General features: G+C 61.9%; 51 protein-coding genes, 1 tRNA gene and 1 pseudogene (2 of these 53 cut by a window edge). 14 read left to right on the top strand and 39 right to left on the bottom strand.

The window, feature by feature from the left end; all coding sequences use genetic code 11:
• From GGD67_RS20760 to GGD67_RS20705, 12 genes are all read right to left on the bottom strand, one after another.
• Window positions 1-2,034: the 5' portion of a xanthine dehydrogenase family protein molybdopterin-binding subunit gene (locus GGD67_RS20760; RefSeq protein ID WP_179735445.1), read on the bottom strand. The gene continues 399 nt to the left of window position 1, outside the view; only the first 2,034 of its 2,433 coding nucleotides appear in the window; its start codon is at window positions 2,032-2,034; the stop codon falls past the left edge of the window.
• Window positions 2,027-2,788 carry an N-acyl homoserine lactonase family protein gene (locus GGD67_RS20755; protein WP_179735443.1) on the bottom strand — a complete coding sequence of 254 codons (762 nt, stop codon included), beginning with the start codon at window positions 2,786-2,788 and terminating at the stop codon, window positions 2,027-2,029. Before GGD67_RS20755 ends, GGD67_RS20760 begins: the two co-directional genes overlap by 8 nt.
• Window positions 2,785-3,282 (bottom strand): (2Fe-2S)-binding protein, encoded by a 498-nt coding sequence (locus tag GGD67_RS20750; protein WP_179735441.1) that lies wholly within the window; start codon window positions 3,280-3,282, stop codon window positions 2,785-2,787. The genes GGD67_RS20755 and GGD67_RS20750 overlap by 4 nt, the downstream gene beginning before the upstream one ends.
• On the bottom strand, window positions 3,275-4,153 hold the full coding sequence (locus tag GGD67_RS20745) for a xanthine dehydrogenase family protein subunit M (RefSeq protein ID WP_179735439.1): 879 nt from the start codon (window positions 4,151-4,153) through the stop codon (window positions 3,275-3,277). Before GGD67_RS20745 ends, GGD67_RS20750 begins: the two co-directional genes overlap by 8 nt.
• Window position 4,154: 1 nt before the next feature.
• A complete protein-coding gene (locus GGD67_RS20740; RefSeq protein WP_246784404.1) occupies window positions 4,155-4,880 on the bottom strand; it encodes an enoyl-CoA hydratase-related protein in 726 nt (241 codons plus the stop codon).
• Between the two features lie 68 nt (window positions 4,881-4,948).
• A complete protein-coding gene (locus GGD67_RS20735; RefSeq protein ID WP_179735436.1) occupies window positions 4,949-5,407 on the bottom strand; it encodes a carbon monoxide dehydrogenase subunit G in 459 nt (152 codons plus the stop codon).
• Window positions 5,407-5,880, bottom strand: coding sequence for a thioesterase family protein (locus GGD67_RS20730; RefSeq protein ID WP_179735434.1), 474 nt, complete (start codon window positions 5,878-5,880; stop codon window positions 5,407-5,409). Before GGD67_RS20730 ends, GGD67_RS20735 begins: the two co-directional genes overlap by 1 nt.
• Window positions 5,877-7,028: an iron-containing alcohol dehydrogenase gene (locus GGD67_RS20725; protein WP_179735432.1), complete on the bottom strand. Its 1,152-nt coding sequence runs from the start codon at window positions 7,026-7,028 to the stop codon at window positions 5,877-5,879. The genes GGD67_RS20730 and GGD67_RS20725 overlap by 4 nt, the downstream gene beginning before the upstream one ends.
• Before the next feature lie 53 nt (window positions 7,029-7,081).
• Window positions 7,082-8,089: a branched-chain amino acid ABC transporter permease gene (locus GGD67_RS20720; protein WP_179735430.1), complete on the bottom strand. Its 1,008-nt coding sequence runs from the start codon at window positions 8,087-8,089 to the stop codon at window positions 7,082-7,084.
• 1 nt (window position 8,090) lies between these two features.
• Window positions 8,091-8,978, bottom strand: a complete 888-nt coding sequence (locus GGD67_RS20715; RefSeq protein WP_179735428.1) for a branched-chain amino acid ABC transporter permease — start codon at window positions 8,976-8,978, stop codon at window positions 8,091-8,093.
• Window positions 8,979-8,980: 2 nt separating this feature from the next.
• The gene (locus GGD67_RS20710; protein ID WP_409411122.1) at window positions 8,981-9,706 is read right to left on the bottom strand and encodes an ABC transporter ATP-binding protein; all 726 of its coding nucleotides are present in this window, start codon (window positions 9,704-9,706) and stop codon (window positions 8,981-8,983) included.
• Window positions 9,700-10,515, bottom strand: a complete 816-nt coding sequence (locus tag GGD67_RS20705; protein ID WP_210286567.1) for an ABC transporter ATP-binding protein — start codon at window positions 10,513-10,515, stop codon at window positions 9,700-9,702. Before GGD67_RS20705 ends, GGD67_RS20710 begins: the two co-directional genes overlap by 7 nt.
• A 156-nt stretch (window positions 10,516-10,671) precedes the next feature.
• Here GGD67_RS20705 and GGD67_RS20700 point away from each other — a divergent pair, with 156 nt between their 5' ends.
• Complete coding sequence (locus GGD67_RS20700) at window positions 10,672-11,883, top strand: ABC transporter substrate-binding protein (protein ID WP_179735424.1); 1,212 nt, start codon at window positions 10,672-10,674, stop codon at window positions 11,881-11,883.
• A 16-nt stretch (window positions 11,884-11,899) separates the two neighbouring features.
• Here the strand turns inward: GGD67_RS20700 and GGD67_RS20695 are convergent, their stop codons facing one another.
• On the bottom strand, window positions 11,900-12,874 hold the full coding sequence (locus tag GGD67_RS20695) for a helix-turn-helix domain-containing protein (RefSeq protein ID WP_179735423.1): 975 nt from the start codon (window positions 12,872-12,874) through the stop codon (window positions 11,900-11,902).
• Window positions 12,875-13,895: 1,021 nt separating this feature from the next.
• Between GGD67_RS20695 and GGD67_RS20690 the strand changes: the two genes are divergently transcribed.
• Window positions 13,896-15,215, top strand: a complete 1,320-nt coding sequence (locus GGD67_RS20690) for a 3-hydroxyacyl-CoA dehydrogenase NAD-binding domain-containing protein (RefSeq protein WP_179735421.1) — start codon at window positions 13,896-13,898, stop codon at window positions 15,213-15,215.
• 123 nt (window positions 15,216-15,338) lie between these two features.
• Window positions 15,339-16,691, top strand: coding sequence for an MmgE/PrpD family protein (locus GGD67_RS20685; RefSeq protein ID WP_179735418.1), 1,353 nt, complete (start codon window positions 15,339-15,341; stop codon window positions 16,689-16,691).
• Between the two features lie 133 nt (window positions 16,692-16,824).
• On the opposite strand, the gene GGD67_RS20680 is transcribed toward GGD67_RS20685, so the two are convergent.
• Window positions 16,825-18,462 carry a GMC family oxidoreductase gene (locus GGD67_RS20680; protein ID WP_179735417.1) on the bottom strand — a complete coding sequence of 546 codons (1,638 nt, stop codon included), beginning with the start codon at window positions 18,460-18,462 and terminating at the stop codon, window positions 16,825-16,827.
• 288 nt (window positions 18,463-18,750) lie between these two features.
• Here GGD67_RS20680 and GGD67_RS20675 point away from each other — a divergent pair, with 288 nt between their 5' ends.
• Complete coding sequence (locus tag GGD67_RS20675) at window positions 18,751-19,986, top strand: ABC transporter substrate-binding protein (protein ID WP_179735569.1); 1,236 nt, start codon at window positions 18,751-18,753, stop codon at window positions 19,984-19,986.
• A 193-nt stretch (window positions 19,987-20,179) separates the two neighbouring features.
• On the opposite strand, the gene GGD67_RS20670 is transcribed toward GGD67_RS20675, so the two are convergent.
• The 6 genes from GGD67_RS20670 to GGD67_RS20645 form a co-directional block, all read right to left on the bottom strand.
• On the bottom strand, window positions 20,180-21,619 hold the full coding sequence (locus GGD67_RS20670) for an NAD-dependent succinate-semialdehyde dehydrogenase (RefSeq protein ID WP_179735415.1): 1,440 nt from the start codon (window positions 21,617-21,619) through the stop codon (window positions 20,180-20,182).
• Window positions 21,620-21,687: 68 nt separating this feature from the next.
• Window positions 21,688-22,902: an ABC transporter substrate-binding protein gene (locus GGD67_RS20665; RefSeq protein WP_179735413.1), complete on the bottom strand. Its 1,215-nt coding sequence runs from the start codon at window positions 22,900-22,902 to the stop codon at window positions 21,688-21,690.
• 34 nt (window positions 22,903-22,936) lie between these two features.
• On the bottom strand, window positions 22,937-23,779 hold the full coding sequence (locus GGD67_RS20660) for an alpha/beta fold hydrolase (RefSeq protein ID WP_179735411.1): 843 nt from the start codon (window positions 23,777-23,779) through the stop codon (window positions 22,937-22,939).
• A complete protein-coding gene (locus GGD67_RS20655) occupies window positions 23,776-24,144 on the bottom strand; it encodes a hypothetical protein (RefSeq protein WP_179735408.1) in 369 nt (122 codons plus the stop codon). Before GGD67_RS20655 ends, GGD67_RS20660 begins: the two co-directional genes overlap by 4 nt.
• Entirely contained in the window at window positions 24,137-26,278 is a 2,142-nt protein-coding gene (locus GGD67_RS20650) for an acetate--CoA ligase family protein (RefSeq protein WP_246784403.1), read from the bottom strand. Before GGD67_RS20650 ends, GGD67_RS20655 begins: the two co-directional genes overlap by 8 nt.
• Window positions 26,232-27,392, bottom strand: coding sequence for an acyl-CoA dehydrogenase family protein (locus GGD67_RS20645; protein WP_179735406.1), 1,161 nt, complete (start codon window positions 27,390-27,392; stop codon window positions 26,232-26,234). Before GGD67_RS20645 ends, GGD67_RS20650 begins: the two co-directional genes overlap by 47 nt.
• Before the next feature lie 107 nt (window positions 27,393-27,499).
• On the opposite strand from GGD67_RS20645, the gene gcvA reads away from it, so the two are divergent.
• A complete protein-coding gene (gcvA, locus tag GGD67_RS20640) occupies window positions 27,500-28,393 on the top strand; it encodes a transcriptional regulator GcvA (RefSeq protein WP_179735404.1) in 894 nt (297 codons plus the stop codon).
• Between the two features lie 50 nt (window positions 28,394-28,443).
• Here the strand turns inward: gcvA and GGD67_RS20635 are convergent, their stop codons facing one another.
• Window positions 28,444-29,001, bottom strand: coding sequence for a TetR/AcrR family transcriptional regulator (locus tag GGD67_RS20635; protein ID WP_179735402.1), 558 nt, complete (start codon window positions 28,999-29,001; stop codon window positions 28,444-28,446).
• Window positions 29,002-29,080: 79 nt separating this feature from the next.
• Between GGD67_RS20635 and GGD67_RS20630 the strand changes: the two genes are divergently transcribed.
• Entirely contained in the window at window positions 29,081-29,905 is an 825-nt protein-coding gene (locus GGD67_RS20630; RefSeq protein WP_179735400.1) for an oxidoreductase, read from the top strand.
• A 450-nt stretch (window positions 29,906-30,355) separates the two neighbouring features.
• Here GGD67_RS20630 and GGD67_RS20625 read toward each other — a convergent pair whose 3' ends face one another.
• The 6 genes from GGD67_RS20625 to GGD67_RS20600 form a co-directional block, all read right to left on the bottom strand.
• Entirely contained in the window at window positions 30,356-30,592 is a 237-nt protein-coding gene (locus tag GGD67_RS20625) for a hypothetical protein (RefSeq protein ID WP_179735398.1), read from the bottom strand.
• Window positions 30,593-30,769: 177 nt separating this feature from the next.
• Window positions 30,770-31,573, bottom strand: coding sequence for a crotonase/enoyl-CoA hydratase family protein (locus GGD67_RS20620; RefSeq protein WP_179735396.1), 804 nt, complete (start codon window positions 31,571-31,573; stop codon window positions 30,770-30,772).
• 198 nt (window positions 31,574-31,771) lie between these two features.
• Window positions 31,772-33,028, bottom strand: a complete 1,257-nt coding sequence (locus GGD67_RS20615) for a cytochrome P450 (RefSeq protein ID WP_179735394.1) — start codon at window positions 33,026-33,028, stop codon at window positions 31,772-31,774.
• 11 nt (window positions 33,029-33,039) lie between these two features.
• Entirely contained in the window at window positions 33,040-33,741 is a 702-nt protein-coding gene (locus GGD67_RS20610; protein WP_179735392.1) for a glutathione S-transferase family protein, read from the bottom strand.
• Entirely contained in the window at window positions 33,738-34,610 is an 873-nt protein-coding gene (locus GGD67_RS20605; RefSeq protein WP_179735390.1) for an SDR family oxidoreductase, read from the bottom strand. The genes GGD67_RS20610 and GGD67_RS20605 overlap by 4 nt, the downstream gene beginning before the upstream one ends.
• A gap of 12 nt (window positions 34,611-34,622) precedes the next feature.
• A complete protein-coding gene (locus tag GGD67_RS20600; protein WP_179735388.1) occupies window positions 34,623-36,056 on the bottom strand; it encodes an aldehyde dehydrogenase in 1,434 nt (477 codons plus the stop codon).
• A gap of 266 nt (window positions 36,057-36,322) precedes the next feature.
• On the opposite strand from GGD67_RS20600, the gene GGD67_RS20595 reads away from it, so the two are divergent.
• Entirely contained in the window at window positions 36,323-37,165 is an 843-nt protein-coding gene (locus GGD67_RS20595; protein ID WP_179735386.1) for an IclR family transcriptional regulator, read from the top strand.
• Window positions 37,166-37,179: 14 nt separating this feature from the next.
• On the opposite strand, the gene GGD67_RS20590 is transcribed toward GGD67_RS20595, so the two are convergent.
• The 5 genes from GGD67_RS20590 to GGD67_RS20570 all read right to left on the bottom strand — a co-directional run bounded on the left by GGD67_RS20590 (window position 37,180) and on the right by GGD67_RS20570 (window position 41,301).
• Window positions 37,180-38,094, bottom strand: coding sequence for a CoA ester lyase (locus tag GGD67_RS20590; protein WP_179735384.1), 915 nt, complete (start codon window positions 38,092-38,094; stop codon window positions 37,180-37,182).
• Window positions 38,095-38,106: 12 nt separating this feature from the next.
• Window positions 38,107-39,333 (bottom strand): CaiB/BaiF CoA-transferase family protein, encoded by a 1,227-nt coding sequence (locus GGD67_RS20585; RefSeq protein ID WP_179735565.1) that lies wholly within the window; start codon window positions 39,331-39,333, stop codon window positions 38,107-38,109.
• Between the two features lie 5 nt (window positions 39,334-39,338).
• Window positions 39,339-39,821: a MaoC family dehydratase gene (locus GGD67_RS20580; RefSeq protein WP_179735382.1), complete on the bottom strand. Its 483-nt coding sequence runs from the start codon at window positions 39,819-39,821 to the stop codon at window positions 39,339-39,341.
• The gene (locus tag GGD67_RS20575) at window positions 39,821-40,321 is read right to left on the bottom strand and encodes a MaoC family dehydratase (RefSeq protein WP_179735380.1); all 501 of its coding nucleotides are present in this window, start codon (window positions 40,319-40,321) and stop codon (window positions 39,821-39,823) included. The genes GGD67_RS20580 and GGD67_RS20575 overlap by 1 nt, the downstream gene beginning before the upstream one ends.
• Window positions 40,322-40,434: 113 nt before the next feature.
• Window positions 40,435-41,301: a CoA ester lyase gene (locus tag GGD67_RS20570; protein WP_179735378.1), complete on the bottom strand. Its 867-nt coding sequence runs from the start codon at window positions 41,299-41,301 to the stop codon at window positions 40,435-40,437.
• A 197-nt stretch (window positions 41,302-41,498) separates the two neighbouring features.
• Between GGD67_RS20570 and GGD67_RS20565 the strand changes: the two genes are divergently transcribed.
• Window positions 41,499-42,266 carry an SDR family NAD(P)-dependent oxidoreductase gene (locus GGD67_RS20565; protein ID WP_283814135.1) on the top strand — a complete coding sequence of 256 codons (768 nt, stop codon included), beginning with the start codon at window positions 41,499-41,501 and terminating at the stop codon, window positions 42,264-42,266.
• A gap of 91 nt (window positions 42,267-42,357) precedes the next feature.
• Here the strand turns inward: GGD67_RS20565 and GGD67_RS20560 are convergent, their stop codons facing one another.
• The 6 genes from GGD67_RS20560 to GGD67_RS20535 form a co-directional block, all read right to left on the bottom strand.
• A complete protein-coding gene (locus GGD67_RS20560) occupies window positions 42,358-42,558 on the bottom strand; it encodes a hypothetical protein (RefSeq protein WP_179735374.1) in 201 nt (66 codons plus the stop codon).
• A 162-nt stretch (window positions 42,559-42,720) separates the two neighbouring features.
• A complete protein-coding gene (locus GGD67_RS20555) occupies window positions 42,721-43,902 on the bottom strand; it encodes an acyl-CoA dehydrogenase family protein (RefSeq protein ID WP_246784402.1) in 1,182 nt (393 codons plus the stop codon).
• 206 nt (window positions 43,903-44,108) lie between these two features.
• Window positions 44,109-45,401, bottom strand: a complete 1,293-nt coding sequence (locus GGD67_RS20550) for an alpha/beta fold hydrolase (RefSeq protein ID WP_210286565.1) — start codon at window positions 45,399-45,401, stop codon at window positions 44,109-44,111.
• Between the two features lie 196 nt (window positions 45,402-45,597).
• Window positions 45,598-46,320, bottom strand: a complete 723-nt coding sequence (locus GGD67_RS20545) for an alpha/beta fold hydrolase (protein WP_179735561.1) — start codon at window positions 46,318-46,320, stop codon at window positions 45,598-45,600.
• Window positions 46,310-47,935 (bottom strand): DUF6538 domain-containing protein, encoded by a 1,626-nt coding sequence (locus tag GGD67_RS20540; RefSeq protein WP_179735370.1) that lies wholly within the window; start codon window positions 47,933-47,935, stop codon window positions 46,310-46,312. Before GGD67_RS20540 ends, GGD67_RS20545 begins: the two co-directional genes overlap by 11 nt.
• Window positions 47,936-48,035: 100 nt before the next feature.
• A tRNA-Gln gene (locus tag GGD67_RS20535) sits at window positions 48,036-48,110 on the bottom strand.
• Between the two features lie 256 nt (window positions 48,111-48,366).
• On the opposite strand from GGD67_RS20535, the gene GGD67_RS20530 reads away from it, so the two are divergent.
• A complete protein-coding gene (locus GGD67_RS20530) occupies window positions 48,367-50,145 on the top strand; it encodes an acyl-CoA dehydrogenase (protein WP_179735368.1) in 1,779 nt (592 codons plus the stop codon).
• 90 nt (window positions 50,146-50,235) lie between these two features.
• On the opposite strand, the pseudogene GGD67_RS20525 reads toward GGD67_RS20530, so the two are convergent.
• Window positions 50,236-51,473 (bottom strand): annotated as a pseudogene (locus tag GGD67_RS20525) (MFS transporter).
• 204 nt (window positions 51,474-51,677) lie between these two features.
• Between GGD67_RS20525 and GGD67_RS20520 the strand changes: the two are divergent.
• The 5 genes from GGD67_RS20520 to dxs all read left to right on the top strand — a co-directional run.
• Window positions 51,678-52,436, top strand: coding sequence for an enoyl-CoA hydratase-related protein (locus GGD67_RS20520; protein WP_179735366.1), 759 nt, complete (start codon window positions 51,678-51,680; stop codon window positions 52,434-52,436).
• 198 nt (window positions 52,437-52,634) lie between these two features.
• Complete coding sequence (locus GGD67_RS20515) at window positions 52,635-54,290, top strand: bifunctional UDP-sugar hydrolase/5'-nucleotidase (protein WP_179735364.1); 1,656 nt, start codon at window positions 52,635-52,637, stop codon at window positions 54,288-54,290.
• Window positions 54,291-54,423: 133 nt separating this feature from the next.
• Window positions 54,424-55,353 carry a histone deacetylase family protein gene (locus tag GGD67_RS20510; protein ID WP_026202776.1) on the top strand — a complete coding sequence of 310 codons (930 nt, stop codon included), beginning with the start codon at window positions 54,424-54,426 and terminating at the stop codon, window positions 55,351-55,353.
• 74 nt (window positions 55,354-55,427) lie between these two features.
• Entirely contained in the window at window positions 55,428-55,679 is a 252-nt protein-coding gene (locus GGD67_RS20505) for an exodeoxyribonuclease VII small subunit (protein ID WP_008132970.1), read from the top strand.
• 607 nt (window positions 55,680-56,286) lie between these two features.
• Window positions 56,287-57,671, top strand: partial view of a 1-deoxy-D-xylulose-5-phosphate synthase gene (gene dxs, locus GGD67_RS20500; protein WP_026202775.1) — the 5' portion only. It continues 544 nt past the right edge of the window; the window shows 1,385 of its 1,929 coding nt (coding positions 1-1,385); the start codon lies at window positions 56,287-56,289; the stop codon falls past the right edge of the window.

Genomic DNA, 57,671 nt, shown 5'->3' with positions numbered 1-57,671 from the left:
ATCCTCGGCAACCACGAACCGATCGATCTTCACCTCGTAGGTGTTCGGGTCGATTTCGACGACGGCGAGATGGGCTGCCGTCGCGCTGGTCCCGAATACGGGGTCGTAGGTCTTGGTCGAGGTCAGCTCTTCGCGCTTGTCCGCCGGGATGCGCCCCATCTCCAGATAGACCGCGCGCGCCAACTGGCGGAAGGTCAAGGTGCGATCGGTGCCTACAACGGTGACCTTGCCATCCTCTACAGCGAGATCGTCGGGACTGGCCTCGAGCAGATGCGAGGCCGCCCGCACCAGCTTGTCCTTCACGTCACGTGCTGCGAGCGTCGCGGCGCCGCCGGCGAGCACGGCGCTGCGGCTCGCATAGCTGCCGGTGGCGTTCGGCACGGCGGCGCTGTCGCCCTGAATGATGCGGATGTCCTCGACCCGGCCGCCGAGATGTTCGGCGACGACCTGAGCCAAGGTGGTCTCCAGGCCCTGGCCCACAGCGGCGACGCCGAATGAGGCCGTGACAGCGCCGGTCGAGTCGATCGCGATCTTTGCGGTTTCCGTGCCGGTGTTGATCGGCATGCCCGGCGCAACCGAGATGCGCGAACCGATCCCGGTCAGCTCCGCATAGCAGGCAACCCCAATTCCGAACCAACGGCCCGCTGCCCGAGCCGCCGCCTGCCGCACGCGCAACGCCTGGTAATCCGCCTGCCCGCATGCGGCATGGAGGCATTCGGTGAAGGCGCACTGATCCCAGACGATGCCAGACCCGATGCGATAGGGAAACTCGTTCGGCTGGATCAGGTTCTTCAGGCGCAGCGCCACCGGATCCATCTCCAGCTCGCGCGCTGCCATGTCCATCAACCGCTCCGTGACGAATGTCGATGTCGGCCGGCCCACGCCGCGATACGGGCCCATCGGCGGCTTCGACGTCGCGACGCCGCGTACGCGACCACGATAGTTCGGGATCTTGTAAGGGCCTGGCAGAAAGCTCACGACCTGCACCGGCTCGATCACCGCGGTCCACGGATAGATCGAATAGGCTCCGACGTCGCCGATGACCTCGGCCTTGAGCGCGAGGGAACGCCCCTCCGCGTCCAACGCCAGTTCGGCATCGACGATCTGGTCGAACCCCTGGCTGGTCGAAGCGAGATCCTCCATGCGGTCGCTCGTCCATTTCACGGGGCGGCCGAGCTCCCGTGCCGCGAAGGCAACGAGGATTTCCTCGGCATAGAGCGAGGCCTTGCCGCCGAACCCGCCGCCGACATCGGACGAGAGCACGCGCAATCGGCTTCCGGGCATGTTCAGCGCCTCGGAGAGCGCATCGCGAATGATGCCCGGCACTTGTGTCGATGAGTGCAGGGTCAGTTCGTCCCGGCCCGCGTCATACTCCGCCAGATAGGTCCGGTTTTCCATGGCGAGCGGCGACTTGCGCCTGAACCGGAACCGCCCCGACACGCGCACGGCCGCGTCCGCGATCGCCTGATCGACGTCACCGGTCTTGAACTCGCGGGCGCAGAGAACATTCGTGCCGGCTTCCTCGTGCAGCAACGGCGCGGTAGGTTTGGCCGCCTCCTCGGGATCAATCACGACCGGCATCGGATCGAACTCGATATTGATCAGTTCGAGGGCGTCTTCGGCGAGGTAGCGGCTTTCCGCCACCACCGCGACAACGGGTTCGCCGACGTAGCGCACTTTATTACGCGCCAGCGCCGTGATCGCGGTGGCGTGATAGCCTTTCATCCGCGACGTCGCGAAAATCGCATTCACGCCGGCAATATCGTCTGCAGTGAATACAGCGGCGATGCCGGGCATGTCCCGCGCTTCGTCGCAATCGATGCGCCTGATCCGCGCATGCGAATGATCGCTGCGGCGAAAGGCGACGTGCAGCAGGCCAGGTACGCGCCGGTCATCGACAAAGGCCCCCTTGCCGGTCAGCAAGCGTGCATCTTCGGTTCGCTTGACGCGCGCGCCGACGATCTTCGGCCGCGTGGCGAGACCTTCGACCGAGCCGCTCGCCTCGACGGCCGGGACGGGTTTGCTATCAGTCATAGCAATCCGCTCCCTTGCGCAGGGTCTCCCACTGCGCGGCATCGTGGCCGCAAATTATCGTCGCGCCCTGCGCCTCGATCTCCCTGATCTTCTGGAAGGTCGCGCGGCAGATCTCTTTATTCCAGGTGTTCTTCGGGATGATGTCGGCATCCAGATTACCGCGGATGCTAACCGCATCGGAGCCGAGCAGGAAGCGACCACTGTTGCGAAGCGTTACCAGCGCCCCCATTAGCCCCGGCGTATGGCCTGGCAGGTGGACGAGCCGAATCGTGCCATCGTCGAACAGGTCGATCTCCTCGCTTACCACCTGATAGTTCAGGGGATGATCCCAGTCGGCACGCAAATAGCCCGCTTCCGCGGCGGAAGGTCCCCTCGCGACATCGAGCTCCTCCTTACGGACGAGCAAGCGCGCTTTGCGGAAGAACTGATTGCAGCCGCAATGATCGGTGTGGAAGTGCGAACAGATGACGGCATCGATGTCATCCGCCGTCAATCCGACGGCCTTTAATCCTTCCAACACGTTGTCACCTGCCGGCATGATTGGCGTCATGACGCGCGCCATGCCGCCCCATCGGCCCTCAGGGTCAGTTCCCACTTCGGGATGGCAACCGGTATCGAACAGCACATTGCCCTTCGGGTGGCGGAGCAACACGCATGACACCGGCAGCTCGATCGTCTCGGCACGATCAGCCTCGGGAAAATAGATGCTTTTGCGCATCCGCAGGCGCCCGCCTGAGAGGAAATGCATCTTCATGACGCGCTCTCCTTGTTCGCGCTTGCGAGAACCTCGACCGCCGCCCGGACCGCGCGGACGATGTTTTCGTACCCCGTACACCGACACAGATTGCCGGACAGCCCTTCGCGGATCTCCTCGTCGCTCGCCAACGGCGACTTTTTCAGGAGATCGACCGCGGTCATCAACATCCCCGGCGTGCAGAAGCCGCATTGCAACGCGTGATGGTCGTGGAATGCCTTCTGCACAGGATGGAGGCCGGCCGAAGTAGCGAGGCCCTCTACGGTCGTGATCTCCGCACCATCGAGCTGCGCGGCGAGCAGCAGGCACGACCGTACACTATCGCCGTTCACCAGCACGGTGCAGGCGCCGCAAACGCCGTGCTCGCAGCCGACATGCGTACCTGTCAGTCCGAGCTCAATGCGAAGGAAGTCGGTCAGCAGCAAGCGCGGCTCGACCTCGCGCCGATACACGCGGCCATTGACGTTGATGGAGATCGCGACCGGGTTAGCCATGGCTCGCCTCCGTCGCGCGCGACCAAGCCCTGCGAATGGCGCGCTCCGCCAGCACGCCGACCAGGTGTCGACGATAGTCAGCCGAGGCATGCAGGTCCGTGTTGGGCTCGACCGCGATACGGATCGCGCTAACAGCATCGCTCACGAGAGCGTCGTCGAACGGCCGCGATACCAACAGCGCCTCCGCCTCGCTCGCGCGCATCGGCGTCTCGCCGACGCCCATCATGCCGACCCTCGCGCTGGAGATACGATCGCCATCGCGCTCCAAGCAAATCGCGACACAAGCAAGTGCGAAATCACCGGACCGGCGCGCGACCTCCTCGAAGGCATAGCCCACGCCCGCGCGACATTTGGGGAAGCTGACCGAAACGAGCATCTCACCCTCGGCCAAGTCGGTCGTCAGGGCGCCGACAAAGAAGTCGGCGGCCTTGACCGTCCTACTGCCTTCCGCCGAAGCCAGTTCGAGTTCGGCATCGAGCAACATCGACATCATCGGCAGTTCGGCAGCCGGGTCCGCATGCGAGAGGCTGCCACCGATCGTACCCCGGTTTCGGATTGCGAGATGGGCGACGTACCCCATGGCCTCGCTCAAGACCGGCAAATGGGTCGCGACCAGGTCGGAGACTTCGACGATCCGATGTCGCGTGAGCGCACCGATCCGGATATGCCCGCCTTCGTCCCTGATGTAGGACAAATCGGAGATCCGGTTGATGTCGATCAATACGGACGGGCGCAGCAGGCGGAAGTTGAGCATCGGCAGCAAGCTCTGCCCGCCCGCGAGCAGCTTGCCGTCGCCGTTTGCCTCGGCAAGCGCCGCGGTCGCGGCTTGCACGCTGTCGACGGCGAGATATTCGAAGGGCGGCGGCTTCATCTCAGCACCCCTTGAAATCCGGCTTGCGCTTGTCGGCGAATGCCTTGCGGGCTTCCCGGTAATCGTGACTGTTGGAGGCGCGGTCGATCATCGCCTGGGCCAGAAGGCCGCCGTCCACCATGGCTGCGTCGTTGAGGATGTATTTTGCGCCAGAGATCGAAAGCGGCGCTTTATCCGCAATCTGCGCAGCGAGGCTCGCGGCGTCGTGAAGTGGATCATCGGAGATGCGATCCACCAGGCCGATCTTCAGCGCCTCCCGTGCGCCGATCCTTTCGGCCGTGTAAAGGATGCGCTTGGCGTTGGTCATCCCAACCAGGGACAGCAGCCGTCTAGTGCTGCGGACACCGTAGACGATCGACAGGTTCGCTGCCGGAATGCCAAGTGAGGCAGTCGGTGCCGCAAAGCGGAAATCGCAGGCCATCGACAGATGGCAACCGCCGCCGAGGCAATACCCGGAAATGACCGCAATCACCGGCTGCGGAACACTGGCTATTGCATCGGAACAGGAATCGACCGCCAGTTCATAAGCCGTGCTCGCCGCCGCATCCGCCCGAACTGCATCGAATTCCGACACATCGGCGCCGACGCTGAAGCTTTCGCCGGCGCCGGTCAGAGTGATAGCCCGGACCTCGCGGTTGGCCCCCAACTCCCTGAAGATCGCGGCCATTCCCCTCCACATCGCAAGCGTCATAGCATTGCGCACATGGGGACGATTGATCGTAGCCATCGCTACGGGGCCATCCAGAGTGCAACTGATGTCGGACACGGCATTACCTTGAGAGTTCATCCGAACGTTCATGCGTCAGCGACGCTCTGCCTCTCGACTTGCATGCGAAATTCATCGAAGAACTGTGCGGCAAGCTTCTTGGCGGTTGAATCAATCAACCGCGCTCCGAGCTGAGCGAGCTTTCCTCCAACTTTTGCTTCAGTATAGTACGAAAGCAGGGTGCCGCCGGGCACATCTTCAAGCTGAACTTTCGCCGTCCCGGCGGCGAAACCAGCGATGCCGCCCTGCCCTTCGCCGGCTATGGTGTAGCCGACCCGCGGATGGATATCGAACAGGCGAACCTTGCCCTTGAACTTGGCCTTGATCGGCCCGACCTTGATCACCGCGGTGGCGATGAACTCGTCGTCTACCGTGCGCTCCAGCTCCTCGCAGCCGGGAATGCACTCTTTGAGAACGAGCGGGTCGTTGAGCGCCTGCCACACCTGCTCGCGCGGCGCCTTCAGCTCGATCTTTCCGAACATGTCCATCAGACTATCTCCCGCTCAACGGCGACCGTGTGACCACGTACGTGAAGTGGTGCGACGACCGCCTTCAATCGGTCCGGCAGCGGTACCGGGCGCTTCGAGGCGCGGTCGACATAGACATGGACGAAGTAGCCTTGCGCACATGCCTCATCCCCGTCGTCCGTGAACAGGGCGATCTCGTAGGTGATGCTGGTATTGCCTTGCCGCCCGACCCGCAACCCCACATGGACGACTGACGGAAACGAAATCTCCCTGAAGTACCGGCATTTCGTCTCGGCAACCAGGCCGATGACCTGGCTGCGCCGCACGTCGAGAAATCCCTTCTCGATCAGATACTGCCCAACGGCGGAATCGAATAGCGCGTAGTACACCGTGTTGTTGAGGTGGCTATAGGCGTCATTGTCCATCCAGCGCGTCGTCATCAACTGGAAGTGCGCGTACTCGGCGCGACGGTGGGGTTTGGCACGTTCAGTCATAATGCCCCGCTGTAGATCGCACGCGCATCGTCGAGCGACACTTCGCGCGGGTTATTGACCAAAAGGCGCTGCTGCTTCATCGCCTCCGCCGCCAGTTGAGGCACATCGTTGTCGGATATCCCGACGTCGCGCAGGCGCGTCGGCAGCCCGAGTTGCATCGGCAGTTTCGACAGATAGTCGATCAAGGCCGCGCTGCGCTGCCGCGCGCCACCCTTTTGCTCCGGAAGCAGGACGTCGGCGATCTCCGCATAGAGTAACTCCGCCGCAACCGCGTTGAAACGCAATACGCCGGGCAGAACCAACGAATTGGACAAGCCGTGCGGGACGTGAAAGCGGGCGCCGACCGGATAGGCCAGAGCGTGGACGGCCGCAACCGGAGCATTTGCGAACGCCATTCCGGCCAGCATCGACCCGAGCAGCATGGCTTCTCTCGCGTCGAGATTTCCGCCGTTGGTGCAAGCCTCGTGAATGTTGCCGCCCAGCAGCCGCAGGGCCTCGCGTGCAAGACAGTCGGAGACCGGATTCTTCGATCGCTTCGACGTATAGGCCTCGATCGCGTGCACCATAGCGTCGATGCCGGTCGCAGCCGTGACCGCTGGCGGCAAACCGAGGGTAAGTTCGGCATCCAGCACGGCCCAGTCCGGCAGCAGCACCGGCGACACCACACCCTTCTTTTCGTTCTCACCGGTCGTGACGATCGAGATGGGCGTGACCTCCGAACCCGTGCCGGCCGTGGTCGGGGCAAGGATCAGCGGCAAGCGAGGACCCTTCGCAAGTCCCACACCATAGATGTCCGAGAGGCGCTCCCTGCCGACGGCAAGCAGAGCCACCAGCTTGGCGGTATCCATCGAGCTTCCGCCGCCGATGGACACTACGCCGTCGATCTTGGCGGCCAGCGCTTTCTGCACGCCCGCCATGACGACGTGTTCCGGCGGATCCGCCTCGACGTCGGTAAACATCGTTACGCCAACACCCGCGCGTTGAAGGCCTTCGAGGCCAGGCTTCAGCAGCCCGGCAGCCGCGACGCCGGGATCAGAGACCAGCAGCACCGAGCGACAGCCCAGGCCGGCCGCCAGTTCGCCGATGCGCGCGGAGCTGCCTGTCTCCACAAGCGACGATTTTGTTGATTGAAACGTGAAACCTTGCACGCCGAATTGTTCCCTTGGCCAACTGCGAAGTCACTTGCATAAGTGAACTACTTTTACAGAAGCGTGTCAACCTTCTTGGCGACTGAGGGCGCCCGCGCGTTGCGAAGCGACATTTTGGAACGGCCGGCGATCTCGCCCACGATTCCCTTGCGGAACATCAGTACGCACAGTATGAAGATGGCGCCGATCACGATCGGAATCTTGGTCGACAAGTCTATCGTCAGGCCCATGACTTTGATGACACCGACATCGGCCAGATAGCCCTCCAACGCCACAATGAAGCTGGCCCCCACGATCGGGCCGACGGCGGTGCCGAGGCCTCCGAGCAGGCACATGAGAATGACATTGCCGGACTGGGTCCAGTGCGCATCTGGCAAAGAGGCGAGACCAAGAGTCTGTGCCTTCAATGCGCCGGCGAGCGCAGCAGCCGACGCCGAAATCACGAACGCCATCAGCTTATAGGCGCGGCAATCATAACCGAGCGACACCGCACGCGGCTCGTTGTCGCGGATCGCGAGCAGCACCTGCCCGAACGGCGCCTCCATCAACCGCTGCAAGCCCCAGATGGAACCGGCGACCGAGACGAGCACGAAACCGTACATCACGAGGTCGCTGTCCAGTGGCAGCAGCCCGAGGAGGCGGCCGCGGGGAATCCGCTGCAACCCGTCTTCGGCTCCAGTGAACGGCGCCTGTAGGCAGACGAAGTAGACCATTTGGGCCAGCGCTAGCGTGACCATGGCGAAGTAGATGCCTTGGCGGCGGATCGCCATGCCCCCCATGACGAAGCCGAGCGCTGCTCCGACAAGAAGAGCAAGTCCAAGGGCCAGCTCGGGCGTGAGGCCCCAGACCTTGAGCGCGTGTCCGGCGACATAGGCGCCGAGGCCGAAAAAGGCCGCATGACCAATCGAGAGCAGCCCGACGTTGCCCGTGAAGAAGTTGAACGAACAGGCGAATAGGGCAAAGGCGAGACATTTCATGAGGAAGAGCGGATAGAAGCCACCGAACGGCGCAGCCGCGCCGACAACGAGAACAGCAAGGAGAACTGCGGTAGATGTGCGCATATCAGGCCTCCCGGCCCATGAGGCCGGCGGGCCGCAGCAGCAAGATTGCCGCCATCGCGATGAAAACGATGGTCGACGACACTTCCGGATAGATCACTTTTGAAAGTCCTTCCAATACGCCGAGCGCGAGGCCCGAAAGGATCGCGCCTGACAGCGATCCAAGTCCGCCGATCACGACGACGGCGAAGGTGACGATGAGGAGATTGGAGCCCATCGCCGGTTGCACCTGATAGAGCGGCGCGGCAAGCACGCCGGCGAAGGCGGCGAGAGCCGCACCGAGTGCGTAGGTCACTGTGATCATGACGGGAACATTGATGCCGAGCGCCTGGACCAGGCGCGGGTTCTCGGTGCCCGCGCGCAGGTAGGATCCGAGCTTCGTCTTCTCGATCAGCAGCCAGATGGCACCGCACATCGCAAGCGATGCTGCAACGATCCACAGTCTGTAGACCGGAAGCCGCATGAAGCCGAGATCGACGAAGCCGCGCAGCGCGGACGGAACAGGATAAGGCCGGCCGGCGGCGCCGTAGATGTCACGGAATATGCCCTCGAGAAAGATCGCGAGCCCGAAGGTGAACAGAAGGCTGTAGAGGTGATCAAAGCCGGCGAGTCTGCGCAGGAACAGCCGCTCGATCGCGGCGCCGAACAATCCGACGCCGATCGGCGCGATGGCCAACGACCACCAATAATCGATTCCGAACGCCTGCAAGAGCAGAAGGCCGCCGAACGCGCCCATCATATAGAGCGCGCCGTGCGCGAAATTGATGACGTTGAGCAGGCCGAAGATGATTGCGAGGCCGAGGCTAAGCATCGCATAGAAGCAGCCGTTGACAAGGCCGATCGTGATCTGACCAAGCAGTACCTGCAAGGGGATATCGAACATGGACACCATCTCTAGATACCAAGGACCTGATCCACGGCGTCGGCGTTGCCGTCGAGCTCGTCTCGCGTGAGCTGCATGACGACCTCTCCGCGCTCGACGACGAGGAAGCGGTCGGCCAGCGGCTGGGCGAAATACTTGTTCTGTTCGACCAGCAGCACGGTGTAGCCTAGCTCTTTGAGGCGGATGACGAGGTCGAACAACCTGTCTACGATAACCGGCGCAAGGCCTTCGGAGATCTCATCGAGCAGCAGAATGCGCGCGCCGCTGCGCAGAATCCTGGCGATCGCCAGCATCTGCTGCTCGCCGCCGGACAATCTCGTTCCCTGCGCGCGACGCCGCTCGGCCAGGTTCGGCAGCAGCTCGTAGATTTGCTCGAGCGACATGCCACCCTCGCGCTGCTTCGGCGGCAGCATGAGATTCTCCTCGCAGGAGAGGCTCGAGAAGATGCCGCGTTCTTCGGGGCAGTAGCCGATGCCGAGCCGCGCCACGAGATGCGATTTCATCCCGATCGCTTCGCGCTGATGCACCATGATGGATCCGGTGCGGCGGTCTACCAGGCCGACGATGGCGCGTAGCGTCGTGGTCCGCCCGCTGCCATTGCGCCCGAGCAGAGCGACGATCTCGCTCTGCCTCAGCGACAGGTTCATGCCGTGAAGAATGTGGGATTCCCCATACCAGGCGTGCAGATTGTGCACGTTCAGCGCGGCGGCGCCGGTGTGGATCTCGTTCGTCACGATGCGTGCGCCTCCCCACGCGAGCGGCCGCGACGGTGCTTCGAGCCGAGATAGGCCTCGACCACCTCCGGATTGCCCGCAATCTCCTGATAGGCGCCTTCGGCAATGATCTCGCCGCGCCGTAGCACGGTGATGGTGTCGGCCACCTGAGCGACCATCTTCATGTTGTGCTCGACCATCACCACAGTGCGGCCCTGCGCCGCCCGCCGGATCAGCTCGGTCACGCGATCGACGTCCTCATGGCCAAGCCCCTGGGTGGGTTCGTCCAGCAGCATGACTTTCGGATCGGCCGCGAGCGTGGTGGCGATCTCCAGCGCCCGCTTGCGACCATAGGACAGATCGCCGGCGCGCTCGCGCGCAAAGCTCTCGAGTCCCACCTGCGCCAGCAGCCCGCCTATTCTATCTTCCCCGAAGGTCTCGGCCTTGTCGCCGGACCAGAAACGCAGCGGGGACAGCACTGGACGTTGCAGCGCAAGCCTGACGTTGTCGGCAACCGACAGATTCGCGAACACGGCCGAAATCTGGAATGATCGCACGAGGCCGCGCGCGGCAAGCTGATCGGGCCGCAAGGCAGTCACGTCCTCGGATTCGAAGCTGATCCTGCCGGAGGAGAGCGGAAGGAATCGCGTGAGCAGATTGAACACGGTGGTTTTGCCCGCGCCGTTCGGCCCGATCAATGCGTGAATGCTGCCGCGCCTGATCTTCAGATTGACTCCCGCAACTGCAACGAAACCGCGAAACTCCTTTCGCAGGTTCTGTGCTTCGAGAACGCAATCGTTGGGCGCAGCATGACTGCGCTCGGCCCGGCTCATCCCGCGCTTCCTCATCTGATTTCTGGATCCTGGCGCGGCGTGCCATCACGCAGCATCGAGGTCACTTGACAAAACCATATCAAATTAGTCTAGTTATGCAAGTTAAAAATCGAAAGAGCTGTTTCGGACAATTTCCGAAGCCAAAAGGAGGGAGCAATGGGATTGGTCTATCGGTTCGGGCTGGGCGCCGTACTCGCATTGGGTGCGGTCGGCCCGTCCCTTGCACAGACGGCGGGGATTTCGGACGGCGTCGTGAAGATCGGCGTTTTGACCGACATGTCCGGCCAGTTCTCGCACGAGTCCGGCGAGGGCTCGGTCACCGCGGTGAAAATGGCGGTCGAGGATTTCGGCGGCAGCGTCCTCGGCAAGCCCATCGAGGTCATTGTGGCCGATCACCAGAATCGCAACGAGGTCGCGATCGCAAAGGCCCGCGAGTGGTACGACGTCGACAAGGTCGATTTGATCGCCAACCTGATCAACTCCTCCATCGCGCTCGCCGTCACCAATGTGGCGAAGGAGAAGGGGCGCATCGCCATCGTCAATGGCTCCGGCACCTCACGGCTGACGGGAGACTCCTGCACGCCGAACAGCATTCACTACGCCTATGACACCTACGCGCTTGCGCAGGGCACGGGCAAGGCGCTCATCAAGGAGGGCCTGAAGTCGTGGTACTTCCTGACCGCCGACTACGCCTTCGGACATGCGCTCGAGGCCGACACTAGCGCCGTAGTCAAGGCCAACGGCGGCAACATCGCAGGTACGGTGCGATATCCCATCGATACCAACGACCACGCGGCGTTTCTGCTCCAGGCCCAGGCATCGAAGGCCAACGTCGTGGCGATCGCGGGGTCGGGCACGGTTTTCATCAACGCGCTGAAGTCGGCGCGAGAGTTCGGCGTTACGCAGACGCTGGCCGGCCTTCTGGTCTGGATCACCGACATCCATTCGATGGGACTGCGGTCCGCGCAGGGGCTGGTCTTGACCAACGCCTTCTACTGGGATCGCGACGACGAGACACGCGCCTTTGCCAAGCGGTTTTTCGCCAAGATGAAGCGCATGCCGCACATGGGCGATGCCGGCGACTATTCGTCGACCATGCATTACCTCAACGCCATCAAGGCCGCCGGCACCGACGACGCAAAGACGGTGATGGCCAAGATGCGCGAACTTCCGGTCAACGACTTCTTCGCCAAGAACGGACACATCAGGGAAGATGGCCGCTTCGTCCACGACATGTATGTCTACCAGGTCAAGAAGCCCGAGGAATCCAAATACGAGTGGGACTATTACAAACTGCGGGCGGTCATCCCCGGTGACGAAGCCTTCAGGCCGCTTTCCGAAAGCAAGTGTCCGCTTATCCAGAAATAGCTGGTCCTCCCAGACTTCAGCCGGGCAACGCCCGGCTGCTTTTTTTGCCACCAAAGCGGTCCGGATTGTAACGCATGCGATATTGCATCGCGTGTGCCTGTATGGGGATCTTGCACTCGTCGCATATCACGGTCGGTGTGAAATCGTGACCGCAATCGGTGTGGGTCAGGATCAGCGGCACCTTCCCGTTGGATCTCCACTTGTCACCCCAGGCCATCATTGTGATCAGGGGACCATATAGATCGAACCCCATCGGCGTCAGGAGGTACTCGAAGCGATCCGGTCCGCTTTGGTACATCCTCTTCATGAAGATTCCGCGCTCCACGAGCCGTGTAAGCCGATCGGACAAGATATTGGGCGCGATCCCGAGCTCGGACTGGAGCTTATCGAATCGCCGTGCCCCGAAGAACGCTTCCCGGATCACCAGGAAGCTCCAGCGGTCCCCGATGACCTGCAGAGCGCGTGAGACTGAGCTCGGTCTGCCACGATTGAACGGTTCATCATCCGATGACCGGCGCGAGCGCTTGGTCGGCTCAACACAGACAAGCCCTGCGCCGGGGCCATCGTGATAGGTGACGTGCCGCGCCGTCACCTTGTTCAGACAATGGGAGCACGCAACGAACGGCTTGCTCACCTTGGCGCAATCGGCATGCACGAGTTGCAGGGGGACGCCATGGTTCTCGGAGAGCCACTTGTCCCCGAACTGCATGAGAGCCATGAAAGTCGGGTAGAGATCTATGCCCGATCGAGTCAGGCGGTATTCGACCCAGCTCGATGTCTCGGAATACTCGATCCGCTTGAAGATTCCTTCAGACACGAGGCGCTGCAGCCGGTCCGTCAGGGTCGCTCTCGGGATAAGCAGCATCGAGCGGAATTCTTCGAAACGACGGGCTCCGAAAAACGCCTCTCTGATTACGAGGAAGGTCCACGCATCCGACAGGATGATGACAGTACGCGCGACCGAGCAATTTCGCTCCCGGAGGCCGGGCATTCCCTTGGACTTACTGGCCGGCCGAGTCTTTCGTGCGCTTGGGCTGCTGACGGGGTTTGTGCGAGCCAAATAATCGCTCCGGCGCTGCAAATCGCTCTGGTTCCTCTTCGGCTGAAGAATGCTTCGAAATGGCCGAAAATCAACTCATTGCTCAAAACACAACTAGACTACAAAACGCCAGTTCACAACGGCAGAATGTCGGCCGCAGGCGGTCCCGGATCTCTCTTCGCCGACGGAGCCCTCCGGTCCAACTGCTCTTGATGATCGGAACGCTCCAGCAAACGTGCTTCTGGCCGTCGAGAGCTTGTTTCCGATCGGACTATTGTTGGACTCCATCGCGCGGTTTTCGCGGGATGATCAGGACATCCCAATCGGATTGTACGCGTCAGTGGGGTGGGACTAACGGGTCGCTGTCGGAAAGACAATCGACCTCCCTGTTGCCCCAGATACGGCCCCGCTCTGTTTCGCCGGCTGTAGCGTAATCAAAACACAGGCACCGTCTCACCCATTGCACAATCTGAGCCGCGATGCCGCGATCCGATGCAGGATCTGCCACACCCATCTGATAATTCGCGACAGCAGCACGCCACGCGGTCGCGAAGGCGCGTGGGATGTGGCCGAGCAGCGCTGGACAGTCAGCCACAATACGATCTCCGTCCGCGCGGCATGCATCGGCGCCGGCTACGTATGGTGTGCGGAGGACTGGATCGGAAGCGAACTACGAACCGGTAGCTCAAGCCGCTCTCCTGCGCTCCGCCTAGGTGCCATCATCCGCAAGACAGCCGCCGAGGCCGCCACAAGCAAGCGCAATTCTGGCGCCCTGCGACAAGAAGGGCTTCAGGATTCCCGGCGGAGCCGGGCCATGACCCCCGGCGCAGTGCAATTCTTTACCGTCGCAAATGGGATGGCTCTCGCACAGACCCGCAATAATTTTCCGGCGGTCCAAGCGATCCTGTCCTGCCTCTAAGAGGGAACGATCCTTCCAATCGACACGGCGCTCGAGGTCGAGGGCAAATACTTCGTGACGCTGCTGGCCGGGCCGACTGCCCGCAACATGATCCGGTCGCTCTTTGTGAACAAGCTGGCACTCGAAAAAGGCGCAGCCCGGCCGAAGAACGTTCCCCCCGTCGAAGTGAACACGGTTGGCATCATCGGCGACGGCTTGATGGGTTCCGGCATAGCGCATGTCTCGGCGAAGGCCGGCATGTCCGTCGTCGTGCTGGACCGAACGGTCGAGGATGCCGCCAAGGCGATCGCCTACACGAGGAAACTGATCGACAAGGACGTTGCGCGGGGTAAGATGACCCCGGAACAGGCGGATGCCTTTGTCGCTCGCTTGCGGCCGACGGCGGACTACGCTGACCTGCGCGGCGTGGATCTCGTTGTCGAAGCCGTGTTCGAGCAGCCCGACGTGAAGGCGGATGTTATCCGGCAGACCGAAGCGGTCATTCGCGAGGACGTCGTGTTTGCCTCCAATACTTCAATGATCCCGATCGGTGACTTGGCCAAGCACTCAAGGCGGCCCGAGCTGTTTGTCGGAATGCACTTCTTCTCACCCGTTGAGCGGATGCCCTTGCTCGAAATCACCCCTCACAGAGGAACCGGTGAGCGTGCCGTCGCCGTGGCATTCGACTACAATCGTAGCATCCGCAAGACGCCGATCGTCGTCAAGGATGTCCGCGGCTTCTTCACCAATCAGGTTTTCCCGCCTTACGTACACGAGGCCATATTGATGACGATGGAGGGCGTTCGGCCGGCCCTCATCGAGAACTGTGCCAGGACTCTCGGCATGCCGATCGGCCCTCTTGCGGTGCTCGACGACACGACGCTCAAGCTGGGCCTCGACGTACAGGAAGCGGCACGCAAGGAGCTGGGCGACAACTATGTCCCGAATGGCACGGAGCCGTTCTTCGAAATGATGGTGAACCAAATCAACCGAGCCGGAAGGCGGTTTGGAGCGGGCTTCTACGACTATGGTCCCAAGGGTGAACGTCTCGGTTTGTGGGCAGGCATGGAGAAGCACTACCCGCTCGTCGCGGCACAGCCCTCGCCCGAAGACGTTAAGCAGCGGCTGCTCTATGCGCAGCTCGTCCCGACCGCGCGCTGCTATGAAGAAGGTGTCGTGCAGGATCCTCAATCGGCCGATCTGGGAGCGATCCTCGGCTGGGGTTTTCCCGTGTGGACCGGCGGCCCCCTCTCCTACATTGATACGATCGGCATAGCGACCTTCGTCGATACCTGCGACGATCTGGCTCGGCGTCATGGAGATCGATTCAGCGCGCCGCAGTTATTCCGGGAATTGAAAGCGAAGCACGCGAGCCTTTATGCGGATGCCGCCTGATGAAACCGGATCGGCAGTCCACCCTGGTGAAGGATTCTGCGGGCCGACATCATCGTGGATTGCGCCGGATCGTTGCTTGGAAAGCCGGTCAAGAGGATCTGATCTATTCGTGCGAGGTGCGCCATGGACGGTGACTTTGGCCAAGCATCATTTCGATCGCTGACCGGCGACCTCGCTCGATTTGTGCTCGGTTACCGAACTGAGGGCATAGACCGCAAGGCGTTCACGGTGGCCAAACACTGCATCCTCGACTGGTATGGGGTGGCGCTTGCCGGCTCTGCGGAGCCGGTCGCCAAGGCAGTCCGCGAAGAAGCCTGTCTGTGGTCTTCAGGTCCATGCACTGTCATCGCTTCCGGATCGCGTACCGGACCCGTGGCTGCGGCTCTCGCCAACGGAACAGCATCACACGCTCTCGACTTTGACGATGTACACAAGAATATCGGGCATCCCACCGTCGCCATTTTTCCGGCTGTGCTCGCCGTCGCCGAGGAGCGGCAGAGCACCGGCCTCGAGGCGCTTCGAGCCCTTGTCGCTGGGATCGAGGCTGCGGCACTTGTCGGCGCCTGGGCGCTACCCTCCCATTACCGCAAAGGCTTCCATACGACCGCGACGATCGGCTCTTTCGGCGCCGCCGCAGCTGCTGGCTGCCTCATGAACCTGGACGAGCGGCAGATGACAATGGCGCTGGGGCTGGCCGGCACGCAGGCCGCGGGACTCAAGTCGATGTTCGGGTATATGGCCAAGCCGTTTCACGCCGGCAAGGCCGCCTCGAATGGCGTACTGGCGGCAAGGCTCGCGGCCGCGGGCGTCACCGCGCATGAGGATGTCATCGCAGCCGAACAGGGTTTCATACAGACGCTGAGCGAGAGTTCTATTCCGCCGACGTTCGAAGCTCCTGGCCGTGGCATCAACATTCTCGATACGCTCTTCAAGTACAACGCCTCCTGCTATCTCACGCACTCCGCGATCGAGGCCGTACGTAGCATCCGCGAACGAGGCGTCCCGGCCTCGTCAATGCATTCGATCGAGATCCATGTCGGTTCAGCCAGTCTTGGTGTCTGCAATATTGAAGCTCCCTCGACCGGCCTCCAAACCAAGTTCAGCTTGCGCCACACCGCGGCATTGTCCGCCCTCGGATACGACACCGCGGCAATTGACACCTATTCGGATGCAAACGCCGTCGATCCCGTGGTGGTCGAACTGCGAAAGCGTGTCAGCGTCTTGGGAGATTACAAGGACGGCTCGGGAGCGCACGTAGTCGTCAGGACCGCGGACTCGGATATCCATCAAGAGATCGACGTCGGCATACCGGAATCGGATATGGACCTGCAAGGGTGCCGTTTGCGCGAGAAGTTCAGAAGCCTCGCGGCACCGGTACTCGGGCTTGCACGAGTCGAACGGCTTGCGGAAGCGATCGAAGGGATCGACCTCCTGAATGACCTGTCGTCAATGCATGCCGAGATCGCCGCGCCCTAACGCGATCGTCGGAGACGAGAGCGGCAGACGACACGCCCAACAATCCTACTTGTCGTTAATGTCGGAGCGCTCCCGGCATATTTCCGGGGCTCCGGCATCCGACGTCTCACGGCATTCAAGCGAAGCCGCCGCGTCAAGACGCATCATCCAGGATCAACGCCGCCCCCTTTTCGCCGATCATCATGGATGGCGCATTCGTGTTGCCGGAAGCTATCGTTGGCATGATCGAGGCATCCGCTACCCGCAGGCCCCCGACGTCATTCACTTGCAACCGGGAATTGATTACCGCGCTATCGCCAGAACCCATCGCGCATGTGCCGACGGGGTGATACATCGTTCCTCCGTGCGAACGCACGAAGCCTTCCAGTTCGGCATCATCGGCGATATTGAGCTGCTCGGACGGCGCCAAGCGATGCACGAGGATTTCCCTGATCTTGGGCGTCCCATAGATCCGGGCGACCAAGCGCAGCGCCACCATCAGTGCGGTCAAGTCATCACGATGCGAAAGATAGTTCGCCCGGATGACCGGAGCATCGGCAGGATTTGGCGATTTCAGCATGACTGTACCGCGCGACTTCGGGCGCAAGTAGGCGACAGATGCTGACCAGCCGGGGAAGTCATGCAGCCCGCTCGGCTGTCCGGTCACCATGGACTGTGATGAAAAGGCACGGAAGCCGATCTGAACGTCGGGAGTCTGGGCATCGGATAGGGCGCGGCAGAAGATGTACGCCGAGCTGGCTCCGGTCGTCAAAAGACCTCGTCCAGACAGAAAATAACGCAGAATGTGAGGAAGGAGCCTCCACCCACCGGTTTCGCCGTTGAAGCTGTAGCCTCTGCGCACCTCGTGAACCCAATGAACATACATGTGGTCTTGCAGATTGGCACCGACCCCTGGCGCGTCCCGGACGACCTCTAGTCCGTGTTCTCGCAGATGCTGCGCGGGGCCGATACCGGACAACATGAGCAGGTGTGGCGAATTGATCGCTCCGGCACAGACCACAATTTCGGCACGGGCCTGGACCTGACCTGTTTCACCGTCGCGGCGAAGCTGTACGCCTGTTGCGCGCCCTTCCGTAACGAGGATCTTTTCCACAAGCGTATCCGTCCAGACCGCCAGATTGCTCCGACGTCTGATCCGTGCGAGATAGGCGGTCGCCGCGGTGTGACGGCGGCCCCGCTCATCGATGTTATGGTCGATCCAACCCACCCCCTCCTGCACCTGGCCATTGAAATCGTCATTCAATGGCAGCCCCGCCTCGATACCGCCTTCGATAAACGCTCGCGTAGCGCGATAGATCGAGGTGCCGGCTGGCTGCCTTTGACGCGTTCCCGTGACGCGCATCATGCCGCTTCCGCCATGCAGCGAACTTCCTCCGCCCCAGTAACTTTCAAGCTTGCGATAGTATGGAAGCACCTCGTCCCATGACCAACCACGAGCGCCCAGGCTTTCCCACAGGTCGTAGTCTGCTGGCTGGCCTCGAACGACTGCCATACCATTCACAGCGCTGCAGCCGCCCAGCACTCGACCTCTGGGCCAATAGACCATCCTTCCGTTGAGCTCTGGCTCCGGTTCTGTGAAGTACGGCCAAAGGAGGTTCGGACTTGCCAAAACTTTCTGCATGCCGGCAGGTACGTGGATCCACATGCTGCGGTCGGCGGGACCGGCCTCCACGAGCAGAACGGAGCGTTTTGGATCAGCCGACAGCCTGTTCGCGATGACGCAGCCGGCGGAGCCGGCGCCGATGACGATGTAGTCGAATGCTTTCGGCATTGCTTCGCACCAATGAGAGATAGTCAAAAATACCTGATCGGCGCTCTATCGTCGCAAAGCCCGGCGTTTGGTCTGGCCTTCCGGGAAATGTGATGCCGAAAGGTCATGGATGCCAGGCGGCCCGGATGCGCAAGCATAGCTTACCGATCCAGGCTCGGAATGCGTGAGACCACATATCACAAGTGTGATCGTTTGCGGTCTCCAGAGCCAACCTCCTTGCCGACGACATCCACGTTGCGCAGTTTCGACAGCACCGTCACCAAAAGACGAAACGACAACGGAGGGAATATGCAGTCCAAATCGCTCACAACCGCCTGCATAGCGTTGACCTGGGCCATCGCTTATTGTGCGCCTGAAGCGTTCGCCCAAAAGAAATATGACCCCGGTGCAACCGACACCGAGATCAAAGTGGGCAACATCATGCCATACAGCGGACCTGCTTCGTCCTACTCGCTGATTGGCCGGACGCAGGCCGCCTATTTCCAGAAGGTCAACGACGAAGGAGGTATCAACGGTCGCAAGCTCGTTTTCATTTCGTATGATGACGCCTACAGCCCGCCGAAAGCGGTCGAACAGGCACGCAAGCTCGTCGAGAAAGATGAAGTTTTGTTGATCTTTTCGCCGTTGGGCGGCCCGTCAAATCTGGCGATACAGAAATATCTTAATTCCAAGAAGATTCCACAGCTCTTCGTTGCTACTGGCACCACACGATGGGGTGATCCCAAGCACTTCCCCTGGACGATGGGATTTCAGCCGAACTACCAGAGCGAAGGTCGCATTTATGCGAAAGACATTCTTCAGAACCATCCAAACGCCAAGATCGCCGTGCTGTGGCAGAACGACGACACTGGACGAGACCAGGTCAAAGGGCTGCGAGACGGACTGGGCGACAAAGCCAGCATGATCATTGCTGATGCGTCGTTTGAGGTGACAGACCCGACGATCGACTCGCAAATCGCAAGGTTGAGAGACTCGGGGGCCGATATTTTCGTCTACTGGGGCATACAAAAGGCCGCAGCACAAGCGATCCGCAAGATCGCCGAGCTACGCTGGAAGCCCGTGTTTTACCTGAGCAGCACCTCAAGCTCGATTGGGACTGTTCTCCAACCGGCCGGATTTGAGAACTCGATGGGGATCATTTCGGCAGGTTATCTGAAAGATCCGACAGATCCCGACATGAAGACTCACCCCGACGTCCTGCGATATCATGCCTTCTTGGACAAGTATCTGCCACAAGTCGACAAATCCAATAACACGGCGGTCTACGGATATGCTTCTGCGGAGTTGATGGTCGAGGTTCTGCGGCGATGCAGTGATAATCTTACCCGCGAGAACGTCATGAAGCAGGCGAGCAGCCTCAAGCAGCTCAAGATCGAGATGCTCCTTGATGGCGTCACCGTCACCACCGGTCCCGATGACTTCTTCCCGATCGAACAGATGCAGCTGATGAAGTTCGATGGCCAGAGGTGGAAATTTATGGATGGGCTGATCGACGGTGCGGTCGGAAGTGCAAAGGGGGATTGATGGAAGCCAGCGACCACGCTAGTGAGCTTGTGGGCTCGCGGAGTGCGGTCGCCCGCCATTCTCGGCTTCCGCAAGCATCCTCTGCCCCACCAACTCTAAAGCATGATCCGGAAACGCGAAGCGGTTTTCCAGAAAGATCATGCGCAAACCAAACCTAAAGCGCGACAATGATGCATCCAACGCACATCGCGCTTTAGGCGGCGAACTGGCTCACATACTTGATAGTCTGAAACTCCTGCAATCCTTCGATGCCACCTTCGATCCCGATGCCGCTGTATTTGTAACCTCCGAATGGCGTTTCGGGCAGCGATGCCTGCCAGTGATTGACGATGACGTTGCCGCTTTGGATCGCTTCGCAGGCAGTTGCTGCATTCCGCATATCATTCGTCATTACGTAGGACGCGAGCCCGAACGGAAGTCGATTGGCGAGACGTATTGCATCCTCCATGGTCCGGAATGGCGCAGTGGCCGCGAGCGGACCGAACGGCTCCACGTTCGACGCCATGCAATCATCATCGACATTTGAGAGCACTGTGGGGCGATAGAAGAAGCCCCGATCTCCGCAGCGACGACCGCCGGCGGACACGGCGATGCCGCGAGCGTGCGCATCTTCGACGAAACGTTCCACGCTCTCGACGCGGCGCACATGCGCCAGCGGCCCCATCTTGGTTCGCGGGTTCAGGCCATCGCCAACCACGATAGCTTCGGCGAGTTCGGATAATTTCGCTGCGAAGCGGTCGTGGATCGCTTCATGCACGAAGAACCGAGTTGGCGACGTGCACACTTGGCCGGAGTTGCGGAATTTCGCTGTTGCGGCGGCGACGGCGGCGAGTTCGGGATCGACGTCGCCGAAAACCAGGACGGGCGCATGCCCCCCGAGCTCCAAAGTCATCCTCTTCATGGTCTGCACAGCCAACGCCCCGACTTGCTGTCCGACCTGGGTGGAGCCCGTGAACGTCACACCGCGCGTAATCGGGGACTCCAACAACGCCTGCGAAATCAGCCGAGGAGCACCGAAAACGACGTTGAGAACGCCCGCCGGAAGGCCGGCGTCCTTCAGTGCGCCAGCGATCGCAAGGGCCGTTGCAGGTGTCTCTTCGGCCGGCTTGATGATGACTGAGCAGCCCGCGGCGAGCGCGCTGGAGATCTTCCGCGCGGGCGTGATTGCGGGCGCATTCCAGGGGGCGAAGGCCGCGATCGGCCCTAGAGGCTCGCGGATCGCGATCTGCTGGATGGCGCGATTGCGCGAGGGGATCACCCGTCCGTAGGCGCGGCGTCCCTCCTCCGCGTTCCACACGAACATACCCGCGGCCGTCTCGACCTCGACGCGAGATTCCGCGATCGGCTTTCCCAATTCCAACGTGATCAAACCCGCAATCTGGTCAGATCGCTCCTGGATCAGCACGGCGGCGCGCTGCAGGATACGACTGCGATCGATTGCAGGCATCCTGCTCCACGTGTCATGCCCACGCGCCGAGCTCGCCAACACCTCTTCGAGATCGGCCGCGCTTGCGTGCGGCAGATCCCCGAGCCCCGAGCCCGTCGTAGGATTCAACACTGTTTCTGCGGCGCGACCTTCGCCGTCACGCCAATGACCGTCGATGAAAAGTTTAAGCGCTGGATAGTCAACCATCTCGTATCTGCCAGTTCAGGACGACGCGGGCCCGGCAGCACCCGCAGATCGCCGACGCGCGCCGCACATTACTTCGACGCGCTGACCAGGGGACAATGGCCGTCCTTGATCGGACGGAATGCCTTTTCTCCGGAAACGGTGTCCAGGATCTTGTAATAGTCCCACGGATATTTAGACTCGTTGGGTTGCTTGACCTGCAGGAGGTACATGTCGCGGATTACGCGACCGTCCTCACGGATCGACGCATTGACGGTGTAGAAGTCGTTGATTGGGAGCTTCTTCATCTCTGCCACCAGCGCGGCTCCCGATTCGCTCTTGGCCGCGTCGATGGCTTTCAGATAGTGAGTGACTGCTCCATAGACGGCGGCCTGGAGACTGCCGGGAGCCTTCCCATTGAAGCGAGCCATGAATCGCTTGCTCCATTCGCGGGTCTTGTCGTTCATGTCCCAATAGAAGCTGTCGGCGAAAATCAGGCCCTTGGCACTGGGAAGGCCCAGCGCGTGAATGTCAGGCAGGTTCACCAGCAAAGCAGCAATGCTCTGGCCAGCCGTCGTGAGGCCGAACTCGTTGGCCTGCTTCAGCGCATTCATCATGTCGGCACCTGCGTTGGCGAGCCCGACGACCTGGGCCTTTGAAGCCTGTGCCTGCAGGAGATAGGACGAGAAGTCGGACGAATTGAGCGGGTGTTTGGCAGAGCCCAGAACAGTGCCGCCATTGGCGAGCACGACCTTGGAGGCTTCTGCCTCGAGCGCCTGACCGAAGCTGTAGTCGGCCGTGAGGAAAAACCAGCTCTTCAGCCCCTTCTGCACCAGCGGCGCCGTCGCGACGTTCGCCAACGCGAAGTTGTCGTACGCCCAGTGCACTCCGTTCGGCGAACAGGCCTTGCCAGTCAGCTCGGGCGTCCCGGGACCGGTGGCGAGCAGCACTTTGTCTTTCTCGCGAGACAGTTGCTGGACGGCGAGCGCTACGCCTGACGACACCACTTCGGTGATCGCATCGACGCCCTCGGTGTCGTACCAGCGGCGCGCAATTCCGAGGCCCACATCGGCCTTGTTTTGGTGATCCGCCGAAATGATCTCCACCGGCATACCGGCGACCTTGCCGCCGTAATCCTCTATCGCCATTCTGGCGGCCAGCACCGAGCCTGCGCCGACGTTATCGGCATAGGGCCCCGACATATCAGTCAGCACACCGATCTTAACCGTGCCCTTGGCAATCTCGGCCGATGCCGACGAGACAAGCGATAGGGCCGCCAAGGTTACGAGCAAGGTCTTCGCCTTCACAGTGTTCTCCCTGTTGAATTTGCGTTGAATTGAACTACTTCACGGCGCCGAGGACCGGCAGCAGATATTTGATGAACGCGTCGGGATCCTCGCTCATCGGAAAGTGCCCAAGGCCCTTCATGATAGTGACGCTGCTGCCTTTGATGCTTTTCGCAACGGCGAGCGTTTCCTCGGGCGTACAGGAATAGTCGTATTCGCCGGACAGCAGAAACAACGGGCACTTCGACGTATCGATCTGCGTGACGCGATCGCGGATATCGCCATCGAGTTTGTAGAAGAAGAGGTCACCCTTGAACACGCCTGGTCCGCCCTGCATGTAGTGCCACAGCGTCTCCCAGCGATCGCCTTCCGGCGCATCTGGACCGACAAGGCCGGATACGATGGCAGCGCAGACCTCGCCCCCGTGCACGTCGGGACGATGCAGAAAATTCAGGTCGTAATAGGGGTCTACATGGGCACCCGCCTGCAAGCCGATGATCGCCCGGAAGCGCTCGGGATGGTCCAGCGCGAGGTGCAGCACGATGCGTCCTCCGATCGAGCATCCCATCACGATGGGCTTGTCGAGTTCGAGGGCATCGGCAACGGAGAGGATCATTTCGGCATATTGTGCCGAAGTGAGCTGATACTCTTCGTTCTGCCAGCCTACCGGCGGCGAGGACTTGCCATGCCAAGGCATATCGAAGGCTATCACGCGATGCTTGGCCGTCACCTGCTCATCATTCATCAGCGCGCGATACTGGCGGCCGTCGGCGCCGGCGGTGTGAAGGCACAGCAACGGCGTGCCCTGGCCCGCCTCTTCGATATAAAGGCGATGCTCGCGGCCAAATAGCTCGAGATGCAAATAGCGACCGATGGTGGCCTCGAAACGTACTGTCATGCTGGCTCTCCCGACGCGCGCAGCTTGACCAGCGCTTCCTTGAAGTAACGCAGATTGGCCATGAAGACTTGCAAGTTGCCTTCTGCCTTCAGGGTACGGCGCTTGATCAACGCCATCAAATCGTGAGATCCGGGCTGCGGCCTTGCGCTCCAGAACTTGGCCCACTCCTCCTCCGGGGCGCGTAACGCGAAGGTCCAGGACGGCATCACGAATGGGCCACGAACGATTGAAACGACCTTGCCCTCCCCGATCGCAATCAGCCACGCGGTCGGACCGACCTCAAGCAGAAAGGTGGTCGACAGGAAACGCCCTCGCCTGACGAGGTTCTCGTCAGCATTGACCTTGTTTTTCAGGTCTTCAATCATGTGTCCTCCCGTGGGCGAGCGCGACCAACGCGTCTACGGCCATCACGCCCTCGCCCGCCTGTTTGACGATCAGCGGATTGATTTCGGCATCCACCACGACCACGCTCTCGTCTGCGGCAAGCTGCGACATCGCAACGACGGCCTGCGCCAACGCATCTATATCGCCGGGGGGGTTGTTGCGGAACCCTTGAAAAATCCGGCTGATCGATAGTTCCGAGATCATGTCGCGTGCGGTATCGAGATCGACCGGTGCCAGCCTGATACTGCGGTCACGATAGATCTCAGTGTAGATGCCGCCTGCAGCCAGTAGGACTATGGGACCGGCCTCGGGATCAACACGGTACCCGAGCAACATCTCGCCAAGTCCCGATGTCATCGGTTGTACAAGCACCTGCCGTACTGCGACCTCAGGATGCCGCGTCTTCACGCTCTCGGCGATCTTGTGCATCGCCGCCCTGAGTTCGGCTTCGCTTCCAACATTTAGGACGACCCCACCCACTTCCGTCTTGTGCGCGATGTCCGCGGACAACAGCTTAACGGCGACTGGATATTCGAAGGGGAGCGCGATGGGTAGCGCCGTGTCGACATCGACGGCAGCTGTCGGAGCATGGGGCACTCCAAACCTCCCCAGGAGCGCATAAGCCGCCATTTCATCGAGCTGCTTCGTCGAAGTGTGAGCGATCGACGGCGGGTTTGCAAGCGCGGTCGGCTGACGGCGTAGCAACGCCGCGCTCACCGCATCGGCGCAGGATTCAGGTGTGCGGAAGTTGGGCACTCCAGCGTCCGCCAGCATGTTCAGGGCTTGAGGGGCCTCAGGGACCAGGAACGCAACGAGCGGCTTGCTCGAAGACGCACTGTCGATGACCGGCTTGACGGCGAGCTCCGGTTGAAAGCGGGCCGACGAGCCGATCACCGCGATGACTGCATCAAATTCCGGGGCCGATAGCATGGTTTCGAGCGCGGCTTTCATCACGTCGTAGCGTGTACCGGCTAGAGTAAGGTCCGTGATGCGCTCATGGTTCGCCTTGACGCCGGCCATGCCTAAGCGGCTAAAGGTTGCGTCACTGGGCTTGACGACGTCGATCCCTTTCATCGACAGCTCGTCGACCACCATGGCCGCACCACCACCCGTCGTAGTCACTACGCCGACGCGCGCGCTGCGTGAGACCGTCGGACGCGCCGGCAAACGCTGTAAAAGCGGCAGTGATTCCAATAAGGTCTCGAAGTTGAATACCCGCGCAATGCCGCAATCGGCGAGGAAGGCGTCGGCGACGTCATCCTCTCCCGCAAGTGCGCCGGTGTGAGAGAGAGCAAGTTCGGCGGCCGCGGCCGAACGCCCGAGCTTATAGGCGACGATCGGCTTGCCGCGCGCGGCGGCATCAAGTGCAAAACGCCTTAGATCCTGGGCATGACGGATGCTCTCGAGAAATAGCACGTATCCACTGATGGCGGGATCATCGAGTGTCGCCGAACAGATTTCACCGAGGCTCAGGTCGACCTCGTTCCCGACCGAGACGAGACCCGCGAAGCCGATGTTGCGCGCCTTCCCGCGTGATATCAGACCACCGAGCAGACTACCGCTGTGGGACGCCACGAACATACCGCCGCGCGGCAGATCCGGCTCTGCGAACGCCGCATTGGCAGTGATGATGGTCTTGTGGTGCAGATTGATCGCGCCGAGGCTCGAGGGCCCGAGGATGCGCAGGCCAGTATCGGCACAGAGCCTTTGCAGCCGCACGACAAGCTTCTGGCCCTGCTCGCCGCCTTCGGAGAAGCCCGACGCCAGAATGGTTGCTACGCGAACGCCGACACGCGCACATTCCGCTGCGGCCTCGACGGCGCCCTCTGTCGGCGTCAAGATGAACGCATGATCCGGTACCGAGGGCAGATCGGCGAGGGACGACCAGGCCCGTTCGCCCAGAATGGTGTCGCGGCGCGGATTAATCGGGTAAACGGAGCCTTCGTAACCGGCTCGCCGTAGATACTGCAAAGGTCGGGCTGACGTTTTCGAGACATCGTCCGACGCTCCGATCAGAGCAATGCTGCGAGGCGCCAGGAGCGCCTGCGCAAGTGCAGGTCCGGTGTTGTCAACTCGCACGTTCGACCTGCCCGCGCTGATCGAAACGGCGGTCAAACACCGCTTCCGCGATTCGATTCTTCAATATTTCCGTCGATCCACCGGCAATCATCCAGCCGCGGGTGCGGCGCATGCAGTATTCCGCAAGCGACTCCTGACTGTAGCCGAGGCCGCCCATGATCTGCACGGCCTCGTTGGCGACCTGAAAGCCTGCTTCATTGCAGGCGAGCTTGGCAATGGCGGTTTGATACGCTGATGGCAATCCTTCGGTGACGTTTGCCGCGCGATAGAGCAGCATCTGGGCAGATTCGAGCTTCAACGCCATTTCGGCAAACTTCCATTGCAGCCCCTGAAACTCGCAGAGCTGACGGCCGAATTGCTTGCGAACCGACGCATGCTCTCGCGCGAGATTGAAGGCGTAACGGCCAAGCGCGAGCGATCGCGCAGAGTTGCCAAGCCGCTCCACATTGAAACCGGCGATCTGCTTCTTGAAACCGCCGACCCCAAGTAGCACGTTGCGCTTGGGAATACGGCAGTTCTCAAAATAGAGTTGACTCCACTGCTCACCGCTCATGAAGGAAGACGGCTTGCCAACGGTGAAGCCCGGCGTATCCCGCTCGACGATGACCGAGCCGATGCCGTTTACGCCGCTACCGAAGCGGACGTAAACGAGATAGATGGCCGCGTCAGGGCTATGAGTGCCGAATACTTTGCTGCCATTGATGACGTAATCGTCCCCATCCAGCGTCGCAGTGGTCTTTAGTTCAGTGACGGCTGAGCCAGCATCAGGCTCGCTCATGCCGAGACTGATGCAGATGTTACCTTTGAGCAAATCTGGCAGCCAGCGGCTCTTCTGTTCCGCAGAAGCATACTCCACAAAAGTCCGGATCGGGCCGAAATTGCCGGCCTGCACCACGTCGGCGCTGCGTGGACAGACCGATGCCACCTGCTCGATCGCGATCACGCAATCGAATAGCGTGCCGCCCTGGCCGCCATCCTCCGGATCGAAGGAAATGCCCATCAGGCCCTGCTTTCCGAGCAGACGCGCGACCTCACGCGGGAAATGTGGATCGTGGGCGCGATCCAAGGCTCCGGCCTTCAAATTGGTCTCGGCGAACCGACGGACTGACTCTGCGAACGCCTGCTGTTCTTCGTTGAGCTCAAAATTCATGTGTAGGGTGACCTGCTCGGGGATGGAGCCTGTTTCTCAGCCCAAGCTTTGACCTACAACTATCAATCAGTTATGATTACATTACATTATGTAATGATAGCGGACAGATGATCCCCCCGCTCAATCCGTTGCACGTATTCGACGTAGCGGCCCGCCATCTCAGTTTTACGCGCGCTGCAGAAGAGTTGCGCGTCACGCAACCGGCAGTGAGCCGGCAGATATCCACCTTGGAGACATTTCTCGGCGTTCGCCTGTTCGAGCGAGACAAGCAGTTATTGCGCCTGACCTCTGAGGGCGAAGAGTATCAACGGCAGGTCGCGCCAGCATTCCAGATCATCGCTCAGGCTACGGCGGGCTTAACCGCGACGCGGAAGGCTCAGCCCTTGAGGATCCGGGTCTACACGACATTTGCCGCCAAGTGGCTGATTCCGAGACTCTCGTCATTTTACGTAAGCTACCCGCAGATCAAGCTGGACATCAGCAATGCTGTCGCTCCAGTCGATTTCGAGAAGGACAAGATCGATCTTGCGGTTCAGTTCGGTGCCGGAGGCTGGCCGGGGATCGAAACGAGGTTGCTGTTCAAGGATGTAATCCAGCCGGTGTGCAGTCCAAAACTCCTCAAGCGTACGCGGTTGGTGGAGCCTGACGATCTCCGCAAGGTACAATTGCTTCATTCCCATTATCGCCGCACAGATTGGCCCGATTGGCTTATGGCAATCAAGCGGCCGGATCTCCTTGCAGATCCCGGCATCAGTTTTCAGAGTTCGGTCCTGACCTATCAGGCTGCCGTCGAGGGCGTCGGAGTGGCGATGGGACAATTATTACTACTGCGGAACGAAATCCAAGATGGCGCCCTGATCCCATTGTTCGACGCCCCCCTCGAGCGTCCGATGGCTCACTATCTGGCCTGGCCCAAGAACCGCCTGCTCGGCCGAAAGGCGCGAAGCTTTGTCCACTGGCTGAAGGGTCAGGTCGCGGATTTCCTTTCCGCGCAGTCGTAGGCTTGCGCAGGGCAGAACAATCGGGCGCGCCGCCAAGCTGATCTGCCGCTTCAGGTTGCGCAGCGGAGGGTCATGGCAGTCAGGCTTCGGAGCAATTCATCGAGGTGAGCTTGATCGTGTGCCTCATGCTTGGCGGCAATCGCGAAGTTCAAGATAGCGTCGGTAAGCTGGTGAACGGTCATTCCAGACGCGCGGATATTCCCTTTTGTCGGTGCCAGCAGCTTCTCGATGATGGAACGGTACTCCTCGTAGCACTCGGCGATCACCTTTCGACTTTCGGCGCTCATACCGTCTATGATTTCCGCAGCATGGGGCGAGGCGTGAAGCATTGTATAGGGGCGCCGCGCCACATGCTCGAAGACGACGCCGAGCTGCTTGCGCAAGTCATTGCATCCTTCCAGTTCACGCTCGGTCTCCTTGAGCGCTCGATGCATGAAGAGGCGGATCGTCGCGAACAGCACCGCATCCTTATTGGGGAAAATGTTGTACAGCGTCTGCCGCGCAACGCCGGCTTCCAGTGCAATGTCATTCATGCCCGTCCGCTTCACGCCGTAGCGCGTGAACATGCGGGCCGCAGCCTCGCAGATCGCGATCTCCCTTTCATTCATGGCAGACATATTGACAAATAGACGCCAAGTGTCAATATAGACACAAAGACGCTATTTGTCCAACTGACAGGAGATCGATATGAAGAGCGTAAGAACCGCCTTGGTCACCGGGGCCTCCTCCGGGATCGGCGAGGCCACCGCGCGCCTTCTCAAAAAAAAGGGCTTCACCGTATATGCTGCAGCACGCCGGGTAGAGCAGATGAAGCCCCTGGAGGCGGACGGCATTCACATCCTGCCACTTGACGTCACGGACGAAGCATCGATCCGAACCTGCGTTGAGACGATCACGGCCCGCGAAGGCCGGATCGACATTCTGGTGAACAATGCTGGTTATGGGTCGTATGGCGCCGTCGAGGAGGTGCCCATCGAAGAGGCACGGCGCCAGTTCGAGGTTAATATCTTCGGCCTTGCGCGTCTCACCCAGCTTATCCTGCCGAAGATGCGGGAGAACCGCTTCGGCAAGATCGTCAACATCACCTCGATCGGAGGCAAGATCTACACGCCTTTCGGCGCTTGGTACCATGCCACCAAGCACGCGCTCGAGGGCTGGTCGGATGCCCTCCGAATCGAAACCGCGCCCTTCGGCATCGATGTCATCATCGTCGAACCCGGTGGGATACGGACGCCCTGGGGCAGCATTGCGGTCGATCACCTCCGCAAAACGTCGGGCTCCGGCGCCTATGCTGCCGGTGTCAAGAAGGCCGCCGACGGCATGGCGAAACTCTATGGTGGCAAGCAGCTCTCGGATCCCTTGGTCATCGCCAAGACCGTCGCGCGTGCCGTGACTGCGGGCAAGCCTCGGACACGCTATGCCGCGGGCTATATGGCAGGCCCCGTCCTGTTCTTGCGCTGGCTGCTGCCCGACCGCGTGTTCGATCGGATGATCACTTCCATGGCGGCTTGAAATCTCTCAGGAAGGAGGCCAGCGGTATCGAGTCGACTGCTCTTGAGTATTCGCTCGTGGTAACCGTCGAGGTAAAGGCCTCCGCATGAGAGCTTTTTTTTCCAATAGGCTTATTCCGAACACTCTCCAAAAAAAGAAGACCGGCTTTCTAACACGAAAGCCGGTCCAAGTGTCGGGAGGAGATGATTTCCGTCGGAAGGGAGATATAATCCGAACCGGCATCACACACCCTGGTAGAAGCTGTAGATCAAGGCGCTTGGGATCGCCATCTTGATTCAGATCTGGATGGCAAACATCACAAATGCAATACTCGCGGATTTGGTCTGAGGCTCAACGATCGTCTCGAATGCTGGATATCTGGCAACAGGCCTTGACCGCTGCAGCGTGACGGCGATCGCAATCCGCCTGTTCCACAACCCACGCCTCAAGCCGATCGCCTCTCTGGTCGTGCTATCTGGAAATGCGCCGGTTGGAAAGGAGCAGAAAGAGCGCTCGATTCTTCGCGTAAATGGCCGCCGACCGGCGTCTTTCAATTCCCTGCATGACCAGATGCCCCGCGCCGTCATATAGGAACCATTCCCAGCGCGAGCGGCCCGTTTTCTGTACGCGTGCCTCGTAGATATCAAATCCGGAAGACGACTTGCGATCCGCGGACCCACGAAGCATGTCTCTGATGAACTTGAACAATGAAGTGCTCTCCGAAGCTTGCACACCGGTCAACGTAGGCACCTTAGCGCCGCGTTTTGTTTCGCGGAAATTTGTTCTCCAGACACATCTTCGAAACATTCGTGCATTCGAAACTCCACGAATGCACCGAGGCGCCGTGCGCGCCGGGATGCATCTAGCAAATTTGTTGCCGAGAAATCAGTCTACGAACGTCGCCAAGCGCTTTTGTAGATTACTCGTCACAGCTTCGATCTGGTTTGGCGAGCCGATCAAGCTCGCCTGCTCCTCGCTTTCCGCGCGCAGGACAGCGACATCTTCGGCGTAAAGCGCCATGTTGAGCAGCCGTTTCGCCGCACGGATCGCGTCGGGACTCTTGGCTGCGATTTCGCGCGCCAAAGCCATGGCCGCGGATTGAGGATCGTCACTGACCTGAGTAGCCAATCCCGTCTCGACTGCTTCCCCTCCCGATAGGACTCGTCCCGTAAAGGTCAGGATGCGCGCGAGGTCATCTCTCACGAGATGGCGCATCAGTGCCATGCCCGCCATATCAGGAACCAGGCCCCACTTGATCTCCAGCACGGACAGACGCGCGTCAGGCGCGACGATGCGAACGTCGGCTCCGAGCGCGAGTTGCAGGCCTCCGCCGAAGGCGACGCCGTGGACCGCCGCGATTACGGGGACAGGCACCTCGCGCCACACCATGGCAACTTGCTGCGGCGGATTGGCGCCCGCTGGAGTACGGGCCGACTCCACGAGAGATCGGGCGATCGTACGCTCGCCCGACGCCATGCTCCCCATCTGGTCCATATCGAGGCCGGCACAGAAGGCACGTCCTTCGCCGGACAGCACAACGGCCCGCAAACCGCGCTCAGACTTGAGGCCCTCACCGGCATTGACAAGCGCTTTTGTCATCTCCGTATCGAGTGCGTTCATCTTGTCGGCTCGCGTCAGCTTTACGCTCGCGATACCATCTGTGATCTGGACGGTAACCCTTTGTGCCATGTGTCGATATCTCCGACGCTCGTCAGCTGCTGGTGATGTCTAGCGTGATCCGTTTGATGCTGCGCATCGGAAGCGAGCTCGAAGGATGTTTCGCATGCGTCGTACGCGCACCTGTTACGCAGGCGTGGTGTCAAAGAAACCATCGAAAGGCCCCGCGCCGACACCAGCGACGACGTCGAATTCGGTGGTGCTCCGTCGTCACGCGCGCCCCTCGGGTGTGAAGGCCACCGGCATGTTGACGATGGCGTTGAACCAGATCGAGCGCAGAAATCGAGGCTCGCCCATGGGCCGGATATCAGGAATTCTCGCCACTACTTCCTTCAGAAGCAGCTTCAGCTGCGTCCGGGCGAGCCGGGCGCCGATGCAAACATGCGGGCCGGTGCCGAAGGACAAGTGCTTGGCGGCGTTCTTGCGCGTGATGTCGAACCGGTCCGGATCGACGAATACCTCAGGGTCCCGGTTCGCCGCCGGGTAAGAGAGGTAGAGCTTTTGGCCGGCCGCGATCGGTTGCCCACCGACTGCAGCGTCGGCGGTCGCCGTGCGGCGGAACTGGATCACCGGTGGCGCAAAGCGCAGCACCTCCTCGATGGCATTCGGCAGATACTGGTCCGGATCACTACGCAGAAGGGCATATTGTTCTGGATGCTCATTCATCAGTCGCACAAAGTGCGCAGCCGTCCCGCGGGTCGTCTCGTGCCCGGCGATTGACATAGTCACGAAGAACATGGCGATCTGCTCATCTGTGAGCTTTTCGCCATCGACCTCTCCATTGACGTAAGCGCTCATCATCGAGCGGTCGGGATTGCGCCGCTTCTCCTCAGCCAACTTCGCCGAAAAGGCAAACAGTTGCGGGACAGGATCCTCGCCGACGGGCTTCTCGGCCTCGACGTCCGCCGCGGCGTTGCCCAATCGGAATATCTGCTCGCGGTCCTCTTCCGGGATGCCCATCAAGGTGCAGAAGGTGTACACGGGCAGCCGTGAGGCCACGTCAAATACGAACTCGCATGTCCCCCGCGAAGCGACAGCATCCACTATCTCCCGCGCCGCGCGGGCCACATCGGGCTCGAATTCGGCCAACGCTTGGTTGGCAAAGGGCGGCAGAACGAGGCGTTTGACCTTGGCATGAAGTTCCGGCGGCATACCCATCAGCCCCGCCTGCTGCTGAGACAAGCGCACCGGGTCTACGAAGTCCCAGATGATCGGACCGCCGGTATGGGACGAGAACAAGGACTGGTCGCGTGAGACCTCGAAGACATCTTGATATCTGGTCAGGACCCAAAAGCCCTCATGCAGGTCCGCGCCCGGCAGGACAACGCGGTAGGCAGTCCGATCGGGAGCCGGATTCCAATGAACGGGATCCGCGCGCCGCCAGGCCGTAAAAAGATCGTAGGGTGGGCCGCGCCGGCCTGGGATCAGATCAATATCGGCAAGATTGGTGTCGAGGGCGATGGACATCAGACCCCTCCCTATGGGCTGGTTTTCGGCGCAATGACGTCAACCCGGGCAAGCCAGGGCCGAACGTTGTGCGTGCTGTCGAGAGCTGTGCGGCACTCCTCGGCATAGAGCAGCGCATTCGCCTGAGCGATGACCGCAAGATCCGCTGACGAGACGCGATCGCCCACCAGCCAGTCGCGTCCCTCTAGAAGGCCGTCGAGCGCCTTGAAGTGCCGCGCGGCGTCGGCCACCACCTGCTCACGCGGCTTGCGGCCCACGCCTTGAGCGCGAGTGAGGGCACCTACCCCTTCAAGGATTCGGCTCTTGAGCTGGTCGCGCGGAATCCCCGGCATGCTCTGCGCAAATTCGTCGAGCGCCGCCTCCAGATTGTGTGGCCAGGCTAGCCGCATGGTCATTTCGTAGAAATAGAGGCTCTCGTCCGCCCAATCCTCGATCACATGAGCCAGTGCCCGTTCGCGGGGATCAGTAGGCAGGACCGGACGCTCGGGAAAAGTGCGGTCGAGATATTCGAGAATGTCTGTGGAATCCAGCACAGCCTGTCCATCATGCTCAATCGCGGGAAACTTTCCGCTGACGCTGACATGGATGTACTTGCCGCCGGCCACAGCCGCGCGGTCCACCTCGTGGACATTGAAGGGGAGCCTTTTGTAATTCAGAGCGCGGCGAACCTTCTCTGTGAAAGGCGAAGTGGCAAACTGATAGAGCGTGATCATCTCGACCCTCCCTGGCGCGCCTCGGCGAGCACCGCAGCCAAAACTCTTTTGACGTCGTATCGCTCTGCTCCCTCGACCCAAGGCGCTTGGGCCGCGAAGGCGGCCGCCACCTCCTGGCCCCGCGCTTCGGCAGCGGGAAAGGAAACCGGATGAGTGACAATAAGGAAATCGCCGCGGATGACGCCGTTTACGGCTGCGACGGCCACAGCGGACGCCGGCATGCCGCGACGGACGACGGCCTCACCGACGGCCAATTGAGCCGGATCAGGCTGGGGCAGCCCGCTGTGGCGGCGTGAAAGGTGGATCTCGGTTGCGACCAGGCCCGGGCAGAGGACGCTCATCTTCAACGTCGGCGGCAACTCGGCGCGGAGCACCTCCGCCAAACCCAGGACTGCATGCTTGCTGGCAGTATAGAAGCCGGCGCCAGTGTGCTGCAGACCGAGTGCATGTTCCGACGCGGTGATACAAAAACGCCCAGTTCGTCCCGCAGCGGTCATCCGGCGCGCGAAGGCTGCTACAGTACTCCACACACCGCGGACATTGACGCCGAAGACCCAATCGAACTCCTCGGGCTTGGCCTGAAGGAGCGGTCCGGAGAGGCTCACTCCGGCATTGGCGAAAACCATGTCGATAGGTCCAAGATCACGCTCGGCGACCTCTGCCAGGAGCTCGGCCGACTGATGGTCGGCGACGTCGCACTGGCCGGACAGGACCGCTCGACCGAGCTCCGCGGCGACCGCACGCGCGCGAGCGCCGTCGATATCGGCGATCATCACCGTGGCACCGCGCGTCAGGAGTTCCTCAGCCAAGGCGCGCCCTATGCCGGATGCGCCGCCCGTGACGACCGCTCGAGTCCCCTCCAAATCCATCCTGCTACTCCACTAAAGCTTGATCGTCACGCACTTGAGCTGCGTATAGTGGTGAAGAGCCTCGATGCCCTTCTCTCGGCCATATCCGCTCAGCTTGAAGCCGCCGAGCGGCGTTTCGACGCCGCCCGCCTGATACTCGTTCACGTAGATCTGTCCGGCTTCGATGGCTGCGGCGACGCGATGGGCACGCGAGAGGTTCTGGGTCCATATCCCCGCCGCGAGTCCGTATTCGGTGTCGTTGGCAATGTGGATGGCTTCGGCTTCATCATCAAAGGGGATCACGGATAGAATCGGCCCGAATATCTCCTCCCGAGCCACGCGCATGTCGTTGCGTACGTCGGCGTAGATGGTGGGCGGCACAAACCATCCCTTGCCCCACGCCGGATCCTCGATCAGTTCGCCTCCGACGATGGCACGGGCGCCTTCGCTCTTGGCCACGTCAAACCAACTCTTTACGCGCTCGTACTGTGCCCTGGTAGTCAAGGGCCCGACCATAGCGTCAGTTTGCGGACCGACCTTCAACGCCCTGACAGCCGCTGCAAGACCCTTAACCACCTGCTCATGGACTGAACGCTGCACAAGCAGCCGGGTACCCGCCAGACAGACCTGTCCTGCATTCACCACGAAAGCACGCACAGCGCCGGGAATGGCCAAGCTGAGGTCGGCGTCGTCGAAGATGATATTGGGCGATTTGCCGCCGAGCTCGAGGGTAAGAGGAATGACTCGATCGGCCGCAATGCGTCCGATCTCGCGGCCAGCCCGCACGCTGCCGGTAAAGGCGAGCTTGCGCACCTGTGGATGCGAGACGATCGCCGCCCCGCATTCCGGCCCAGCGCCCAGCACAACATTCAGCACGCCCGGTGGCAATCCGCACTCCACGGCCAGGCGCCCGAGTTCCGCGCTCGTGCCGGAGGTGAACTCCGACGGCTTGAGTACGACAGCATTTCCTGCGGCAAGCGCCGGTGCAACGGCCCGCGCCGCCTGATTGAGGGGCGCATTCCAGGGGGTGATCACCCCCACGACCCCAAAGGGTTCGCGAGACGTGTAGCAATGATAGCCTGCTCCAAGGTCGATCTTCTCGCCTTGGAAGATGTTCACAAGTCCGCCGTAGAACTCGAAGTACTGCGCTGCAATCTCGATCTCGGCGGGCGCTTGCCACGCCGGCTTGCCAGTATCTGAGCGTTCGATCTCGGAGAGATGCGCGGACTGCTCTCGGATCTTCTGGGCAAGCGCCAACAGGATTCGGCCACGTTCGATCGGCCGGCGGGCGCGCCAGCTTGCGGCTGCTCCTGCAGCCGCGCGCACGGCAACATCGACATCGGCGCCTCCCCCCGCCGCTACCGCGGCCGCCTTCACACCCGTCCGTGGGTCGAACGACTGAAGATACTGCCCCGATGCAGGCGGCAGGACCTTGCCGTCAACGAAATGATCCCACTGATATTCCATCCGTCTCCACCCGCTTTTTTTCTAGCGATATTGTCTCCTCCTTCGGCCATTGTTCGGAAGGGGGCTGGGACAGTGATTACAGTTGTGATCATGGCTCACCGACCAACATCTAGGCCGTGCTCCACCGGCGCTATTCGGCCTCGAGCGCGCGGCCACCGTGTTTGGCGGTGAAATGAAGACGATCGATCCATTACATATGTAATGACTTCGGCCGACGCCGGGTGATAGTCTGCAGACAAAATACAAGAAGCGATGGGAGGTAGGTCATGGCGGCATCAACGCCACGGAAGATCAAGTCCGCCGAACGGACGCTGGCGCTCTTCGAGCTATTTTCACGCGAGCAGCAACCCTTCACGGTGGGCCGCATTGCCAAGGGCCTGGGCATTCCGCAGCCCAGCGTCAGCATGCTGCTTCGGAATCTCCTGAAGCTCGGCTATCTGGAATACGATGCACACCATCGAACCTTCGCACCGAGCATCCGCGTCGCCTTGCTCGGAAGCTGGATCGATCGCCGCTTCGGCGATGCTGGCGCGATCGGCGCGCGGCTGAACGAACTCCAGCGCAGGCTTGGGTTCACTGCCTTCATCGCCATTCAGAATGGCGCCGCAGCTCAATACGTGCTGGCGCAGACCTCCGATGAGCCCGACAGGCTCGATATCTCGTCTGGCATGTATCGTTCGCTCACTTGTTCAGCGGCGGGTCGCGCGCTTCTCAGCCTATTGCCCGACGCGGAGATTCGATCGTGGGTACGCCGCTGCAACGCCGAGGCGACTGAGGATCGTTTCCGCGTCGGTGAAGCCGACTTCATCGCGATGATGCACAGGGCGCGTGCCGAGGGTTATGCGGAGACGAATGGCGATTCAGTTCCGACGCTGAGCGCCGTGGCGATGACTATCGTCTCTCCGATGGGCGGCACCCCACTTGCAGTCGGGGTCGGCGGGCCGACGGCCAGGATCCGCACCGACAAAGACGCTGTGTTGGCCGCCCTGGACCAATTCGTGAGCGGGTTCGCGCGGCCATCGCCAGCCGTGTCCCCAGCGCCGCGATCACCATATCGGCGCGCGGCGCATGGTCTAGCGGACCGCGCTCGAATGGCATCGGTCGCCTGAACGATCAGGTCGGCCTAAAGCCCGAAGAGTTCCGCCTTCTCGAGCGTATTCCTCACCATACGCAGAATGACGACGTCGATCATCACCCCGTCGACCTGAACGGCGCCGAGACCTTGGGCTTCGCCCTCACGGTAGGCTGCCTCCAGGCGGCGCGCACGGGCGATCTCATTTGCGCTGGGGGAAAACACCTCAAGAGCCGGCGCGATCTGGGACGGGTGGATGGCCCACTTGCCAACCATGCCGAGCGAGCGCGCGCGCCCTGCTTCGGTGCGATAGCCCGCTTCGTCCTTGAAGTTACCAAAGGGGCCGTCGACGGCGTCTATGCCGACCGCACGCGCCGCCATGGCGACGCGGAAGCGCGCGTAGTGGAAGATGTCGCCGGGATAGGTGCCTCCCGTGCCGCCGATGTCGCGGGTATCGATGCCCTGCGAGGCAGAATAATCTCCCATTCCGAAGATGAGACACTCCATTCGGTCCGTGCACCGCGCGATCTCTTCGACGTTCTGCAGCGCCTGGACTTCCTCGATGAGTACCTCGATGCCGATCCGGCGCTCGAGCTTCAGCTTCTTCTCGAGTTGGCTCAGCATGCGATCCAGGAACAGCACGTCCGCGGCCGTGTAGGGCTTTGTCAGCATGATCGTGTCGAGATTGGCGCCCGCCTGCTCGACGATCGTGATGATATCGTCATGGCACCACTCGGTCGTGACGTCGTTGATACGGACGCAGCGAACCTTGCGACCCCAGTCGAGATTGTTGAGCGCCCAAGCAATCTTCTGGCGAGCTTCGACCTTTGCGCTGGGTGCGACGGCGTCTTCCAGGTCGCAAAAGACGTGATCGGCGGCGGACTGGGTCGCTTTCTGGAGCATTTTCTCGCTGCTGCCCGGTACGGACAATTGCGAGCGGCGGGCGCGGCGTGGACGGTTCGACATTGGGGGACCTCTTCAGGACTTGTGAGCAACGGCCGTGCGCGCGGCGATGAGGGCCTGAATGGCATCCTCGGACAGGCCGGCTCGGCCCAACTGGGTACGCGTTTGTTCGCCGAGAAACGGTGCGCGGCGACGAATGGCACCTGGCGTCTCCGTCATCTTGATGGGCACGCCGGCGATTCGAATGGAGCCGGAACCAGGCTGTTCGACTTCAACGATCATCTCACGCTTCGCGAAATGCGGATCGGCGTCGATCTCTGCGATGTTCATGACGGGCCCGAAGGGAATCCGGCCGCCAAGGCGAGCCACCAGTTCGGCCTTGGTGAAGCGCTGCGTGAATTCGCCGAGTTCACGATTGAGGTCGTTGCGATTGGCGCCACGGGCCTGGTCGTCGCAGAAACGCGGATCCTGCAGCAAGGCTTCGGCCCCGATCGCTCCGCATAGTACTGTGAAGAACTGCTGCTGGTGTGCCGCAATGGTGACGAAGCCGTCAGCTGCCGGGAACATGCCGAACGGAGAAATAAATGGATGGTGGTTGCCCTCGGGCCCCGGGATCGAACCGTCGACAGAGTGCTGCCAGACCGGCCGCTCGCACACCGACAACACGGCATCCACCATCGATACATCGACGAACTGGCCTACGCCCGTGCGGCGCGCATTGTGTACAGCGGCCAAAACGCCGAACGCGAGCATGATGCCGGGCACGATGTCACCGACGCCAGGTCCCACTTTGGTTGGGGTTTTTGCATCGGGGCCGGTGATCGCCATGATGCCGCCCATTGCCTGGGCGACAACGTCGAAGGCAGGCCAGGTCAGATAGGGAGAGGCGCCAGTCCTCTCGTCACCGAAGCCACGTAGCGCACCGTAGACGAGGCGCGGATTCTCCCGCTTCAGTACCTCATAGCCGAGCCCGAGCCGCTCCATGACGCCGGCACGGAAGTTTTCCACCACTGCATCCGCACTGCGGACCAGTGCCAGGAACGCAGCCTTTCCTTCAGTGCTCTTCAGGTCGAGGCAGACGCTCTGCTTGTTGCGATTGACGCTCTGAAAGTATCCGTTGAGCAATCGCTGATGGTCGTCGGAGCGGAACGATCCGCCGCGACGGGTCATGTCCCCTTCGAGCGGCTCGATCTTGATGACCTCCGCACCATGATCCGCCAGGAGCATGGAACCGAAAGGGCCTGCCAGCATCTGCGTCAGATCGATGATCCGAAGATCCGAGAGCGCTCCGAAGGTGTCCATCTCGCTCACCGTTCCCCCCAGTGGCTCTTGCGCTTGAGAAGGACTTTCCGATCGACTTGAACGACTTGCTCGTCGCGCTGATTGTAGCCGTAGTGACGGAAGACGACGATGCCCGCATCTGCCCGCTCGGACTCCTTCGTATCGAGAACCTCGCTGTAGGCGTACAGGGTGTCGCCGTGCGTGACTGTCTTGGACAGGCGAATATTGTCGAGTCCAATCTCGGCGAGAGCATTCTCGCAGCAGTCTTGGGACGCCAAACCCAACACCAGAGAGAAGTTCACGCCGCCGTAAGAGATCACACCGCCGAATGGTGTGCCCTCCATCAGGTGCTGATTGAAGTGCCCGGCGGCGGTGTTCATCACCAGATTGGTGATCAGCACGTTCTCGAGCGGCGTGATGGTCTTGCCGCGGGCGTGCCGGATCACCGCCCCCACCTCGAAATCCTCGAAGTAGTTCTTGCTGCCAGTCAATTTGGCGAGTTCACCCATTAGGCGGCCTCCACTTTTGGATTGCGCAGGCGCACGAGATTGGATCGTCGAAACCCGACGACCCGATTGCCGTCTTCATCGAAGCCGTCGGTGCGCCATGTCACGATTCCGTTGGCGGGATTGCTCTCTGAGCGGCGGGTTTCCGTGGTCGCGCTGCGGGCGATGATCGTGGTCCCGGGATAGACGGGGCGGTCGTAGCTCAGATCGAAAACGCCGAGGAATGGCCCGCCGATCTCGCTACAGTCTTCGACGCTAAGACCGAGCACCACGTTGAACACCAGCTGTGGGTTCACAACGATGTCGGGATGCCCGTGTGCCTTGGCGTAGGCGCGGTTGAAGTAGAGCGGATTGAAGGAGAGAGTCAGAGTCGAGAACAACACGGTATCCGCCTCGAAGATTGTGCGTCCCCAGTGATGATCGAAGCTCTGCCCGATGTGGAAATCTTCGAAAAGTCTTCCCTTTGGCCAGAGCGCAGCGCGCTCTCTCGGATCATTTGCCATCGAACTCTCCTCTCGGCCAAACTTCCCCAGATGCTTCCTTCTGCGCCTTCGGGGATGCGCCGGCAATCTCGAGACAGGCTTTGGGCGCAAAGCATTACATACGGAATGACTGTCTACGCAGCTCCGGCCTCGGCTATCGCATCAGCGACCGCGATGACTTGTCGTGCCTGGTCCAAGTGCAGGCGCTCGACCATCCGGCCGTCCACACGCAACACACCTTTCTCCGCCGCATCGGGAGCGGCGAAGGCGGCGACGACAACGTGGGCCCAAGCCACCTCCTCTTTGCTGGGCGCGAAGACGGAGTTCGCGATCGCCACCTGCGATGGGTGAATCAGGGTCTTGCCGTCGAAGCCGAGCTCAACGGCCTGCCTGCACTGGCTCCGGCAGCCCGCCTCGTCCTCGATCGCGTTGAAAACCCCGTCGAGGACAACAAGAGCATGGGCGCGGGCCGCTGCCACGGTGAGGCTGAGGGGTGCTAGCAGCGGCAGGCGCACTACGTCAGGGCGGCAGCGCATCTCTTTGGCGAGATCATTGGTACCCGACACGAAGGCCGCCAGACGCGTCCGAGCCGCTGTCTCGGCAATCTCTCCCAGGTGGAATAACGCCTGACACGTCTCGACCATGATCCACAGCCGCGTTCTGCCGGACAACGGTCCGTCATACGCGATGACATCGCCGGCTGCCGACACTTTGGGCGCCAGCACCGCGTCTGCGCCAATGGCAGCGACGGCGGCCAGATCGTCGCGACCCCATGGCGTGTCGAGGCCGTTGATCCGCACGACCAGTTCGCGGCGACCAAAGCCGCCCTCCTTCACCGCGGCGACAGCTTGCTCGCGCGCGGCGACCTTCATGTCCGGGGCTACCGCGTCCTCGAGGTCGAGGATCACCACATCACAGGAGAGGCTCCTCGCCTTCTCTATGGCTCGGCTGTTGCTCGCCGGCATGTAGAGGGCGCTGCGCCGGGGTCGAGTGTTATCCATTGGCTGTCCCTTCGAAAACTAAGCGACAGGAAGCCAGAGCGGCAAGGCAGAAGGCAATCGCCGGTCGCCCCAACACGATCGATATTACAGACGGAATGATTGCCGGCTCCCCGATGCCGCTGACGAATACCCGTATATAGTCGGCTCGCCCCGTGCGCCCTTTCAGATGCACTCAACCGAGGAAAGCAGGAACGCTGATGCCAAGCATTCACGAGACAAGCCTCAAAGGTCGGGTCGCACTCGTCACCGGGTCGGGCCAGAATATCGGAGCAGCGATCGCAGCGCGCTTGGCGGAGGCTGGCGCGGCAGTTGTGGTGAACGGTCACAGCTCCAAGGAGAACGTCGAGCGCACGGTTACAAAGATTCGAGAGGCCGGGGGAACGGCGATCGGGATCATGGCCGACGTGTCGGATCCCAAGGACGTCGCGCGTCTCGTCGCTGAGGCGACGTCCGCTCTCGGGCCAGTGGATATTGCAATCTCGAACGTCGGCCGGCGATTGCACAAGCCCTTCGAAACCATCACGGTCGAAGATTGGGACTGGGCGATCCGCACCAACCTGTCATCGTGCTTTTACCTCGCCCACGAGGTGGTGCCGTCGATGAGAGCGCGCGGCTGGGGCCGGGTGATCCACGTCTCCGGGTACGACGGCTTCACCGGACACTTGGTGAATCGCGCCTACAACATCGCCGCCAAAGCCGGCATGCACGGCTTTTCCAAAGCACTGGCTCGCGAGCTTGGGCCTTTCGGCATTACCGCCAATACGGTGGTGCCAGGCGCCATCGACACGGAGCGCGACTGGAGCCAGTACCCGAAGGCGACCTATGAGGACGTCGCAAAGGCGATCCCAGTCCGCCGCTGGGGACATGTCGACGATCTCGCCTATGCCTGTCTTTATTTGTGCACCACAGGCAGCTTCGTGAATGGTCAAGCCATCCATTTGAATGGCGGCGAGCACATGTTCTGAGGGCGGCGCACCGCCCTCAACGCCTGCCGTCAGGGGCGGCTTCAATGGCTCGATAGTCTTTCCACGTAAGAGCCTCGCCTTGCAGGCCGAGCTAATCTACAAAGAGCAGTTTCGATCCGACCTGATCGGCAATACTGTTCGAGGCTGCGGCGATGTTCTCGGCCAGCGTTTGAATGCACGTCTCGCAGACCAATCGGTGGCCGCCGCACACCCCATACACCGGGTCGGGCGTGACGACGTCCACCACCATATAGCTGCCGTAGTGGGTTGCGACGACTTGATAGCGGGGCATCGGCGTTGAAGCCGTGCTTGGTTCTGCACTCGAGCGTCGGTCAGCCGGAGGCATTTTGCCAATCCTTCATGATGAGACGTACGGCACCACGTTGCCCCGAGCCGAGAGCCGAGCGCCCGTGCCTGACACGACTGCGCGGGTCGGCTCGGGCGCGTCGGCTGCTTAAGGACGCGTCGGTTTTCCCAGCATCACGTCGGAGATGATCCGCTGCTGGATCTCAGACGTTCCTTCGAAGATTTTCGTCAGTCGGGCGTCGCGCCAGTAACGCTCGACGGGGTGAAGAGTGGTGTAGCCGGCTCCTCCGAGGACTTGGAGCGCTTCGCTGGTGACCCGCTCCGCCATCTCCGCGGCGAAGTACTTCACCATCGAAGTTTCCTTTCGCGCGGGACGGCCGGCGTCGATCTCGGTGCAGGTGAAGTACATGAGCTGTCGGGCGGCCTCGATTTCCGTCGCCATGGTCGCGAGCTTGAAGCGGATCGCCTGGAAGTCGGAAATTGGCCGGCCGAACTGCTCGCGCTCCTTGGCATACCCTATCGCATGATCGAGCGCCGCTTGCGCCAGCCCGATCGATCGCGCTGCCGTGTGCGCTCGGGCGAGTTCGAGGCCGTGAGCTGCGGCCTGGAAGGCGCGGCCGGCATCTGCGGCTTCCGTCGGCTGGGCAGGCGCACGAACCTCGTCGAAATGCAGCTCCCACGTCTTCCAGCCGAAGTAGCCGATTTTGGGGATGGGAGATCCCGTCACTCCTTTCGGCAGCTCACCGCGCGGCTTTTCAACGACGACCGACACTGTGCCCGAACGGGACTCCGTCGACGATGGATTGTGGATACGGCACAGCACGCTGATGAAGTCGGCTCCGTCAGCGAAGGTGCACCAATACTTATTCCCAGTGATCACCCATTCATCGCCGTCGCGGCGCGCGAGGCACGCCACATTCGACAAATCCGACCCTGTCTGGGGCTCCGAAAGCGCCGCGGCACCCAAATAGTGCCCGCGCGCCATGGCTTCGATCTTCCTGCGGCGCGCCTCGCTGTCTCCCCCGATCGTGCGATAGAAGCCGTTGCCGCGCGCGATGATGCTAGCGACGCTCATCCAGCCCCGCGCCAATTCTTCGGCGACCATGCAGTATTCGAAGGCGCCAAGTCCCAACCCGCCGTACTCTTCCGGGATCAATATCCCGAAGAAGCCGAGATCCCCCATCTTATCGATCAGCTCGCGTGGAATGTCGCCCTTCTCCGGGTCGAGCTTGTTCGCGAGCGGGGTCACCTCCTCACGCGCGAAGGTGCGCGCCAGCTCCTGCATCATCAGTCGCTCTTGGGTGAAATAGGATCGATCTTCGTTTGCCAACTCGTCGCGCTCCTCCGGTACTTTGTGCGCCGCGCGGGCGCACCCGCTAAGCGTTCAGCTCGATTGGCCGGTCATCGAGAGAACGACAGGACTGCAATGCGCCGAGCCGCAATCCTGCAGTAACGTGCGACGAAATCGAGAAAGCGACAATGAGTTATCGCCGGCGAGGCGCCTTTATTACATATGAGATTGCTGCGGCTTACGAGTCATTTGCGCTCGAACGACCGAGGTCGATTGGCGCTCCAAGCGGCGCGCACGGAATCGAGCACAGGTAGCAGGTGTTCCAGGAATACGTCCGGATTCTCCGACATCGGAAAGTGACCGATGCCCGGCATGGCGCTCCAGGTGGAGCCCGGTATCGCACGATGTGCCGCCTCACCGTGCTCCAGGGTGGCGCTGCAATCGTATTCGCCAGTAAGAATGTGCACGGGCGTGCAGCCGGTATCGATTTTGTGAGCCTCCTCGCGGAGGTCATAGTCGACGACGTAATAGTAGAGGTCGCCGCGAAAGCTTGGCGGCCATCCAGAGGCATAGACCGCGCTCGTCTCCTTCCGGAACGCCTCGGGCGATGTAGGGCTCATCAGCCCGTTCATCAGCCGCGCCTTGTACTCGTTGCTCACCTGGGGATGCCAAAGCTCTTCGAGCGCGCTCCATGGTGTATCGATCTTCAGCCCGCCTTCGAGCGAGATCACCGCCGCGAAGACATCGGAATGATGGCGGGCGAGATCAAGCGCAAGCAGTCCGCCCACAGAGCAGCCCATGAAGACCGGACGCTCGCAATCGAGTGCCTTGACTAGGCTCACTGGCAAAGCCCGCAGGAACTCCTTGGTCAGAAGATACTCCTCCGACCACCACTTGGGGCCCACAGGGGGCAGCGACTTGCCATGGAACGGAAGATCGTAGGCGATCAACCGAAAATGATCGGTGATCTCCCGACGTTCGAAGAGGTGGCGCCATTGCGAGCCATGGCACCCGGCCGTGTGCTGCAACAGCAGTGGAATCCCCGTCCCCGCCTCCTCGAAGTAAATGCGGTAGTCCTGGCCTAGCAGATCGAGATGAACGTAGCGCCCCACCGGAGCACCAAATTGCCCCGCCTTGCGCATGGGCTCACGGGCGACACCGTCGAGCAGCTGCGGGCGCAAGAGCTCGATGGCACGCATCACCGCGGGATAGTACTGGGCGAAGCTCACCGGATCGCCGTGGCGGATGATAAGGCCCATCCCGATCAGCGGGGCGATGTCATTGTAGAACCGCTTCGGTTGCGCCGCGAGCAGCTCGGCCCAGACGTCGTCTGGCGCTTCAAGGGTGATGACGCCGGGCGCACTGGCCTCCGGCGTGCCGGAGCGCAACGCACCCGCGACAAGCACGAGCCCCATCACTCCACTGGAGCCCTCAAGGCGCAAGCCGCCCGTCCAATGACGCGCGGCTAATCGGAACTCACCATCGGACGCGCACACGCTGAAAAGATGTTCTGGCGTAAGTTTCTCTTGCCCAAGCATTGCGTTCCCCGTCGATCCATACGTTGCCAGCGACGCTGGTTTCGGAGACCGGTCCGCGCTCCCCGCGCGCCGCCATTTTCGTGCGAGGTTATTTGACGATGGATGGGAGGTCCAGAAAGGCGGCGGCCACACATCAAGTTAGTGCATATGTAATTGGGGCTAGGGGCAAGCGTCGTGCAGGCACTTCACGCCTGCCCTATCTATCAGCGCATTCGCGTACGAACTCGACGATCGCATCGTGCATTTGCCGTAAGCCTGGTTGCTCGATCGGATAATGCCCCGCGTTGTCTAGCGTGACCTTGCGGACCGGTACTTTCGTGATTTGGTCTAGGAAGAGATTGCTCAGATGCAGCGGAGTCCAGCGGTCTTCCGCCGGCTGCGTCAGCAGGATCGGGCAGATGTCGAACTGCTCCGGTTCAAGCGCCGGTATATAGTCGGCGTAACTTGCGAGAAATGCCAGCGACACCCAATTGCCCGCCGAAGTGCGGTCCGCGTAGCAAGCTTTGAGTGCCGCCTCATCGTTGACCAGCGCACGCATTTTGCTGACGAACCGCATCGGCAGGGCGAACGAGCCCAGTCCGGCCTTGGTGGCGAAGCGAACCGGCGGCATTCCGATCCGACTGACGATCTTGCTGAAAGCCGTCTCGTCGGAAACCTGCTGTATCCGCTGGTCGAGGAAGGTCATGCCTATGATGCCCTTGACCTTCCGGTTCAGCGCCGCCGCGTGATAGGTCAACATGCCGCCCGCGCTCAACCCATAGAGGATGATCGGGCGCGGATCGCGCGCCAGCTCCGCATCGATGAAGTCGTTGGCCGCCACCACCCAGTCGTCATAGGTGACGAGGACGCCCGCCGCGTTACTCCGGCGCCTTCCAGAATGGGCTTGAACTCCTTGTAGAAGCGATCGCCTAACGGAGATCGGCTGGAGGGAGAGTAAAGGTCAGGGAAAAGCAGCTTGTAACCAAGCGCTTTGATGACCTTGACGTAGGCAACGAAATTGAGCCGAAGCACCTCGGCGTGCAACGGGATGTTCCGCTGCGACTGAGGGTTCTTGATCCGCCGCCGCGCGTTCTTAGCAATATGGAGATAGGAATATTGCCATTGTCGAGGACGACGTCGTCCACCATCAGCCTGCACAATTCCTCCCGACGGCAGCCGGTGTAGTAGATGAGGATCGGCACGAAATAGAGAGCGCAATGGAAGATCTGGTTCAGGCCATCTGGTCCCGGTTCGTCCAACCGATCCCAAGCTGCACAATTGTTGAACGGAGCCGTACGAAAGATGGCGGCAGCCTGCTCGAAGGGCAACTTGGCCCTCTCGTCTCGCGCGCGCTTCTTCTTGCCCTTCGAGCGAAGTGCAACGAGGTCGATGTCTGCGAGGCTACCAACCCCGCGCGCAACCGCGTGCCGGAAGATTTGAGCAAGGAACGTAAGGTGGCGATTGAGCGTGTCGCCGGCGACCCCCCGTTCGCTTGAATGATGTGCCATAGCAACAGCGCGCAGCTCGGCGATGCTCCGACCTTCATCCTTGGCGGACTTGCCGTAGTTCTTGTAGATGTCCGACCGAAGAAAATCGACGAACTTGCCGACATGCTGTTGGCGCAGGGCGTTTAAGTCCTGGACGTGCTGGTCCTGCAGCATGAACTTGATGAACAGGTTCGAAATGCTTCTTGCCTGCCGCTGGGTCTTGTCGTCCCAATGACCGTCCCTGGCATTATGCAGAATGACATCGTCCGCGAACTTCGAGAAATCCGCCATTGCGACCGACGGCGTGGGACGGCTCTCGGCTTTCGGTGGATCGCTTTGGCGGGCGTGGCTGCCCGCCTCGGACGACAAAACCTGCTGCGGTGGATCGCCCCTCGTAACGAGCATACGATCCACCAGGCCCTCGTCCTCGACGCGGCTGCCACCGTAGCGCCGATCGATCTCGGCCAGCGCAAGCTTCATTCCGCGGAAGTACGTGCCCTGCGCGACGTCAATATTCATGGCGGTCGGGGTGGCGCCGACTGCATCGACCATTCGCTGGAGGATGTGGCGGTTCGTCGGGACCAGTTTGTTGACCCGAAGCAGGTTCAGATGATCCTGCACCGCCGCAATGTCGGTCTCGGACAGTCCATCGGCAGTCATGCGGGCGCGATCCTCTTCACGAACAACAGCCGATGTGCCTTGTGCGTCCAAGAGGGCATAGGTCCAAAGCGCCCGCTTGTCGCCCAACCGCTCCCGTTCGAAGTCGAACCCGGACGCGTTCTTGGCCGCATGCGCTACCCGGTCGAGCTTCGTCAGATGGGTATCGACGACGCCGCGGAGCATTGTCTCAATTTGGGATCGTGACAGGTGCAGGTCGGCACTATCGGCAAGCATCGCGGCATCTTCCAGGATCAGGTCAAGCTGAGCACCCATCCGGCGTGCCACCACGCGGCTGGTCGTTCGGAGGCTCAGAAAAAGATGCGGGCGCTGCAGGATATTGGCAAGCGCGCGGGGCGGTCGGCGCCGCCAGTAATACACGGCTTCCCGGCGAAAGATGTGGACAGCCATTGCGAACGCCACCCTGTGCAGCAGCGGTGTGTCGCAGAGCTGTGCAGCAGCTCCCCAGCCAGGCCGGTTTCGTGAGTGATTTCAGGCTGAGCGGGAGATCTGGCTGGGGCGGGAGGGATCGAACCTCCGAATGGCGGAATCAAAATCCGCTGCCTTACCGCTTGGCTACGCCCCAACAGGCGACCTGGGGCCGGCGGAAGAACTGGCTACCGCAGATTCCCTTGGTCGCAGCCGGTCTATAGGGAGCGGCGCAGCATTTCAACCGCCTGGAGGGGCAAAATACCACAGCCCCGGGATCGGCCCCGCTACACTCTCTTTATGGACCCGCGACGGCCCCGTTCTGACCGTCACCGTCCGGCCCCTCCCGCCCCATTGAGACCTCCCCCATTTCATGGGAATAGGGCGCCAAGACCTGTCCACGGGAGTGAGCCATGACCTACCGCGCGCCGATTTCTGACATGCTGCTGTCGCTCAATCACGGCGCCGGCCTCAAGGCTGCCGTGGAGGCCGGTCATTACGGCGATTTCGATGCCGACATCGCCGCGGCCGTGCTGGAGGAAGCCGGCAAGTTCGCGACCGACGTGCTGGCCCCCCTCAACAAGATCGGCGACGAGCACGGCATCAAGCTCAACGACGGCAAGGTGACGACCGCGCCGGGCTGGCCGGACGCCTACAAGCGCTGGACCGAGGGCGGCTGGAACGCGGTGTCCGGCCCCGAAGATTTCGGCGGCCAGGGCCTGCCGATCGCGATCAATGCTGCGTGCACCGAGATCTGGAGCGCCTCGAACCTCGCCTTCGGCCTCTGCCCGCTGCTGACGGCGTCGGCGATGGAGGCGCTGGACGCGCATGGCAGCAGTGAGCTGAAGAAGATCTATCTCGAAAAGCTCGTCTCCGGCGAATGGACCGGCACGATGCAGCTGACCGAGCCGCAGGCCGGCTCCGACGTCGGCGCGCTGCGAACCCGCGCCGAGAAGCAGGCCGACGGCACCTATCGCATCAAGGGGACGAAGATCTTCATCACCTATGGCGAGCACGACATGACCGACAACATCGTGCATTTCGTGCTGGCGCGCCTGCCGGATGCGCCCGCCGGCACCAAGGGCATCTCGCTGTTCCTCGTGCCCAAGTTCATGGTCAATGCAGACGGCTCGCTGGGGCAGCGCAACGACATCTATGCGAGCGGCGTCGAGCACAAGCTCGGCATGCACGCCTCCCCCACCTGCACCATGACCATGGGCGATCATGGCGGCGCCATCGGCTTCCTCGTCGGCGAAGAGAACCAGGGCATGCGCTGCATGTTCACGATGATGAACCAGGCCCGCCTCGGCGTCGGCCTGGAGGGCGTCGGCGTCGCCGATCGCGCCTATCAGCAGGCTTTGTCATATGCGCAGGAGCGCAAGCAGGGCCGCGCCGTCGGCAGCAAGAGCGAAGGCTCGGACGCGATCTTCGTGCATCCCGACGTCAAGCGCATGCTGATGCGGATGCGGGCGCAGACCGCCGCCGCGCGCACCATCTGCTATGCGACCGCGGTCGCGATCGACGTCTCGACGCGCGCCAGGGATCCCAAGGTGCGCGCCGATGCCGCCGCGCGCGCGGCGCTGCTGACGCCGATGGCCAAGGGCTATTCCACCGACATCGGCAACGAGGTCGCCTATCTCGGCGTGCAGGTGCATGGCGGCATGGGCTTCATCGAGGAGACCGGTGCGGCCCAGCATTATCGCGATGCCCGCATCACCGCGATCTACGAGGGCACCAACGGCATCCAGGCGATCGACCTCGTCACGCGCAAGCTCGCGGCCAATGGCGGCGCTGCCGTCTGGGCGCTGCTCGACGAGCTCGCAGCGACGGTCAAGAAAGTCGAAGCGTCGAACGATCCGGCTTTTGGCACCACGGGCGTCAAGCTGCGCGAAGCGCTGGAGGCCTTGACCCGCACCAGCAAATGGCTGCTGGAGCGCGTGACGTCCGCGCCGAACGAGGCGCTTGCCGGCGCGACACCCTATCTGCAGCAGTTCGGCTCGACGCTCGGCGGCTGCCTGCTCGCCTCCGAAGCGCTTGCCGCCAAGGCCGACGGCCTCACCGATGCGCCACGCTACGTCTCGCTCGCACGCTTCTTCGCCGAGAACATCAGTGTGCAGGCCGGCGCGCTCGAGCGCACCGTGACCGAGAGCGCGGAATCGGTCGCGGCGGCGGATGCAGTGTTGCTGGGGTAACGGACCTTGTAGCCCGGATGGAGCGCAGCGCAATCCGGGGCCGTCGTCGCTCGTGGCACGAATCCCGGATTACGCTTCGCTCCATCCGGGCTACGAGGCCACGGCCTTCGCGCTTCTCCCCGGCCGCCACAACACGACGCCCGCTGCCACGAGATCCAGCACGACGCACATCGCGAAAGCCGCGGTGTAATTGCCCGTCAAGCTCCGCACGAGGCCGACGATGCCCGGTCCGAAGGCGCTGACGACGCCGCTGATCGAGGTGCCTAATCCCATTGCGGCGGCGAAGGCGGCGGCGCCGATCTCGCGTTGGATGATCAAGGGCGGAAACGTGATCATGTTGCCGATCGAGAAGCCGTAGACGGCGCAGCACACTAGCAGCACGGCCGGGCTCGTGCTCTGCACGAGAACGAACAGCGCCGCCGCCTGGCTCGTCATCGACGCCGCGCAGGCGAGCCGGGGATCGAGCCGGTCGACGAACAGGCCGAGCGACAGGCGGCCGACCACCGCCATCGCCGCCATGATGGTGACCGCGCCGCCTGCGGCCGAGCGGCCGATCAGGGGCTCGAGAAACGTCACCTGGTGGATGATGAATCCCATCTGCGCCAGCAGCGCGATCGCGATCGGCAAGACCATGGTCCAGAACGCCGCGTTGGCGAGGAGCGTCTTGCGGGAATGGCTTGGTGCGGCCGTGCTCTCACCGGAAGGGCGTCCGCCCGAAGCCGGCGAGGTCCCTGTAGGCCAGCCGATGAAGGTCACGACCACCGGCAGCACCAGCACCATCATCGCGAACGTGGCCGCCAGCATGGCGGAGCGAAAGCCGATGCTGCCAGTCAGCGACAGCAGCAGCGGAACGAGGATGATGCCGCCGCAGGTCGCGCCGTTGAATGCGAGGCTGAGCGCCAGCCCGCGTCGGCGTTCGAACCAGGAGTTCAGCACGGTCGCGATCACCACGGTGCCCATGCCGGTCCAGCCGACCGACATCAGCGCATAGGCGAGATAGAGCTGCCAGGGCGTCTGCATCAGCGCCAGCAGCACCGTCGAGGCGCCGAGCGCCGCCAGGCCGCACAGGATCAGCGACCGCAAGCCGATGCGCGCGAGCAGATCGTCGGTGAAGATGACAAGGACGGAGGTCAGGAGAAACGAGAACGTGCTGGCCGCGGAGACCAGCGTGCCCGGCCAGCCATGGGCGCGCTGCAGCTCGGCGAGATAGACGCCCTGGCCATACAGGCCGAAGCCGAACATAAAGAAGGCCATCAGGAAGCAGGCCAGCCGACGCGCCAGCCGCGGTAGTGCAGCGAGGATTCGTCGATGCGGGTTGCGGCAATCATCAATCGGGCAATCGGATACATGGAACCGCGGGATCGTGCACCACAACCACTGGTTTTTCAAATGAAACATTGTAGCCAATTGTTGCGATGCGTTGGCGCCGAAAAGGTTGACTCAGCGCATTGGCACGCCTGCCGGATCATGTAGGCTGATGCTCGGCGAGACTCGCGAAGCGGCGAGCATCGCGGCGAGCGCAGGGGGCTCTCATGCCGAATGGCAATATCGTCGTCACCGAAGAGCGCGGAACGCGTGTCATCACCCTGCGCCGTCCGGGCAAGAAGAATGCCATCACCCAGGATATGTATCGGGAGATGAGCCACGCGATCGATACCGCGCAGAACAACCCCGACATCCGCTGCATGATCATCACCGGCGGCTCAGGCGTGTTCACCGCCGGCGACGATATCGACGATTTCATGCACGCCGACACCGCGCGCCCCGAGACGTTGTCGGAAGGCGCCAAGTTCCTCTATTCGCTCGCCCTCAACATCAAGCCGATCATCGCCGCCGTCGACGGCGCCTCGATCGGCATGGGCACCGTGATGCTGTTTCACTGCGACTACGTGCTGGCCTCGAACGCTGCGACCTTCTCCGCGCCCTACATCCATCTCGGGCTGGTGCCGGTCGGCGCCGCCAGCCTCTTGATGCCGAACACGATGGGATATCAGCGCGCCTTTGCCATGCTGGTGATGGGGCGCACTTTTTCCGCCGCGGAGGCGCACGCGGCAGGCTTCGTCAACACCGTGGTGTCACCCGGACATACCGAGGTCGAGGCGCGCAAGGTGGCGCGCGACATCTGCCGGCTGCCGGCCGAGGCGGTCGCAACCTCCCGCAAATTGCTGCGCGCTCCGGCCGAAGAGCTCACCCGCCGCATCGACCAGGAAGGCCATCTGTTCGGCGAGCGGCTCAAGTCGGAGGAAGCGGTGGCGTCGTTCAATGCGTTTGCGAACCGGAAGAAGAAGTAGCGGGCTCTCTCCGCGAGTCCAGTATCGTAGGGTGGGCAAAGGCGCACTTGCGCCGTGCCCACGACTTTTCTTCGATCATGGTCAGATGGTGGGCACGCTTCGCTTTGCTCACCCTACAATACTGAGGTTGGGGAGAAGTCCAGCACGGTTACGATAATGCTTCGTGAAATCATCGCGCGGACCGACTAGTCTTGTTCCATGCGATACCGATCCATCCTTGCCGCCCTCGCTCTCGCCTCCGCCCTCCCCGCCTCGGCCCAGACCGCCGCGCCGGTCGAGCTGCGCGTGCTCGCGATCAACGATTTTCACGGCAATCTGCGTCCGCCGCCGGGCGGCATCCGCATCAATGATCCCGAGGACGGAGCCCGGAAGGTGATGGTGGCGGCCGGCGGCGCCGAATACATGGCGACGCTGGTGAAGCAGCTGCGCGAGGGACACAAGAACACGATCTTCGTCGCCGCCGGCGACCTGATCGGCGCGAGCCCGTTCCTGTCGGCGATGTTTCACGACGAGCCTTCCGTGGAGGCGCTTTCGCTGATGGGGCTTGCGATCAGCTCGGTCGGCAATCACGAGTTCGACGAGGGCAAGACCGAGCTGCTCAGGATGCAGAACGGCGGCTGTCATCCGGTCGACGGCTGCCAGGGGCCGCATCCGTTCACGGGCGCCAAATTCCGTTATCTCGCCGCGTCCACCATCGAGACCGCGACGGGCAACAGCGTGCTGCCGCCCTACGAGATCAGGGAGTTCGACGGCATCCCGATCGCCTTCATCGGGCTGACCTTGAAGGAGACCGCGGGCATCGTCTCGCCTGCTGGCATCGCCGGGCTCGAATTCCGCGACGAAGCCGAGACGGTGAATGCGCAGGTCGCCCAGCTGAAGGCGCGCGGCGTCGAGGCGATCGTGGTGCTGATCCATCAGGGCGGCGAGCCCGCCGGCGACTACAATGAATGCCCTGCCATTACCGGGCCGATCGTCGACATCGTCAAAAAATTCGACCGCGCCGTCGACGTCGTCGTCAGCGGCCACACCCACCGCGCCTATGTCTGCGACATCGACGGACGGCTCGTCACCAGCGGCGACAAATACGGCACGCTGGTCACCGCGATCGATCTCAAGCTCGATCCTGTAACCCGCGACATCGTCAGCGCCAAAGCCGAGAACGTCATCGTCGCCAACGCCTCGCTGGCGAAGGACGCCGAGCAGACCGCGCTGATCGAGGCCTATGACAGGCTCTCGGCGCCGATCGCCAACCGGCCGGCCGGATCGGTGACGCAGACGCTGTCGCGCGTGCCGAACGAGGCCGGTGAAAGCGCGCTCGGCGACATCATCGCGGACGCGCAGCTTGCCGCGACCAGGGACGCCAAGGATGGCAGCGCTGTCATCGCGCTCACCAATCCGGGCGGCATCCGCACCGACATCGTCCCGAAGGAAAACGGCGCGATCACGTTCGGCGACGTGTTCGCCAGCCAACCGTTCCGCAACCGCCTCGTGACGATGACGCTGACGGGCAGTCAGCTCAAGGACATGCTCGAGCAGCAATGGCTGGACCCGAAGCGGCCGCGGATTCTCCAGGTATCGAACGGGTTCAGCTATGCCTGGGATGCGTCGAAGCCATTCGGCGAGCGCGTGATCGCCGACAAGATGACGCTCGGCGGCAGGCCGATCGAGCAGGCCAGCGGCTACCGCGTCACCCTCAACGATTACCTCGCAGTCGGCGGCGATGGTTTTACCGTCGCCAAACAAGGCACGGCGCCGCAATATGGCGGCTACGACGCGGACGCGCTGTTCGCGTTCTTCCGGGCGCACGGTCCGATCGGCCCGCTGCCGCTGAGTCGCATCCTGCGCGTGAATTGATCCGGATCAAACGGGCCAGAACCGGACGACCCTTTGCCATTCCCGTTCAAACGCATAGATTGGGATTTGCATTGCGTTTTGGCGCCGGATGCGCCAAGCGACGTCGAAAGCCCGGATCCATGAGGCCGACCTGATGAGCACGCTTCTCCTTTCCCACAAGGCCTGCCTCGACCATGTCACGCCGCCGGGACATCCTGAAAGGCCGGATCGCCTGCGTGCGGTGGAGGAAGCGCTGTCGCATGAGCGCTTCCAGTTCCTGGTGCGCGACCAGGCGCCGGAGGGCGATCTCGATCTCGTCACGCTGTGCCACAATGAGCACTACGTCACCGAGCTGCGCCACATCGCACCGAGCAGCGGGCAGGTCTATATCGACGGCGACACCTCGATGTCCCCTGGCACGTGGGAAGCGGTCATGCGCGGTGTCGGAGGCGCGGTGGCGGCGACCGAAGCGGTGATGGCGGGCGAGCATCGCAACGCCTTCGTCGCGGTGCGTCCGCCCGGCCATCACGCCGAGATCGGCAAGCCGATGGGCTTCTGCTTCTTCGACAATGTCGCCATCGCCGCGCGCCACGCCCAGCGCAAATACGGCATCAAGCGCGCGGCCATCGTCGATTTCGACGTGCATCACGGCAACGGCACGCAGGACATCTTCTGGTCGGACCCGACCGTGATGTACTGCTCGACGCACCAGATGCCGCTGTTTCCGGGCACCGGCGCGACGGGCGAGCGCGGCGACCACGACACCATCGTCAACGCGCCACTCGCCTCCGAGGACGGCGGGCCGGAATTCCGCTCCGCGTTCGAGAATTTGATTCTGCCGCAGCTCGAGAAATTCAGCCCCGAGCTGCTCATCATCTCCGCCGGCTTCGACGCGCATTATCGCGATCCGCTGGCCTCGCTGAATTTGCGCGCGGAGGATTATGCCTGGGTGACGCGCAAGCTGATGGATCTCGCCGACAAGTCCGCGGGAGGGCGCGTTGTTTCGGTGCTCGAGGGCGGCTATGACCTGCAGGGACTGAAAGAATCTGTTACGGCGCATGTCGGCGCCCTGATGGGCGCCTGACGACGCCCGCCACATTAAGCCCGCAAAACCCGCCTTCACTGCAAGGAAAGCGAATCGGGCAATCGGAAACGGATATGGCCGAAAATACTCAAGTCGACGTCTCCAGGCTCACCTTCGAGCGCGCGATCGAGGAACTCGAAACGATCGTGAAGCGGCTCGAGGACGGCAAGGTGCCGCTCGAGGAATCCGTGACGATCTACGAGCGCGGCGAGGCGCTGAAGCGCCGCTGCGAGGAATTGCTGCGCCAGGCCGAGGCGCGCGTCGACAAGATCACCACCGATGCCAGCGGCCAGGCCACCGGCACCGCACCGCTGGACGTGCAGTAGGAAAGCCGAGAGTTCCCGCTCAGCCTTCCGAGGGCAGGCCCCAAAACGTCATCACGGGAGCGTGGCCGCCGCCATGATTTCATGAACGCACGGCGCGATCCCGCCAACCAGCACGGTTCCGTGCAGCCGGATCGATGCCATCTGTCCGGAAATCCGTCCCTCGGGACCAAAAAAGATCTCATTCAGGCGGAAAAGCCTGCCAGGGGACCCGGCAAGGCTGGAACCCATTGTCCCGGGCCACGGTTAACCACTCTGGCCCGCCGGTTGCATCTGCATACCCCCAATCGGTCCTGCGGGTTGGCTTTGGCCCAAGCTTTGGTGTAAAGCTGCGCGGAGTGTGGCTTTTTGCAAGCCTTGCGTGGGCAGAGAATTCCGACGACAAGCGCTTCAAACTGCTAATGAAATTGGCTGGGACGGACGAAGCCGATCTAAGTGACAGGGATCACAGAGACTGAACCGGAGCGCACTTAAGCTTACCTAAGCTTGAAGACGGGGCCTTGCCCCATGCAGGTGGCTCCGACGGTTTGAGGACTCGCGCTGCGCCGATATTGTGCAAACCCATCGCGCACCGGAATGAACTTCCGGCGCTGACAAATTGGAAATCGCCGTGAACGCATACAGTAAAACGCCGCTTCTCGACACCATCCGGACGCCGGAAGACCTGCGCAAGCTCAAGATCGAGCAGGTTCGCCAGGTTGCCGACGAGCTGCGGCAGGAGACCATCGATGCCGTCTCGGTGACCGGCGGTCACTTCGGCGCGGGCCTCGGCGTGGTCGAGCTCACCACTGCGATCCATTACGTCTTCGACACGCCGCGCGACCGGCTGATCTGGGACGTCGGCCATCAGGCCTATCCGCACAAGATCCTCACCGGCCGGCGCGACCGCATCCGCACGCTGCGCACCGGCGGCGGCCTGTCCGGCTTCACCAAGCGCAGCGAGAGCGATTACGATCCGTTCGGCGCGGCCCATTCCTCGACTTCAATCTCCGCCGGCCTCGGCATGGCGGTGGCGCGCGACCTCTCCGGCGGCAAGAACAACGTTATCGCCGTGATCGGTGACGGCGCGATGTCGGCCGGCATGGCCTATGAGGCCATGAACAACGCCGGCGCGATGAACTCGCGCCTGATCGTCATCCTCAACGACAACGACATGTCGATCGCGCCGCCGGTCGGTGCCATGAGCGCCTATCTGTCGCGGCTCTACTCCGGCAAGACCTATCGCACGCTGCGCGATGCGGCCAAGCAGATCAACAAGCGCCTGCCCAAGATCATCGCCAACCGCGCCAACCGCGTCGAGGAATATTCCCGCGGCTTCATGATGGACGGCGGCACGCTGTTCGAGGAGCTCGGCTTCTACTATGTCGGCCCGATCGACGGCCACAATCTCGACCATCTGCTGCCTGTCCTGAAGAACGTCCGCGACATGGAGACCGGCCCGATCCTGGTCCACGTCGTGACGCAGAAGGGCAAGGGCTACGGCCCGGCGGAAGCGTCCGCCGACAAGTACCACGCCGTCGTCAAGTTCGACGTCGCGACCGGCACCCAGGCCAAGGCCAAGCCGAATGCGCCGGCCTACCAGAACGTGTTCGGCCAGAGCCTCGTCAAGGAAGCGCAGAAAGACGACAAGATCGTCGCCATCACCGCGGCGATGCCGTCGGGCACCGGTGTCGACATCTTCAACAAGGCCTTCCCCGACCGCACCTTCGACGTCGGCATCGCCGAGCAGCACGCGGTGACCTTCGCCGCCGGTCTTGCCAGCGAAGGCTACAAGCCGTTCTGCGCGATCTACTCGACCTTCCTGCAGCGCGGCTACGACCAGATCGTGCATGACGTCGCGATCCAGAACCTGCCCGTCCGCTTCGCCATCGACCGTGCCGGCCTCGTCGGCGCCGACGGCGCCACGCATGCCGGCTCGTTCGACAACGCCTATCTTGGCTGCCTGCCGAACATGGTGATCATGGCCGCGGCCGACGAAGCCGAGCTCGTGCACAT

Origin of the sequence: Bradyrhizobium sp. IAR9 (assembly GCF_013408065.1) — a bacterium.
Classification (GTDB): domain Bacteria; phylum Pseudomonadota; class Alphaproteobacteria; order Rhizobiales; family Xanthobacteraceae; genus Bradyrhizobium.
This window is presented reverse-complemented; position numbering and strand designations above follow the sequence as displayed.

Excerpts from the sequence above, each read along its gene's own strand:
- GGD67_RS20755 (WP_179735443.1), bottom strand. The coding sequence starts at position 2,788 with ATGAAGATGCATTTCCTCTCAGGCGGGCGCCTGCGGATGCGCAAAAGC.
- GGD67_RS20750 (WP_179735441.1), bottom strand. The coding sequence starts at position 3,282 with ATGGCTAACCCGGTCGCGATCTCCATCAACGTCAATGGCCGCGTGTAT.
- GGD67_RS20745 (WP_179735439.1), bottom strand. The coding sequence starts at position 4,153 with ATGAAGCCGCCGCCCTTCGAATATCTCGCCGTCGACAGCGTGCAAGCC.
- GGD67_RS20740 (WP_246784404.1), bottom strand. The coding sequence starts at position 4,880 with ATGGCTACGATCAATCGTCCCCATGTGCGCAATGCTATGACGCTTGCG.
- GGD67_RS20735 (WP_179735436.1), bottom strand. The coding sequence starts at position 5,407 with ATGGACATGTTCGGAAAGATCGAGCTGAAGGCGCCGCGCGAGCAGGTG.
- GGD67_RS20730 (WP_179735434.1), bottom strand. The coding sequence starts at position 5,880 with ATGACTGAACGTGCCAAACCCCACCGTCGCGCCGAGTACGCGCACTTC.
- GGD67_RS20720 (WP_179735430.1), bottom strand. The coding sequence starts at position 8,089 with ATGCGCACATCTACCGCAGTTCTCCTTGCTGTTCTCGTTGTCGGCGCG.
- GGD67_RS20715 (WP_179735428.1), bottom strand. The coding sequence starts at position 8,978 with ATGGTGTCCATGTTCGATATCCCCTTGCAGGTACTGCTTGGTCAGATC.
- GGD67_RS20705 (WP_210286567.1), bottom strand. The coding sequence starts at position 10,515 with ATGAGCCGGGCCGAGCGCAGTCATGCTGCGCCCAACGATTGCGTTCTC.
- GGD67_RS20700 (WP_179735424.1), top strand. The coding sequence starts at position 10,672 with ATGGGATTGGTCTATCGGTTCGGGCTGGGCGCCGTACTCGCATTGGGT.
- GGD67_RS20695 (WP_179735423.1), bottom strand. The coding sequence starts at position 12,874 with ATGCCCGGCCTCCGGGAGCGAAATTGCTCGGTCGCGCGTACTGTCATC.
- GGD67_RS20685 (WP_179735418.1), top strand. The coding sequence starts at position 15,339 with ATGGACGGTGACTTTGGCCAAGCATCATTTCGATCGCTGACCGGCGAC.
- GGD67_RS20680 (WP_179735417.1), bottom strand. The coding sequence starts at position 18,462 with ATGCCGAAAGCATTCGACTACATCGTCATCGGCGCCGGCTCCGCCGGC.
- GGD67_RS20675 (WP_179735569.1), top strand. The coding sequence starts at position 18,751 with ATGCAGTCCAAATCGCTCACAACCGCCTGCATAGCGTTGACCTGGGCC.
- GGD67_RS20670 (WP_179735415.1), bottom strand. The coding sequence starts at position 21,619 with ATGGTTGACTATCCAGCGCTTAAACTTTTCATCGACGGTCATTGGCGT.
- GGD67_RS20660 (WP_179735411.1), bottom strand. The coding sequence starts at position 23,779 with ATGACAGTACGTTTCGAGGCCACCATCGGTCGCTATTTGCATCTCGAG.
- GGD67_RS20655 (WP_179735408.1), bottom strand. The coding sequence starts at position 24,144 with ATGATTGAAGACCTGAAAAACAAGGTCAATGCTGACGAGAACCTCGTC.
- GGD67_RS20645 (WP_179735406.1), bottom strand. The coding sequence starts at position 27,392 with ATGAATTTTGAGCTCAACGAAGAACAGCAGGCGTTCGCAGAGTCAGTC.
- gcvA (WP_179735404.1), top strand. The coding sequence starts at position 27,500 with ATGATCCCCCCGCTCAATCCGTTGCACGTATTCGACGTAGCGGCCCGC.
- GGD67_RS20635 (WP_179735402.1), bottom strand. The coding sequence starts at position 29,001 with ATGAATGAAAGGGAGATCGCGATCTGCGAGGCTGCGGCCCGCATGTTC.
- GGD67_RS20630 (WP_179735400.1), top strand. The coding sequence starts at position 29,081 with ATGAAGAGCGTAAGAACCGCCTTGGTCACCGGGGCCTCCTCCGGGATC.
- GGD67_RS20620 (WP_179735396.1), bottom strand. The coding sequence starts at position 31,573 with ATGGCACAAAGGGTTACCGTCCAGATCACAGATGGTATCGCGAGCGTA.
- GGD67_RS20615 (WP_179735394.1), bottom strand. The coding sequence starts at position 33,028 with ATGTCCATCGCCCTCGACACCAATCTTGCCGATATTGATCTGATCCCA.
- GGD67_RS20610 (WP_179735392.1), bottom strand. The coding sequence starts at position 33,741 with ATGATCACGCTCTATCAGTTTGCCACTTCGCCTTTCACAGAGAAGGTT.
- GGD67_RS20605 (WP_179735390.1), bottom strand. The coding sequence starts at position 34,610 with ATGGATTTGGAGGGGACTCGAGCGGTCGTCACGGGCGGCGCATCCGGC.
- GGD67_RS20600 (WP_179735388.1), bottom strand. The coding sequence starts at position 36,056 with ATGGAATATCAGTGGGATCATTTCGTTGACGGCAAGGTCCTGCCGCCT.
- GGD67_RS20595 (WP_179735386.1), top strand. The coding sequence starts at position 36,323 with ATGGCGGCATCAACGCCACGGAAGATCAAGTCCGCCGAACGGACGCTG.
- GGD67_RS20590 (WP_179735384.1), bottom strand. The coding sequence starts at position 38,094 with ATGTCGAACCGTCCACGCCGCGCCCGCCGCTCGCAATTGTCCGTACCG.
- GGD67_RS20585 (WP_179735565.1), bottom strand. The coding sequence starts at position 39,333 with ATGGACACCTTCGGAGCGCTCTCGGATCTTCGGATCATCGATCTGACG.
- GGD67_RS20580 (WP_179735382.1), bottom strand. The coding sequence starts at position 39,821 with ATGGGTGAACTCGCCAAATTGACTGGCAGCAAGAACTACTTCGAGGAT.
- GGD67_RS20575 (WP_179735380.1), bottom strand. The coding sequence starts at position 40,321 with ATGGCAAATGATCCGAGAGAGCGCGCTGCGCTCTGGCCAAAGGGAAGA.
- GGD67_RS20570 (WP_179735378.1), bottom strand. The coding sequence starts at position 41,301 with ATGGATAACACTCGACCCCGGCGCAGCGCCCTCTACATGCCGGCGAGC.
- GGD67_RS20565 (WP_283814135.1), top strand. The coding sequence starts at position 41,499 with ATGCCAAGCATTCACGAGACAAGCCTCAAAGGTCGGGTCGCACTCGTC.
- GGD67_RS20560 (WP_179735374.1), bottom strand. The coding sequence starts at position 42,558 with ATGCCCCGCTATCAAGTCGTCGCAACCCACTACGGCAGCTATATGGTG.
- GGD67_RS20550 (WP_210286565.1), bottom strand. The coding sequence starts at position 45,401 with ATGCTTGGGCAAGAGAAACTTACGCCAGAACATCTTTTCAGCGTGTGC.
- GGD67_RS20540 (WP_179735370.1), bottom strand. The coding sequence starts at position 47,935 with ATGGCTGTCCACATCTTTCGCCGGGAAGCCGTGTATTACTGGCGGCGC.
- GGD67_RS20530 (WP_179735368.1), top strand. The coding sequence starts at position 48,367 with ATGACCTACCGCGCGCCGATTTCTGACATGCTGCTGTCGCTCAATCAC.
- GGD67_RS20520 (WP_179735366.1), top strand. The coding sequence starts at position 51,678 with ATGCCGAATGGCAATATCGTCGTCACCGAAGAGCGCGGAACGCGTGTC.
- GGD67_RS20515 (WP_179735364.1), top strand. The coding sequence starts at position 52,635 with ATGCGATACCGATCCATCCTTGCCGCCCTCGCTCTCGCCTCCGCCCTC.
- GGD67_RS20510 (WP_026202776.1), top strand. The coding sequence starts at position 54,424 with ATGAGCACGCTTCTCCTTTCCCACAAGGCCTGCCTCGACCATGTCACG.
- GGD67_RS20505 (WP_008132970.1), top strand. The coding sequence starts at position 55,428 with ATGGCCGAAAATACTCAAGTCGACGTCTCCAGGCTCACCTTCGAGCGC.